The sequence below is a fragment of the Rahnella selenatireducens genome (genome assembly GCF_046449555.1).
GTDB classification, from domain to species: domain Bacteria; phylum Pseudomonadota; class Gammaproteobacteria; order Enterobacterales; family Enterobacteriaceae; genus Rahnella; species Rahnella selenatireducens.
Genome location: NZ_JBKEZJ010000007.1, coordinates 1 through 57333, shown reverse-complemented (window position 1 = coordinate 57333; position 57333 = coordinate 1). Strand labels below are relative to the sequence as shown.

The 57333-nt window shown below is 53.7% G+C and carries 54 protein-coding genes (1 of these 54 only partly in view); 22 read left to right on the top strand and 32 right to left on the bottom strand.

All coding sequences use genetic code 11. The features are described 5' to 3' along the window. Both ACLBVC_RS13240 and ACLBVC_RS13235 read right to left on the bottom strand, forming a co-directional pair. A protein-coding gene (locus ACLBVC_RS13240; protein WP_410149989.1) for an exoribonuclease II crosses the window boundary here: on the bottom strand, positions 1–639 show its start. The gene continues 1305 nt to the left of window position 1, outside the view; only the first 639 of its 1944 coding nucleotides appear in the window; its start codon is at positions 637–639; its stop codon lies beyond the left edge, outside the window. Between the two features lie 147 nt (positions 640–786). Then, positions 787–3093, bottom strand: coding sequence for an FdhF/YdeP family oxidoreductase (locus tag ACLBVC_RS13235; RefSeq protein ID WP_410149988.1), 2307 nt, complete (start codon positions 3091–3093; stop codon positions 787–789). A 459-nt stretch (positions 3094–3552) separates the two neighbouring features. Here ACLBVC_RS13235 and ACLBVC_RS13230 point away from each other — a divergent pair, with 459 nt between their 5' ends. Next, positions 3553–4722, top strand: coding sequence for a serine hydrolase (locus tag ACLBVC_RS13230; protein ID WP_410149987.1), 1170 nt, complete (start codon positions 3553–3555; stop codon positions 4720–4722). Between the two features lie 73 nt (positions 4723–4795). On the opposite strand, the gene ACLBVC_RS13225 is transcribed toward ACLBVC_RS13230, so the two are convergent. From ACLBVC_RS13225 to ACLBVC_RS13205, 5 genes are all read right to left on the bottom strand, one after another. Then, the gene (locus tag ACLBVC_RS13225; protein WP_410149986.1) at positions 4796–5650 is read right to left on the bottom strand and encodes a pirin family protein; all 855 of its coding nucleotides are present in this window, start codon (positions 5648–5650) and stop codon (positions 4796–4798) included. Between the two features lie 155 nt (positions 5651–5805). Then, entirely contained in the window at positions 5806–6033 is a 228-nt protein-coding gene (locus tag ACLBVC_RS13220; RefSeq protein WP_015697366.1) for a hypothetical protein, read from the bottom strand. 208 nt (positions 6034–6241) lie between these two features. Then, positions 6242–7147, bottom strand: a complete 906-nt coding sequence (locus ACLBVC_RS13215; RefSeq protein ID WP_410150165.1) for an ABC transporter substrate-binding protein — start codon at positions 7145–7147, stop codon at positions 6242–6244. Between the two features lie 60 nt (positions 7148–7207). Then, positions 7208–8305 carry an LLM class flavin-dependent oxidoreductase gene (locus ACLBVC_RS13210; protein WP_410149985.1) on the bottom strand — a complete coding sequence of 366 codons (1098 nt, stop codon included), beginning with the start codon at positions 8303–8305 and terminating at the stop codon, positions 7208–7210. Between the two features lie 231 nt (positions 8306–8536). Beyond that, complete coding sequence (locus tag ACLBVC_RS13205; RefSeq protein WP_410149984.1) at positions 8537–9445, bottom strand: LysR family transcriptional regulator; 909 nt, start codon at positions 9443–9445, stop codon at positions 8537–8539. 195 nt (positions 9446–9640) lie between these two features. Here ACLBVC_RS13205 and ACLBVC_RS13200 point away from each other — a divergent pair, with 195 nt between their 5' ends. Next, positions 9641–10246: a cysteine dioxygenase family protein gene (locus ACLBVC_RS13200; RefSeq protein ID WP_410149983.1), complete on the top strand. Its 606-nt coding sequence runs from the start codon at positions 9641–9643 to the stop codon at positions 10244–10246. Further along, complete coding sequence (locus ACLBVC_RS13195) at positions 10239–11855, top strand: rhodanese-like domain-containing protein (RefSeq protein WP_410149982.1); 1617 nt, start codon at positions 10239–10241, stop codon at positions 11853–11855. The genes ACLBVC_RS13200 and ACLBVC_RS13195 overlap by 8 nt, the downstream gene beginning before the upstream one ends. A gap of 62 nt (positions 11856–11917) precedes the next feature. On the opposite strand, the gene ACLBVC_RS13190 is transcribed toward ACLBVC_RS13195, so the two are convergent. After that, the gene (locus ACLBVC_RS13190; protein ID WP_104924725.1) at positions 11918–12184 is read right to left on the bottom strand and encodes a YjbD family protein; all 267 of its coding nucleotides are present in this window, start codon (positions 12182–12184) and stop codon (positions 11918–11920) included. A gap of 174 nt (positions 12185–12358) precedes the next feature. On the opposite strand from ACLBVC_RS13190, the gene ACLBVC_RS13185 reads away from it, so the two are divergent. After that, positions 12359–13477 carry an ABC transporter substrate-binding protein gene (locus ACLBVC_RS13185; RefSeq protein ID WP_410149981.1) on the top strand — a complete coding sequence of 373 codons (1119 nt, stop codon included), beginning with the start codon at positions 12359–12361 and terminating at the stop codon, positions 13475–13477. An 84-nt stretch (positions 13478–13561) separates the two neighbouring features. On the opposite strand, the gene ACLBVC_RS13180 is transcribed toward ACLBVC_RS13185, so the two are convergent. Together ACLBVC_RS13180 and ACLBVC_RS13175 are read right to left on the bottom strand one after the other, a co-directional pair. Further along, positions 13562–15691 carry a TonB-dependent siderophore receptor gene (locus ACLBVC_RS13180; protein ID WP_410149980.1) on the bottom strand — a complete coding sequence of 710 codons (2130 nt, stop codon included), beginning with the start codon at positions 15689–15691 and terminating at the stop codon, positions 13562–13564. Positions 15692–15888: 197 nt separating this feature from the next. Continuing rightward, positions 15889–16260: a protein YebF gene (locus tag ACLBVC_RS13175; protein WP_104922019.1), complete on the bottom strand. Its 372-nt coding sequence runs from the start codon at positions 16258–16260 to the stop codon at positions 15889–15891. A gap of 215 nt (positions 16261–16475) precedes the next feature. Between ACLBVC_RS13175 and ACLBVC_RS13170 the strand changes: the two genes are divergently transcribed. After that, positions 16476–17351 carry an NAD(P)-dependent oxidoreductase gene (locus ACLBVC_RS13170; RefSeq protein ID WP_410149979.1) on the top strand — a complete coding sequence of 292 codons (876 nt, stop codon included), beginning with the start codon at positions 16476–16478 and terminating at the stop codon, positions 17349–17351. Positions 17352–17509: 158 nt separating this feature from the next. Beyond that, positions 17510–18523, top strand: a complete 1014-nt coding sequence (locus ACLBVC_RS13165; RefSeq protein ID WP_410149978.1) for an isopenicillin N synthase family dioxygenase — start codon at positions 17510–17512, stop codon at positions 18521–18523. A gap of 1 nt (position 18524) precedes the next feature. Here the strand turns inward: ACLBVC_RS13165 and ACLBVC_RS13160 are convergent, their stop codons facing one another. The 3 genes from ACLBVC_RS13160 to ACLBVC_RS13150 all read right to left on the bottom strand — a co-directional run bounded on the left by ACLBVC_RS13160 (position 18525) and on the right by ACLBVC_RS13150 (position 22019). Further along, complete coding sequence (locus tag ACLBVC_RS13160; RefSeq protein ID WP_410149977.1) at positions 18525–19574, bottom strand: HlyD family secretion protein; 1050 nt, start codon at positions 19572–19574, stop codon at positions 18525–18527. Positions 19575–19622: 48 nt separating this feature from the next. After that, a complete protein-coding gene (locus ACLBVC_RS13155) occupies positions 19623–21371 on the bottom strand; it encodes an MFS transporter (RefSeq protein WP_410149976.1) in 1749 nt (582 codons plus the stop codon). Between the two features lie 189 nt (positions 21372–21560). Further along, a complete protein-coding gene (locus ACLBVC_RS13150; RefSeq protein ID WP_410149975.1) occupies positions 21561–22019 on the bottom strand; it encodes a MarR family winged helix-turn-helix transcriptional regulator in 459 nt (152 codons plus the stop codon). Between the two features lie 252 nt (positions 22020–22271). Between ACLBVC_RS13150 and ACLBVC_RS13145 the strand changes: the two genes are divergently transcribed. Continuing rightward, a complete protein-coding gene (locus tag ACLBVC_RS13145) occupies positions 22272–22682 on the top strand; it encodes a VOC family protein (protein WP_410149974.1) in 411 nt (136 codons plus the stop codon). A 135-nt stretch (positions 22683–22817) separates the two neighbouring features. Here the strand turns inward: ACLBVC_RS13145 and gap are convergent, their stop codons facing one another. Together gap and ACLBVC_RS13135 are read right to left on the bottom strand one after the other, a co-directional pair. Further along, complete coding sequence (gene gap / locus ACLBVC_RS13140; protein WP_410149973.1) at positions 22818–23828, bottom strand: type I glyceraldehyde-3-phosphate dehydrogenase; 1011 nt, start codon at positions 23826–23828, stop codon at positions 22818–22820. Positions 23829–23907: 79 nt separating this feature from the next. Continuing rightward, a complete protein-coding gene (locus ACLBVC_RS13135; protein ID WP_410149972.1) occupies positions 23908–24885 on the bottom strand; it encodes a GlxA family transcriptional regulator in 978 nt (325 codons plus the stop codon). A 199-nt stretch (positions 24886–25084) separates the two neighbouring features. Here ACLBVC_RS13135 and ACLBVC_RS13130 point away from each other — a divergent pair, with 199 nt between their 5' ends. Together ACLBVC_RS13130 and ACLBVC_RS13125 are read left to right on the top strand one after the other, a co-directional pair. After that, positions 25085–25690: a transglycosylase SLT domain-containing protein gene (locus ACLBVC_RS13130; RefSeq protein WP_410149971.1), complete on the top strand. Its 606-nt coding sequence runs from the start codon at positions 25085–25087 to the stop codon at positions 25688–25690. 127 nt (positions 25691–25817) lie between these two features. Continuing rightward, positions 25818–26180 carry a cupin domain-containing protein gene (locus tag ACLBVC_RS13125; protein ID WP_410149970.1) on the top strand — a complete coding sequence of 121 codons (363 nt, stop codon included), beginning with the start codon at positions 25818–25820 and terminating at the stop codon, positions 26178–26180. 400 nt (positions 26181–26580) lie between these two features. Here ACLBVC_RS13125 and ACLBVC_RS13120 read toward each other — a convergent pair whose 3' ends face one another. Continuing rightward, positions 26581–27201 carry a class I SAM-dependent DNA methyltransferase gene (locus ACLBVC_RS13120; protein WP_410149969.1) on the bottom strand — a complete coding sequence of 207 codons (621 nt, stop codon included), beginning with the start codon at positions 27199–27201 and terminating at the stop codon, positions 26581–26583. 203 nt (positions 27202–27404) lie between these two features. Here ACLBVC_RS13120 and yqfB point away from each other — a divergent pair, with 203 nt between their 5' ends. Continuing rightward, complete coding sequence (gene yqfB, locus ACLBVC_RS13115; protein WP_410150164.1) at positions 27405–27713, top strand: N(4)-acetylcytidine aminohydrolase; 309 nt, start codon at positions 27405–27407, stop codon at positions 27711–27713. Positions 27714–27920: 207 nt separating this feature from the next. Here yqfB and ACLBVC_RS13110 read toward each other — a convergent pair whose 3' ends face one another. Further along, positions 27921–28502 (bottom strand): DNA-3-methyladenine glycosylase I, encoded by a 582-nt coding sequence (locus ACLBVC_RS13110; protein WP_410149968.1) that lies wholly within the window; start codon positions 28500–28502, stop codon positions 27921–27923. A gap of 180 nt (positions 28503–28682) precedes the next feature. Between ACLBVC_RS13110 and tus the strand changes: the two genes are divergently transcribed. Further along, the gene (gene tus / locus ACLBVC_RS13105; RefSeq protein WP_410149967.1) at positions 28683–29618 is read left to right on the top strand and encodes a DNA replication terminus site-binding protein; all 936 of its coding nucleotides are present in this window, start codon (positions 28683–28685) and stop codon (positions 29616–29618) included. Between the two features lie 69 nt (positions 29619–29687). Here the strand turns inward: tus and fumC are convergent, their stop codons facing one another. Then, positions 29688–31085 carry a class II fumarate hydratase gene (gene fumC, locus ACLBVC_RS13100; RefSeq protein ID WP_410149966.1) on the bottom strand — a complete coding sequence of 466 codons (1398 nt, stop codon included), beginning with the start codon at positions 31083–31085 and terminating at the stop codon, positions 29688–29690. 260 nt (positions 31086–31345) lie between these two features. Between fumC and manA the strand changes: the two genes are divergently transcribed. From manA to fetB, 4 genes are all read left to right on the top strand, one after another. Continuing rightward, positions 31346–32527, top strand: a complete 1182-nt coding sequence (gene manA / locus ACLBVC_RS13095; RefSeq protein ID WP_410149965.1) for a mannose-6-phosphate isomerase — start codon at positions 31346–31348, stop codon at positions 32525–32527. A gap of 145 nt (positions 32528–32672) precedes the next feature. Beyond that, positions 32673–34208 carry a YdgA family protein gene (locus ACLBVC_RS13090; RefSeq protein WP_410149964.1) on the top strand — a complete coding sequence of 512 codons (1536 nt, stop codon included), beginning with the start codon at positions 32673–32675 and terminating at the stop codon, positions 34206–34208. A gap of 155 nt (positions 34209–34363) precedes the next feature. Further along, positions 34364–35035, top strand: a complete 672-nt coding sequence (gene fetA / locus ACLBVC_RS13085) for an iron efflux ABC transporter ATP-binding subunit FetA (RefSeq protein ID WP_410149963.1) — start codon at positions 34364–34366, stop codon at positions 35033–35035. Next, complete coding sequence (gene fetB, locus ACLBVC_RS13080; RefSeq protein WP_410149962.1) at positions 35022–35795, top strand: iron efflux ABC transporter permease subunit FetB; 774 nt, start codon at positions 35022–35024, stop codon at positions 35793–35795. Before fetA ends, fetB begins: the two co-directional genes overlap by 14 nt. Positions 35796–35864: 69 nt before the next feature. Here the strand turns inward: fetB and ACLBVC_RS13075 are convergent, their stop codons facing one another. The 5 genes from ACLBVC_RS13075 to ACLBVC_RS13055 form a co-directional block, all read right to left on the bottom strand. Then, positions 35865–36560, bottom strand: coding sequence for a GntR family transcriptional regulator (locus ACLBVC_RS13075; RefSeq protein WP_410149961.1), 696 nt, complete (start codon positions 36558–36560; stop codon positions 35865–35867). Between the two features lie 238 nt (positions 36561–36798). Further along, the gene (locus ACLBVC_RS13070) at positions 36799–37392 is read right to left on the bottom strand and encodes a dual specificity protein phosphatase family protein (protein ID WP_410149960.1); all 594 of its coding nucleotides are present in this window, start codon (positions 37390–37392) and stop codon (positions 36799–36801) included. Positions 37393–37485: 93 nt separating this feature from the next. Further along, a complete protein-coding gene (locus ACLBVC_RS13065) occupies positions 37486–39219 on the bottom strand; it encodes an ABC transporter permease (protein WP_410149959.1) in 1734 nt (577 codons plus the stop codon). A 19-nt stretch (positions 39220–39238) separates the two neighbouring features. Next, positions 39239–40240, bottom strand: coding sequence for an ABC transporter substrate-binding protein (locus tag ACLBVC_RS13060; RefSeq protein ID WP_410149958.1), 1002 nt, complete (start codon positions 40238–40240; stop codon positions 39239–39241). 51 nt (positions 40241–40291) lie between these two features. Continuing rightward, on the bottom strand, positions 40292–41353 hold the full coding sequence (locus ACLBVC_RS13055; RefSeq protein WP_410149957.1) for an ABC transporter ATP-binding protein: 1062 nt from the start codon (positions 41351–41353) through the stop codon (positions 40292–40294). 320 nt (positions 41354–41673) lie between these two features. On the opposite strand from ACLBVC_RS13055, the gene ACLBVC_RS13050 reads away from it, so the two are divergent. Together ACLBVC_RS13050 and ACLBVC_RS13045 are read left to right on the top strand one after the other, a co-directional pair. After that, complete coding sequence (locus tag ACLBVC_RS13050; RefSeq protein WP_410149956.1) at positions 41674–42012, top strand: type II toxin-antitoxin system RelE/ParE family toxin; 339 nt, start codon at positions 41674–41676, stop codon at positions 42010–42012. After that, positions 41996–42298: a helix-turn-helix domain-containing protein gene (locus ACLBVC_RS13045; RefSeq protein WP_152326227.1), complete on the top strand. Its 303-nt coding sequence runs from the start codon at positions 41996–41998 to the stop codon at positions 42296–42298. The genes ACLBVC_RS13050 and ACLBVC_RS13045 overlap by 17 nt, the downstream gene beginning before the upstream one ends. Before the next feature lie 27 nt (positions 42299–42325). On the opposite strand, the gene xdhC is transcribed toward ACLBVC_RS13045, so the two are convergent. The 6 genes from xdhC to ACLBVC_RS13015 all read right to left on the bottom strand — a co-directional run bounded on the left by xdhC (position 42326) and on the right by ACLBVC_RS13015 (position 50254). Beyond that, positions 42326–43114: a xanthine dehydrogenase accessory protein XdhC gene (gene xdhC / locus ACLBVC_RS13040; RefSeq protein ID WP_410149955.1), complete on the bottom strand. Its 789-nt coding sequence runs from the start codon at positions 43112–43114 to the stop codon at positions 42326–42328. Positions 43115–43125: 11 nt separating this feature from the next. After that, entirely contained in the window at positions 43126–45537 is a 2412-nt protein-coding gene (gene xdhB / locus ACLBVC_RS13035) for a xanthine dehydrogenase molybdopterin binding subunit (protein ID WP_410149954.1), read from the bottom strand. Continuing rightward, positions 45530–46933 carry a xanthine dehydrogenase small subunit gene (xdhA, locus tag ACLBVC_RS13030; protein WP_410149953.1) on the bottom strand — a complete coding sequence of 468 codons (1404 nt, stop codon included), beginning with the start codon at positions 46931–46933 and terminating at the stop codon, positions 45530–45532. The genes xdhB and xdhA overlap by 8 nt, the downstream gene beginning before the upstream one ends. 55 nt (positions 46934–46988) lie before the next feature. Then, positions 46989–47612, bottom strand: a complete 624-nt coding sequence (locus ACLBVC_RS13025; RefSeq protein WP_410149952.1) for a TetR family transcriptional regulator C-terminal domain-containing protein — start codon at positions 47610–47612, stop codon at positions 46989–46991. Beyond that, positions 47609–48961: a guanine deaminase gene (gene guaD, locus ACLBVC_RS13020; RefSeq protein ID WP_410149951.1), complete on the bottom strand. Its 1353-nt coding sequence runs from the start codon at positions 48959–48961 to the stop codon at positions 47609–47611. Before guaD ends, ACLBVC_RS13025 begins: the two co-directional genes overlap by 4 nt. A gap of 120 nt (positions 48962–49081) precedes the next feature. Then, positions 49082–50254: an ROK family transcriptional regulator gene (locus ACLBVC_RS13015; protein WP_410150163.1), complete on the bottom strand. Its 1173-nt coding sequence runs from the start codon at positions 50252–50254 to the stop codon at positions 49082–49084. A 317-nt stretch (positions 50255–50571) separates the two neighbouring features. On the opposite strand from ACLBVC_RS13015, the gene ACLBVC_RS13010 reads away from it, so the two are divergent. The 5 genes from ACLBVC_RS13010 to ACLBVC_RS12990 all read left to right on the top strand — a co-directional run bounded on the left by ACLBVC_RS13010 (position 50572) and on the right by ACLBVC_RS12990 (position 55702). Continuing rightward, a complete protein-coding gene (locus ACLBVC_RS13010; protein ID WP_410149950.1) occupies positions 50572–51822 on the top strand; it encodes an extracellular solute-binding protein in 1251 nt (416 codons plus the stop codon). Between the two features lie 67 nt (positions 51823–51889). Continuing rightward, on the top strand, positions 51890–52792 hold the full coding sequence (locus ACLBVC_RS13005; protein WP_410149949.1) for a carbohydrate ABC transporter permease: 903 nt from the start codon (positions 51890–51892) through the stop codon (positions 52790–52792). Then, positions 52789–53628: a carbohydrate ABC transporter permease gene (locus ACLBVC_RS13000; RefSeq protein WP_410149948.1), complete on the top strand. Its 840-nt coding sequence runs from the start codon at positions 52789–52791 to the stop codon at positions 53626–53628. Before ACLBVC_RS13005 ends, ACLBVC_RS13000 begins: the two co-directional genes overlap by 4 nt. Positions 53629–53653: 25 nt before the next feature. Further along, a complete protein-coding gene (locus tag ACLBVC_RS12995; RefSeq protein WP_410149947.1) occupies positions 53654–54607 on the top strand; it encodes a carbohydrate kinase family protein in 954 nt (317 codons plus the stop codon). After that, positions 54608–55702, top strand: coding sequence for an ABC transporter ATP-binding protein (locus ACLBVC_RS12990; protein ID WP_410149946.1), 1095 nt, complete (start codon positions 54608–54610; stop codon positions 55700–55702). 60 nt (positions 55703–55762) lie between these two features. On the opposite strand, the gene ACLBVC_RS12985 is transcribed toward ACLBVC_RS12990, so the two are convergent. The 3 genes from ACLBVC_RS12985 to ACLBVC_RS12975 all read right to left on the bottom strand — a co-directional run. After that, on the bottom strand, positions 55763–55990 hold the full coding sequence (locus ACLBVC_RS12985) for a hypothetical protein (protein WP_410149945.1): 228 nt from the start codon (positions 55988–55990) through the stop codon (positions 55763–55765). A gap of 108 nt (positions 55991–56098) precedes the next feature. Continuing rightward, positions 56099–56290 (bottom strand): NTF2 fold immunity protein, encoded by a 192-nt coding sequence (locus ACLBVC_RS12980; protein WP_410149944.1) that lies wholly within the window; start codon positions 56288–56290, stop codon positions 56099–56101. Between the two features lie 340 nt (positions 56291–56630). Continuing rightward, on the bottom strand, positions 56631–57333 hold a 703-nt coding region (locus tag ACLBVC_RS12975; RefSeq protein ID WP_410149943.1), incomplete at its 5' end, for an RHS repeat-associated core domain-containing protein.

The window sequence follows — 57333 nt, the reverse complement described above, 5'->3', positions numbered from 1 at the left end:
CAGCGCGTCATCCATATCCTGTGTGCTGCCGCTGTCGATGGTGACAAATGGCAGGGCGGTCAGGTCTTCGCGGGTCAGGCCTTCATCGCGCAGTTCAGCGATGTCAGATTTTGGCGCTTCACGTTCAAGATTATGACGGGCCAGCGTGACCCACCACGGCGCGAGATCGTCGGTGCCGGTGGTGATCCATTCGGTGATTTCAGCCTGGAAGCTGTGATCGCCTTCTTTCAGCGGGTGGCGGCGCATTTCGGCCACACACCAGTCACCGTCACTGACTTCGTGATTGATGTTGCGCGCAACACGACACTGGATCGCATCACGTAATAAAGGATGGTCGGGAATGATAGAAAGACGGTCGTCTTTTTTCGTCACGCGGCCTACAAAACGGCTGAGGAAAGGTTCAACCAGTGATTCCGGCTGGACGACTTCACGCTCTTTTTCGGTTTGCAGCGAGGCGATTACGCGGTCACCGTGCATGACTTTTTTCATGTACGGAGGCGGAATGAAATAGCTTTTTTGACCGTCTACTTCAAGAAAGCCAAAGCCTTTCTCAGTCCCTTTCACAATGCCTTCGACACGTGGAGTCTGAGAGTGAAGTTGCTGTTTTAGCTGCGCGAGCAGCGGGTTATCTTGAAACATATCGTCCAGAGAATTAGGGTTAATGTGGCTCGATTAGCGGCAGACAGTTTTACGCGATTCAGCCCCTGCGGGCAAGCGGCATCTGCCCCTTTTGCCTCATAACCCTGCAGCAAAAGGGGAGATTTACGGCGCGTCCCTCAGAACGGGTTAGGCGATGCGTTGCAGGTCGACTTTTTGCTCGCAGCGGCGGATGGTTACCGGAACCGCTTTGGAGGTTGGCGTGTGGGTCTGGTCACCAAAACTGGACATCGGTACCAGCGGGTTGGTTTCCGGGTAATAGGCGGCCAGATTTCCGCGCGGAATGTCGTAGCTGACCAGTTTAAACCCAGTCACCTTGCGCTCAATACCGTCGTTCCACAGGGTTTCGATTTCCACCAGTTCGCCGTCTTTCAGGCCCAAATCGGCCAGATCCTGCGGGTGAATGAACAGGACTTCGCGCTGTCCGTACACGCCGCGATAACGATCATCAAGGCCGTAAATCGTGGTGTTGTACTGGTCGTGAGAGCGCAAGGTTTGCAGCGTAAACGGTGCATTCTGGTCGCCCATCGGAATGAGTACATCCGGCAACGGCGCAGCGCTGAAATTAGCTTTGTTACTCAGGGTGTTGAAGCTCAGCTCGGCTGCTGCATTCCCCAGATAGAAACCGCCTTTGATATCACAGCGCGCGTTGAAATCCTTGAATCCTGGGATTGTCGCTTCGATATGGTCGCGGATCAGGTTGTAATCGTCGGCCAGCGCCATCCAGTCCATGTATTTGTCGCCCAGCACGGCGTTGGCGATACCGCAGACAATCGCGGTTTCTGAACGCTGTTCCTGAGACAACGGAATCCCCACGCCTTCGGACGCATGCACCATGCTGAAAGAATCTTCCACGGTGATGAACTGCGAACCGGTCGCCTGCATATCCAGTTCGGTACGCCCAAGCGTCGGCAGGATCAGCGCCTCAGCGCCTGGCGTCAGGTGCGTGCGGTTCAGCTTGGTGCTGATTTGCACGGACAAATCCAGATTGCTCAGCGCCTGTTCGGTGCGCGGCGTGTCCGGTGCCGCCGCGGCCAGATTGCCGCCGAGGCAAATCAACACTTTGGCTTCATGGCGCAGCATAGCTTCCAGCGCTTCAACGGTATTGTGGCCGGGAGCGCGTGGCGGAGTGAATTTGAAGTGGCTTTCCATCGCATCGAGCAGGGCTTTCGGCGCTTTTTCGTCGATACCCATTGTGCGGTTGCCCTGCACATTACTGTGACCACGCACAGGACACAAACCGGCGCCCGGTTTACCGAGCTGACCGAACAGCAGTTGTAGGTTGGTGATTTCACGCACGGTCGGCACGGAGTGTTTATGCTGCGTTATGCCCATCGCCCAGGTACAAATCACGCGTTCGGCATTCATATAAATCGCCGCGGCTTCGCGCAGGTCCTGCTCGCTCAGGCCGGACTGTTCAGTGATTTTGTCCCAGCTGGTGTCATCGACGATAGCCAGATACTCGTCCACACCGGCGCAGTTTGCCGCAATAAATTCTTCATCAAACAGGGAAGGCTGACCGGAAGCAATGCGCTCGCGGTGCGTCTGCAATAACGCTTTCACGATACCGCGCACGGCAGCCATGTCTCCGCCGAGATTTGGCTGGTAGTAAGCGGAACTGATGCGTCCGGCTTTTGGTGTGACCACTTCCAGCGGTTTTTGCGGGTCGGCAAAACGTTCCAGACCTCGTTCACGGAGGGTGTTAAAGCTGACGACTTTCGCGCCGCGGTCAGACGCATGGCGCAGGCTGTGCAGCATGCGCGGATGGTTGGTGCCGGGGTTCTGGCCGAAAACGAAAATCGCGTCCACTTTTTCGAAATCATCCAGACGGATGGTGCCTTTACCGACGCCGATACTTTGCTTGAGGCCCACGCCGCTGGCTTCGTGACACATATTCGAGCAGTCAGGGAAATTGTTGGTGCCGAACATCCGGCCAAAGACCTGATAAAGATAAGAGGCTTCGTTACTGGCGCGGCCGGAGGTGTAGAAATCTGCCTGATCCGGGCTTTCAAGGCCTTTGAGATGGCTGGCGATCAGCGAAAACGCGGCGTCCCAGCTGATCGGTTCGTAATGGTCGGTGGTGCGGTTATAACGCATCGGGTGGGTCAGGCGACCCTGATATTCAAGGAAGTAATCACTCTGAGCGCGCAGTTTGGTCACGCTGTGCTGGGCGAAGAATTCCGGCTCTACCGCTTTGCGGGTGGCTTCCCAGCTGACGGCTTTCGCGCCGTTTTCGCAGAAACTGAAGGTGCTGTGGTTATCATCGCCCCAGGCACAGCCCGGGCAGTCAAATCCGCGACCTTTGTTAACACGCATCAGGTTACGCAGATTGGAGAGGACTTTTTTACTGTCGAAGACGAAACGGGTGGTGGATTCCAGTGCACCCCAGCCGCCGGCCGCGCCGTGATAGGGTTTGATCTCAGTTTTAAATTTCATAGTTATGCTTCGCAGGTGGTTTTTGTCTGGTCTGTAAACAATCAGAACGGTGAATTGTTAATCCGATTGTTAATTTTATGTCACAAGTTTAGGAGGGAGATGCAGCGGCGTCTAATCGAATGCCATGATGGTGTGATTCGATCTGTCTATTGCCAAAAAATCTGCACGAATAACGGATTTTTACCGGCAGAATGCGACGCGTGTTGTAATTTTCAGACTGAGTTAAAACAGCGGGTTGCGATAAGAAAGGATGATGATGGCACCGTGTGAGGTTTTTGGTCAAATTAAGGTCAAGATGTAACAGAACCGTTTCACTATGAAATGGTTAGCAAAAGACTAAGGGTTTTTCTGAACGACGATTTAGGGCACCCTATGCGGCAAATAATATTCCGTATTTTTTTATCTGCTGGCAGGGTCGCATTTTGCACCTGACGGTAAGGCGCGTTTAAGGATGATTCAGTGAAACGTAGTGTAATTAGTGTCCTATCTTGTGTGTTGATGTTCTCCGCAGGCAGCGTTAAAGCTGTCGCTCCACTGGATTTTCCGGTAGTTCCGCCGAGCATTGATGCCGCGTCCTTCGTGCTGATGGATTACGCCAGCGGGGATGTCCTCGCCGCCGGTAACCCGGACGACCGCCGCAACCCGGCAAGCCTGACCAAACTGATGACCGGTTATGTTATCGACCGCGCGCTGGACCACAAAAAAATCACCATGGACGATGTGGTGACCGTTCCTCAGGAAGCCTGGGTGGCCGGTAACAAGAGCCTTGAGGGTTCTTCCCTGATGTTCCTCAAACCGGGCGACCGCGTTTCCGTGCGTGACCTTATCCGCGGCATCATCATTACTTCCGGCAACGACGCGTGCGTGGCGATGGCGGATTACGTGGCCGGAAGCCAGGATTCGTTCGTCGGCATGATGAACCAGTATGTGGTCAGCTTGGGCCTGACCAACACGCACTTCGAAACCGTACACGGTCTGGATGCGCCGGGGCAGTTCACCACCTCCTACGATCTGGCAAAACTTTCCCGCGCCATTATCGGCGGCGAGCCAGAGGAATATCGTATGTATGCTGAGAAATCGCTGACATACGACAACATCACTCAGCAGAACCGCAACGGCCTGTTATGGGATAAGAACCTGCAAGTCGATGGCCTGAAAACCGGTCACACCGAAAGCGCCGGTTTCAACATTATCGCATCCGCCACGCAGGGCGACCGTCGTCTGATTGCTGTCGTCATGGGCGGGAAAAGTGCAAAAGGGCGTGAAGAACAGGCTCGTAAATTGCTGACCTGGGGCTTCCGCGAATACACCAGCAAGCAGATTTTCAAAGCAGATCAGACCGTTTCCAACGAGCACGTCTGGTTTGGTGCGACTTCTCAGGTGAAAGTCGGTTCTCTGAGCGATGTGTTCATCAGCGTTCCGCAGTCTGACGCCGATAAACTGAAAGCGCAGTACGTGCTGACCAATCCGCAGATTGACGCGCCGCTGAAAAAAGGGCAGGAACTGGGCAGCATTAATATCGTGGATAACGGTAAAGTCATCAAAACCGTGCCGCTGGTGGCGCTGGAAGACGTGGCGCAGGGCGGGATCATCAGCCGTGCGATTGACTACGTGAAACTGAAAATCTAAGTTCTGCTCCTTCCCCTCTCACGAGGGGAAGGTTGGGATGGGGTATGGGTTTACCCCTTGCTAATAAAATTCCTCATAGTTTCACATCAAACTTTCCGGCCTGATAATCCAGAATGGCCTGATTAATTTCCTGCACCGTATTCATCACAAACGGGCCGTGAGAAACCACCGGTTCATTGATTTTGTCGGCGTGTCCGAACAGGAATGTGGCGTCGTCGGTTGCGGTAATCGTTACGCGGTCATCGCTGTTATCCAGCTCAATCAGATGCCAGGCCTGCGCCGAAATATCATCGATTTTCAGCCGTCCTTTTACCGTATACAAAAAGACCTGCCGCGCCGCAGGCGCATGTAAGGTCACCTCACTCCCCGCGCTCATCTGAACGGTCATCAGGGTGACATCGGTCAGTGATTTTACCGGGCCGGTCACCCCTGCCACGCTGCCGGAGATCAGGCTGATCGCGCCGTGTCCTTTGCTCAGCGGAATTTGCGGGATGTCTTGTGCCTGTAACCCAATATAGCTCGGGGCAGTCATTTTCAGCCGTGACGGCAAATTCACCCAAAGTTGCAGAATTTCCAGTTCACCGCCGTGGCGTTTGAACGCTTCCGGTGAAAGTTCAGAGTGAATCAGGCCCGAACCGGCCGTCATCCACTGCACGCCGCCGGTGCCGATAATACTTTCATGGCCACCGGTGTCGCTGTGCGCCAGCTCGCCGCGCAGGATCAACGTGACGGTTTCAAAGCCGCGGTGCGGGTGCGGGCCGAAGGGCAGACCGAGGTTATCCGGTGCATAAACCTGCGGGCCGTGATGATTGAGAAACAGGAAAGGATCAAGCTGTTCGAGTTCCGGCCCCGGAACCGGACGGCGGGTTTGCAGATCGCGGATATCATCACGATAGGCTTTATATTGCTTAACAATTTTTCGGGTCATGGCGAGGTTTCCGTTAAAACACTGGATAATAACGAAGACTAGCGGGTTCAGCGTAGGTTGTCACAGCTGATTGTTAACAAGGTGTAAAATGCGCTGAAACGGTAAACAAAACGCGGGCGGCTGGCTCACAACCGCCCGGAAACGCAGTCCTGATGTCAGAAAACTTTCGACGAGAAATCCGTTTTCACTTCGCTTTCGATGTAGGTGTTCAGTCCCCAACCGGCGCGGGCGAGTTCTTTCATTTTTTCGAGATGTTCCGGCCCCGGATGGCGGATATCGTAGAGATAAACGTGATTGTTTTTAAAGCGGACTTTGATCGAGTTGGCATCAATCTGGAAGCTGACAACCTGTGAATCACCACTTTTATTCGCGTAATTTTCCATGCTGCATCCTGTTAGCTGAGCCTGATGACGGGCGACGTCTTCTATTAACCACGTCTGAAATTTCCGTACAGGGCGGCAGTTCACAGTTTACGAAACGCAGGGAAAACACGGCTTATCAGTGTGTTATAGCGCACAAAGAGAGCAGGCAAAAACGCAAACACCGGCACTAAGCCGGTGTTTATGAAGGTGCGGCAGAAACGGCGTGACGCTATTTCAGCAGGAAAGAATGGTCAAAGGTGCCGGTGACATTCAGCGCGACCGGCAACAGGCCCTGCGCATGATAGAAATCGGCAGTCTGCTGTTGCTGCGTTTCCGTGGCGGCGTCGATGGGTTGCCAGTAGGATTTACGACGTTCAAACGACAGCCTTGCCGCGTCCAGCGGGAAGCCAATAATCTTCGCCAGCTTTTCGCTGTAGGCATCCAGATTTTTATACGCCCAGACCTGCGCGTCGCTCAGCCGTTGCAGGTAATCCGCAATCGCCTGACGTTTACCCTGATCTTTAAGCGCCGTGTCAGTCGCCGCGAGGAAACTGTTCCCCGACCACAAACCGCGCCCGTTCACCAGCACACGCAGATGATCCTGCGTTTCAGCAAACGCGGTGTAGGGTTCCCAGGTCGCCCACACATCCACGGAACCTTGCGTCAGCGCCAGCTTGGCATCGCTCGGTGGGAGAAAACGGAACGTGACATCTTTGGCGCTCAGCCCGGCCGAGGCCAGCGCTTTCAGCGCCACGAAATGCCCGATAGAACCGCGGTTGGTGGCGATGCTTTTGCCTTTCAAATCCGCCGCCGATTTAATCGGGCTGTCGGCTTTCACCAGCAACGCGGTGCCGTAAGCGTCAGATTTATCGACGGCGATGGCTTTCACCTGTGCGCCCGCCGCTTCGGCAAACAGCAGCGGCGCATCGCCAATAATGCCGACATCAACGGCCTGTGCGTTGAGAGCTTCCGCCAGCGGAGCGGCGGCGGGGAATTCTGACCATTCAATTTTGTAGGGCAGATTGTCCAGTTTATTCGCCGCTTCCAGCTGTGCCCGCATATTCCCTTTCTGATCGGCAACGCGCAGGGTGACCTGCCCGGCAAAGGCAGTCGACACGCCGCCAATCAAAGACATCACTAACAGCAGATTTTTTAGAGTATTTAATGTGTTTACAGAAACTCGCATCGGGATCCCTTAAACCAGCGTGGGCTGGGTGGTCGGACGGACAGCCTGACGTGCGGCGATTTTTGCACGGGTCAGGGGAATCAGGCTTTTGCCATACTCAACGGCGTCGTTAAGCGGGTCAAAGCCACGGATCAGGAAAGTGGTAATACCCAGATCGTAATATTTCAGCAGGGCGTCAGACACTTGTTCGGGCGTACCGACCAGCGCGGTCGAGTTTGACCCGCCGCCAATCAGCCCGGCGATACCGGTCCACAGGCAGGAATCCAGACGATCGCCCTGCGCCACGGCATTCATCAACCGCTGTGCACCGACGCTTTGCGGTTTCGCTGCCAGCGCCGTCCCTTTTTCCGCCTGCTGCGCGGTGGCTTTCGCCAGAATTTCATCCGCCTTTGCCCAGGCTTCTTCTTCGGTATCGCCCAAAATCGGACGGAACGAAATGCTGAAATCAATCTCCCGCTGATGTCTTGCCGCAGAGGCTTTCACCGCCTCGACGGTTTCTCTGGCGCTGTCCAGCGGTTCGCCCCACAGCGCAAAAACGTCGGCTTGTTTACCGGCTACGCGGATGGCGTCATCAGACGATCCGCCGAAGAAGACCGGCAAGCGTTTCTGGAAAGGTTTGATGGCAGAGAAGGCGTTTTCCGCCTGATAGAACTCGCCCTGATGGTCGTAGCCTTTTTCCGAATACCAGCTCTGTTTCAACACGTCGATGTATTCGTCAGTGCGGCGGTAGCGGGAGTCTTTCGGCTCGAAATCGCCGTCGCGTTTCTGTTCGGCGTCGCTGCCGCCGCTGATGATGTGTACCGCGAGACGGCCATCGAGCAGGTGATCGAGCGTCGCCAGTTTACGGGCAGCCAGCGTCGGTGCGACAAAACCGGGGCGATGCGCCAGCAGGAAATGAATACGGGAAGTGCTGGCACCGGCATGGGCGGTCACCAGAAATGCGTCCGGCTGGTCAGAGGCGTATGCCACCAGAATGCGGTCAAAACCGGCGTCTTCATGGGCACGGGCGAAATCCGCGATATATTGCTTATCAAAAATTGGACCGGTCGGCGGGATGATTTCAGATGCCAGACGATGGCCGATCATACCAATAAATTGCACGCTCACAGGCTGTCACTCCTCGGGTCAGAGGCCAGCGGAATTGTGGCTGCGCTGGCAGGAGTTATCACCTTAAACGGAATGCCATTATGTTAAAAATTAATTATATTGATAAGCTAATATAAAAAATGTGCATTGTATGGGGTGGGGCTTTAGCCGTTGGCTTGAGTCAAAACCTTGGGTGGCAACCCAAGGTTTTGATTTTAAAATTAAGGCCGGTTAGGGGGGCAACCCAAGGTTTCAGCCCGTTTGGGCGGTAACCCCAAGATCGAGCCCCTCGGCTACTGCCGCTGCAAAGGCATCAATCGCCGGAACCTGGCTGGCTGGGACATTCGGATACACCAGCCATAACTGGCTTCGCGGGGCGAAATCCTTCAGGGCATAAATCTCGAGTTCATCCCGCAGAGGATGGCGTTCCACCAAAGGTTTGGGCATCAGTCCCAGCCCGCGGCCTTCGGCGATCAGCGATAACTGGAGCGTGGTGCCAAAGGCTTCGAGATTGATGAGCAGCGGCAAACCCTGTTCGGTCAGGGCGCGTTGCAGGGCGGCGCGAAAACCGCAGCCTTCGGGATTGAGGATCCAGCCGCGCTGATAACAATCTTCCAGCCTTTGTGGCAGGGGGCCGGTGGCTTTCGGGCCGACAACCACCAGGTCAACCGCGCCGAGTGGCTGGTTTTCCACGCCCTCGGGGAATTGCTTGCTGGCCGGAAACAGTACCACCGCAGCCTCCAGTTCCTGACGCTGAATGCGTAACAACAACTCTTCACCCCAGCCGCTGGAGAGGCGCGGCTGAATCTCTGGGAACTGCGCGGAGAGACTCTTCAGCGCGGGAAGCAGGCTGCCTTCGCTCAGGCTCTGTGGCACTGCCAGACGTAACAGGCCGGAAGGCGGGCTGTCGGCGGCGACCAGATCACTGAGCGCATCCACTTCGCGCAGAATATGACGGCACTGCTGATAAACGCGGTTGCCCATCAGCGTCGGTTTCAGGGGTTTGGTCTGGCGGTTTAACAGCGGAATACCCAGCGACTCTTCGAAATTCTGCACCCGGCGGGTAATTGCCGGCTGCGTCAGCCCCAGCTCATCAGCCGCAAGTCGCGTTGACTGCAACCGGATAACCGCCACAAAAGCGGTCAAATCTTCAATTTTCATCGGGACCCAATATCGGAAAATAAGCGTTATGCGTCTCCACAGGATAAAACAATTCCACTGGTGACGCTGGATCCCACCGCACATTTTTATGTGTGAATTGCATATTAGCTTATCCATAAAATGAATTTTGCTTGAGTTTGACCGGTGCTAGCCTGAGAGAAATCAGGATCGCGTAGAGAAGAAAGAGGTGAAGGTATGGCGGCTTTACAGGTGGCATCGCTGCGGCAGTTTCTGGCGGATTTTACCCGGCTGGTGCAGGAGCCTCACGGGCAGACCGAATTACTGGCGCAGGGCAGTACGTTGCTGGAAAAACTCGTTAGCACGGATAACTGGCTGCCGGATGATACCGCGCAGCCGCACGCTGAGCATTATCAGCAATACCTGTTGTATACAGACCCGCTTTCACGTTTTTCCGTTGTCAGTTTTGTCTGGGGACCGGGGCAGAAAACGCCGGTACACGATCACCGCGTCTGGGGGCTGATTGGCATGCTGCGCGGCGGTGAAACCAGCCAGAATTATGTCCGCCACAGCGACGGCAGTTTGCATCCAGAAGGCGCGGGCGTGACGTTACAGCCAGGCGATGTGGAAAAAATCGCGCCGGATTTACTCGATATCCATCAGGTCAGCAACCTGTATGACGACCGGGTTTCAGTCAGCATTCACGTCTACGGCGGCAATATCGGCGCGGTGTCGCGGGCGGTTTATCTGCCGGACGGCACCGAAAAAACCTTCATCTCCGGTTATTCCAATTCACACATTCCCAATATCTGGGATCTGTCAAAAGAGAACACTCATGTCTGAATCTCATCCGTTACCTCTGCGTCATTTTTCACAACTGCATCAGGCCCTGCGCGACGGGCAGGAAGTGGCTCTGGTTGATCTGCGTGAAGAAGGGGCGTTTGCCACCGGACATCCTCTGTTTGCTGCCAATCTGGCGTTGTCTAAGCTGGAACTGGAAGTGCATGACCGCATTCCTAACCGGCAGACCGCCATCACGCTCTATGATAACGGTGAGTTTTATGACGAACGCCGTGGTGAACGCAAAACCACGCGCGCGGCGGCATTGCTGAAATCGCTGGGTTACAGGGATATCGCGCTGCTGGCGGGTGATCTGGCAGGCTGGAAAGAAGCGGGCGGTGAGATTTTTATTGATGTGAATGCGCCGAGTAAGGCGTTTGGCGAATGGATTGAGCATCATTATAAAACTCCATCGCTGACGGCCATTGAAGTGCAGGCGTTACAGGACAAGGGCGCGAACGTGGCGGTGCTGGACGTGCGCCGGTTCGATGAGTTTCAGACGATGAGTATTCCTGGCGGCGTGAGCGTGCCGGGCGGAGAACTGGCGCTGCGTTTACGCGACGTGGTGCCCGATAATAAAACGCAAATCATCGTCAACTGCGCCGGTCGTACCCGCAGCATTATCGGTACGCAATCGCTGATCAATGCCGGATTCACGCAGCCGGTTGCGGCGTTACGCAACGGCACCATCGGCTGGACGCTGGCGGGGCAAACGCTGGCGCATCAGGAACATGCCCATTATCCGGCGCTGAGCGAAGATTCCCGTCGCATTGCCCTGAAAGGCGCGCAGGCGCTGGCAATCCGTGCGGGCGTGCGTTCAGTGACATTGTCACAAATCCATGAGTGGCAACAGGATCCGCAACGAACATTGTATCTGTTTGATGTCCGCACGGCGGAAGAATACCGTGCCGGACATCTCACCGGTGCGCGGCATGCTCCCGGCGGCCAGCTGGTCCAGGAAACCGATCATTATGCGACGGTGCGCGGTGCGCGCGTCGTTCTGGCCGACAGTGATGGTGTGCGCGCCCGGATGGCAGCGTCATGGCTGGCGCAGATGAACTGGGAAGTGTACGTCGCACAGTTTAATGCAGAAGATTTTGCAGAACAGGGTGACTGGAAAGCTCAGGTCGCGCCTGCGCCTGCCGTTGAATCTGTCACGCCGGAACAGCTGCAACACTGGCTGGCAGAAGGCAGCACGGGCGTGATTGATCTCACCACCAGCGCGAACTTTCGCAATCGCCGTATTCCCGGCGCAGTCTGGACGACGCGCGGCAATATTCCGCAGGTCATTGCCGCACAGCCGGAGAAAACGCGCTGGGTTGTAACCTGCACCAGCGGTTTGCTGGCACGTTACGCTGTCACGGAAGTAGCGGCGCTGACCGGTAAAGAGACGTATTTGCTGGAAAAGGGAACGGTCGGGTGGATTAACGCCGGAGAATCACTGGAGCGCGGCGAGTCGGTATATCTGGAGAACGCGCAAGATCGTTATCAGCGTCCGTATGAAGGCACGTCGGTGAGCGCGCAGGCGATGCAGGATTATCTGGATTGGGAATACGGTCTGGTGGCGCAGCTGGAAAAAGATGGGAGTCACGGCTTCAGGTTATTGAAGTAAAAGCCTTTAACGAGATGTTTTGAGCTGACCCTCTGCGTAATGCACGAAGAGGGTCATTTTTCTTAACGGCGGCCGCGCGGATGGGTGCGGGCAGTCCAGTCATAAGTCGCTGACGTGCTTGGAACCGCTTTGTTGCGGCGTTTTTCAGCACGCGCTCGCGCGGCCACTTTTTCTTTCTCCGCCATCAGCGTGTCGATGTAATCATCTTTAATCCGGTTGTTTTCCGAATTGGTTAACTCACGGCCCTGAGCTTTGCGGGCTTTGTCGAGCAACGTTTTCAGCTCGCGTTGTTCGCTTTCCGTCATATCTTGTTGTGTCAGTCTTTTCATCATTACTGCGTCCTGTGAGGAAAGTGGCTACCAGTGTAGTCGAATTACGGGCAGGCGTCGCTGCAAACTGGCGAGTGCGCGTAAGCAAACCCTGTAGCAGTGGACAATCATCACATTGCAGCAATTAACGATAATCATTATCATCTCAACCTTTGTGATGGGTTTTGAGGTGTTATGCGTAAGTTCACTCAGTCTCTGCTGGTTTCCTGTCTGTTATTTTCCGGCCTGGCACAGGCCAGAACGGTGACCGATATTTCCAACCGTACGGTGACCGTGCCGGATAATCCGCAGCGTATTGTGGTGGGCGAAAGCCGCATGTTGTATACGCTGGCGCTGGTGCAGGACGGAAACCCCGCGCAGCATGTGATTGGCTGGCCAGGCGATATGGCGCAGCTTGATGCGCAGAGTTGGGCGATGTACGTGAAAGCGTTTCCGGAAATCGCCACTATTCCGCTGCTCGGGCAAAACAACTACACGCAGTTGAACGTGGAGAAGGTGATTGCGCTGAAGCCTGATCTGGTGATTTTGCCGGTGTATGCCAAGAAACAGACCGATCGCGACCAGATGGAAGTCACGCTGACCAATGCGGGGATCCCGGTGATCTACGTCGATCTCCGCGTAGATCAGTTGCATAACACGATCCCCAGCGTAAAGCTGCTGGGCGATGTACTGAACCATCCGCAGAAAGCGGCGCGCTTTATTGCTTTCTATCAGCAGCACATGAACCGCATTCGTGAACGTATCGCGGCATATCAGGGCAAACGACAGACGGTGATGCTGCAATTGCATTTGGGTCGCCGTGAAGGGTGCTGCACCACGGTTTCTCACGGAAATCTCGCCGATCTTCTGGCGTTTGCCGGCGGGGATAACATCGCCAAAGGCGCTTTTGGCAGCGTGTACGGAGATCTCAACGCAGAGAAAGTGATTATGGCCAATCCGGATGTGTATATCACCACGGGCATGGCGGGTCCGGAAGGGAAAAGGGTATCCAATCTGATGCTGGGGCCACAAGTCACGCAGCTGGAAGCGGAGCAAAGTTTCCGGCAGATTATGGATAAACAGCCGGTGCTTTCCACGCTGAAGGCTGTGCGCGAAGGGCGGGCGTACAGCGTCTGGCATAATTTCTATCTCAGCCCGTATCACATGGTCGATGTGGAAGTGTTCGCTAAAGCACTGTATCCGGAACTGTTTAAAGATGTTGATCCGCAGGAAACCATGAAAGAGCTGTACACGCAGTTCCTGCCTGTGCCGTTCAGCGGCACCTACTGGAGTCAGTTGCCACCGGCGAAATAATTCCGCCACGTCATCCTGAATAGCAGGCAATAACAAACCGGCACAATGGCGTGCCGGTTTGCTTGTATATCAGAACCTCTTCTATCAGAAATCTACCGCCGCAGAGAGCACCACATTGCGCGGCTCGCCTTCAATCACGCGCAGGTTTCCGGCGCTCGACGAGTAATACTCTTTGTCGAACAGGTTATTCATGTTCAGCTTAATCTGCGTATGCTTGCCCAGCAGCTGATTGTCCCAAGCCACAAAGGCGTCGGCCACGGTGTAATCCGGCATAGTGAAACTGTTTTCCGGATCACCGGCGCGGCTGCCAACATAACGCGCACCGCCGCCAATACGAATGTCCCCCGGCACCACCGACCAGCGCAGGGTATGGCTGAGATACAGGCTACCCATATGGGTCGGAGCATTCACCAGACGGTTACCGACGTTGGATGAGTTCACGTTATCTTCGGTGATTTCGGTTTTGTCATAGCTGTAGTTGGCGGTGACATTCCAGTCTTTGGCGATTTCACCGTTAAGCTCGACTTCTGCACCGGTTGACCGCGCTTTCGGGATATTGCGCGTCACACCGTTGATGTAGACCGACATATCTTCTTCATCAATACGGTACACCGCCAGCGTGGCATCCAGACGTGGCGAAATCTGCCATTTGGTACCGACTTCGTACGTGGTACCCAGCTCTGGTTTGGAGACATTGCCGTCATCGTCCGTATCCGTCGATGGCGTGAACGACTTGCTGTAGTTGGCATAGAAGGACAGATCGTCGGTCAGCTTATACACCACGCCAATCTGCGGCAGGAACTTGTTATCGGTATCGTCCAGACTTTGTGTCGGTGTCACGAAACCGGAGGTCTGCTTCTGGTTGTAATGCTGGTAACGGCCACCCACGACGCCAATCCATTTATCGGTCAGATGAATGCTGTCTTTGAGATAGATGGATTTGTTGTAGAGCGTATTGCGCAGATTACTGTTGCTGTCGGAATAGGTGCTGCTGTTGGTGGTGGGCTCCACGCCGTACACAGGATCGTACATGTTGAATGTGCTGAACGTTTTACCGCGATAAGAATACTGCTTATAGGTTTCGTTCTTCTCATAATCAACGCCAATCAGCAGATCATTCATCATGCCGAAGATCTTCTGATTGCCAATCCAGTCCCATGACGTGTAACTGGTCTGATGATTGAAGCCTCGGTTGGCATCTGCGCGGCGGGTGACAGCCCCGGTTTCCGTATTAACGGCGGTAGCACGCACTTCATTGCTGTCATAACGACGTTGCTGCCAGGCGTACGTCAGACGGGTTTTCCAGTCGTCGCTGACCTGATATTCCCAGGTGGTGTTCAGACGTTTGGTTTTACCCCAGGCGTGGTTTGCCAGTTCGTCCAGACGGCGGTTATACGGGATATCTACAGGTTTGCCGTTGATAAACGCAGTTCCACGGTCATAGGGAATATCGTATTTGTATTCCTGATAACTGATATTGAAACTGGCTTTCTCACCAAACCAGCTCAGGGAAGGTGCGAGCAGGGTATGTGAGTCGCTGCCGAAGTTACGCCAGTAATCTTCATACTGACGCTCGGCAATCATGCGGAATGCAAAACCGTTGCCCAGCGGGCCGGTGACGTCAATCGTCCCCGCACCGCCGCCGAAACCGCCGGTGCGGCCACTGACGCGGGTATTCCAGTCATATTGTGGCTTTTTGCTGATCATGTTGATCACGCCGCCGGGGTTTTGGATCCCGTACAGCAAAGACGCCGATCCTTTCAGCACTTCGATGCGATCGATAGTGGAATCAAAACCCAGCCCCTGATTACTGCGCACGCCGTCAATCAGAATGGAACCGTCGCTGTTAGCGCCAAATCCGCGTTTCACGAAACCGTCTTCCGTGCCGCCGAGCGTATTACCCTGCGTCACGCCGCTGACGAACTTCATTGCGTCATCGAGCGAGGTGACGTCGTAATCCTGAATCATCGACTGTGTGACGACGCTGACGGACTGCGGCGTTTCGCTGAGTGGCGCATCGCCTTTGCTGGCCGTCGAACTTTGCGATGCGCTGTAATCGGTGGTATCCAGCGCGTCAGCCTGCGCATTGACGGTGATGGAATCTTCAGACGTTTGTGTCGCAGCCAGAAGGGGGGAACAATTCAAAATAGCCAAAGCCAGCACGGATTTTTTGAATCCGTTGGCCGCCCTGCGTGGGGCTTTTATACCAGACATGTGAATATCCCTGAAAAGAATGACAAAAAGCATTAAATGCAAATGATAACGCTTTTCATTCTAATCAAGGCTTTTACAAAGAGAAACAAATTTAACAATTTCAATAGTTACAATTCCGGGGCGGAACAGGGGTGGCGTGGGGAAAAGGAAGGGGGGCTGACGATTTCCTCCCCGGTGAAGGGGAGGAAAAGCGGGAATTATTCGACGGTGGAATATTTCACGTAATGGTTTGAGCAGTTGAAGTGCGCTACATAACCCAGCGTGCCGTTCGGCCCTTTGGCGCTGAAAGGAATGTGGTAAGTGCCTTTGTCTTCTTTGACGTCATCGCTGATGAAATTCAACACCGGCACGGAGGTGCCCATATTATCTTTATCATTGCCCCAGTTGGGAATGCGGTTTTGCATGTAATCGCGGGTCACAGTGTCGATGGCGTTATCTTTGGTGATGGTGCTGCATGCGCCTTCAGTCGTGCGCTGCATCCACCACGGATACACATAGACCGAGCCCAGCATCAGCACCATCAGGGCGAAAATGACGGAAATGATTCCGATTAATACGACTTTACTCATAGTGCTTGCAGCTCCTGAAAATTCTCAGTCAAATCAGAGTTGTCGGGCATTATTGTTAAATCCCGGCACGAAAGCGCGTATGTTACGCCAGTTCGCCAACAGAGGTTAAGTATTATAAGCCCTTCTGTTGCATTCGGTTACAGAAGCCGGTTCCGCCGCAGGGTCTGCGATGATAGCCTTTTGAATACACTTAACGTTTGCACAAGGAGTAAGACATGAGTCAGCAACCTGTAGTCGCGGTGCTCGGTCTGGGGGCAATGGGACACGCATTTGCCACCAATCTGATTAAAAAAGGTTTCACCACCCGCGTGTGGAACCGGACAGCATCGCGTGGTGACGATCTGGTGAAGGCGGGCGCGCAACGCGGCCTGACACCGCGCGAAACCGCAGAAGGTGCCGATGTGGTGATAACGATGTTGTCGGACGGCAAAACGTCTCTGGAAGTTTATCAGGGCGATAACGGGCTTTTAGCAGGGCTGAAGCAGGGCGGAATTATCGCGCAAATGGGAACGCTGGGCGTCGATGCCACTGAATCGCTGATTGCGCTGATTAAAGAACAGCGCCCGGACGTGGTGTTCTTTGATGCGCCGGTTTCTGGCACCAAAGCGCCCGCTGAACAGGCGCAAATTGTGGTGCTGGCCAGCGGTGATCGCGAGGTGGGTGCGGCAGTTGAACTGGTTTTTGCCGCCATTTCGAAAGCCACTAAATGGCTGGGTGAAGCCGGTCGTGCGTCTAAAATGAAACTGGTGGTTAACGCGTGGCTGATTGCCATGATGGAAGGTATCGCCGAAAGTACCCAACTGGCCGAAGAACTGGGCTTTACGCCGGATGACCTGTGGGACGTGCTCGACGGCGGTCCGCTGGCGGCGCCCTACATCAAAGGTAAAATGGCGATGTTCAAAAGCGGCGATTACACCCCGCAGATGCAGCTGACCTGGGCGCTCAAAGATATCAATCTGGCGATTGATGCGGGCAGTAAGCTAGAGTTGCCTGTAATGAAACGCATCAGTGAAACCTGGCAGGCCGCCGTGGATGGCGGTTATGGCGATCAGGATCTGGCGGTGGTTTACCGCTATCTTGGTTCCCGCTGACCGTCGAGGCCCACGGACGGGCGTGTTATAACCGGTTAATATCCCGCGTAGTTTTTCATAACCCCGAAGCATAAACCAGATTATCTGGCTATTGGTCGGCCGCTCCGGCGCTGTGATAGCGTTGACGATTATCACCCATAATCACGGCGGAGTAAGCAATGAGCCAGACGTCAACAACTATCCCTTTGGTCGATTTCAGCCTGTTTTCCGGTACGCCAGAAGAGCGCGAAACATTTTTGTCGCAGTTGCGTTACGCCGCCCGCGAAATTGGTTTCTTCTATCTGAAAAACCACGGTGTGGATGCCACGTTGCTTCATGACGTCCAGCGCGTGGCGCGGGAGTTCTTTGCCTTGCCGGAAGAGGATAAGCTGGCCGTCGCCATGATCCATTCCCCGCATTTTCGCGGCTATAATCGCGCTGCGTCAGAGATTACCCGCGGTCAGCCGGACTGGCGCGAACAGTTTGATCTGGGTGCCGAACGGCCAAAATTACCGGTAAGCGGAGAAACGCCTGCGTGGGCGAGATTGCAGGGGCCCAATCAGTGGCCGGAAACATTGCCTGAGTTGCGCCCGCTGCTGCTGCGCTGGCAGAGAGAAATGACGGCGATGTCGCTGCGTTTATTGCGTGCTTTTGCGCTGGCGTTGAAACTGCCGGAAGACGCCTTTGATCCGCTTTACGGCGAAAAACCCAATGAACACATTAAGCTGATCCGCTATCCGGGGCGGGCGGCTGGCGCAGGAAATCAGGGCGTCGGCGCGCATAAAGATTCAGGTTTCCTGAGCTTTTTATTGCAGGATCAACAGCGTGGTTTGCAGGTTGAAGTTGAGGAAAATCAATGGGTCGATGCGCTGCCGGTGGCGGATACGCTGGTGGTGAATATCGGCGAACTGCTGGAGCTGGCCACCAACGGTTACTTGCGTGCGACGGTTCACCGCGTGGTGTCTCCGCCTGCTGAAGGCGAACGGCTTTCGCTGGCCTTTTTCCTCGGCGCGCAGCTGGATGCCGTTGTACCGCTATTTCCGCTGCCGCCTGAACTGGCTAAAGAAGCCCGTGGCGATGCCAGCGATCCGCTTAATCCGCTGTTCCGCGACGTAGGATTCAACTATCTGAAAGGGCGGCTGCGCTCTCATCCTGACGTTGCGCAGCGCTATTACGCCGATATTGTCGGCTGATTCAAATTTTGGGTGCCTTTGAGGTGTCAACGCTGACGACGGTGGACATTCCCGGTCGCAGCTGGTCGCTCTGCGCCTGATCCGGTTCCAGCTCGATGCGTACCGCAATACGCTGAGAAATCTTGGTGAAATTTCCGGTCGCATTATCGGCTTTCAGAACGCTAAATTCCGAACCGGCGGCCGGAGAAATCCGCACAACGTGGCCTTTAAACGGATGATCGTTCAGTGCATCCACCGTGAATGATGCGGGCGTCCCGACAGCCATTCCCGCCAGCTGGCGCTCTTTAAAATTCGCCGTCACCCAGACCTGTTTTGGCGTGACCGATGTCAGTTGCGTTCCGGCGCTGACGTATTGCCCGATACGGGCGCTGATTTCGCCTAGCTGCCCGTCGGACGGCGCGACAATTTGCGTGTGCTGTAAATTGATTTGTGCCACTTCAACTTTTGCCTGCGCGGCTTTTAATGCCGCAGCCAGCGACGCTTTATTGGCTTCCACCAGCGCGAGACTCTGGCGTGCAATATTCACGGATGCGCGCGCTTTTGCCACGTTGGCCTCCGCTGTCAGCAACGCCGCCTGAAGTTCATCTCCGGTGGTTTTTGACACCAATCCTTTTTGCAGCAATGGCCTGTTGCGATGGGTATCGAGTGACGCCTTGCTTTGTGTTGCCTGCGCGCTTTGCAATTCCGCTTCTTCAAGTTGCAGGCTGGCAGCACCGGACGCACGGTTCTGCTCGAAGTTTTGCAGCGTCACCTGCGCCTGCGCCGCCGCGGCTTCGGCCTGTAACAGCTCCTGCCGGTAAGTGCTGTCGTCAATCACAAACAGTACGTCGCCTTTTTTCACCGGCATAAAATCCTGCACTTTCACCCCGGTGATGTAACCCGAAACCTGCGGGCTGAGCAGGGTGACGTTCCCCCGGATATAGGCGTTATCGGTCGATTCCACCCTGGAGTTAAACGGAAACAGCTGCCAGCTGTACAACACAATCATCACGCCAATAATACCTAAGCAAAGCACTACAATAATGGATGGATAACGAAAGATATTTTTCATCACTTTGTCCGTATACCTCGTTTTAATTCGTCAACAGGATCTGTTTATTCAGGCAACCGCTTCGGAGGCTGCGCGTTTTTTTGTCTGGATCCTTCCGGCAATAATGTGTCCGCCGAGCACGGCGATACAGCCCAGCGACATATAAAAAACCACCCTAAAAACATCGTTGTAGGCCAGCAGTCCTGCCTGCTGGGTGATCTTAATGCTCAGTTGCGCCAGACCTTCGGCGCTCAGCTGTGTGCTATCCGCCAGAACCGGTTTCAGCAGGTGGCTGTATTGGGAAATTCGTTCGACCACCAGCGGATTCTGCAAGCTGATATGTTCAACCAGAACGGCGGAATGATACTTCTCACGCAATATCTGAATAGTGCCCAGAAAAGCGCCGCCGACTTGTGCGCCGACGTTCTGCGTCGACAGAAACACCAGCACGAAACTGATGATCTGGCTTTGCCCGAACTGCAACGCGCGGATAAAACCCAGCCATAAGGACGTCGGAAGAAAGATGGCACCGGCAAACGCAATCATGCCCTGTGTCAGGTAAAACTGTTCTGGCCGGGTGTCCGCAGTCGAACTGGCGTCCATCAGCGAAGCCACGGCAATCAGGGCAATGGAAAACAGATGGATATAAACGATGCGGTTCGCTTTATGAATAATGCTGACGACCACCAGCCCGGCAACAGTCGCGGCCAGAATCACGTAAAACAGCGTAACCAGTTGGTCATTCACCAGGCCGACCAGATTCAGAAAGCCAACCATGCCGGTGGTTTGTTCGGAAAGCAGCATACGGATAAACAGCATCGAGCCGGTGAACAGCAGCATTTCCGGCGTCATCAACCAGCGCAAATCGATAATCGGATTCTTACGCTTCAGCTCGACCATAAAAGACAGTGTCAGCGCAATAATCCCGACCACCAGCACTTCGCCGATCCAGTCTTTCTCCTGCCACCAGTAATAACGGCCCATCGTCAGCACCACGGACATACAGGCGACGGCGGTGGCGATCAGCGGATAGCTGATCCAGTCGATGCGTTCGAATACTTTTACGCGCGGCGGATGCGTCAGCGGCAGGATCCAGATAATTGCCAGACAAATCAGGGAAAGACCGGATTCCAGCATCGTCAGCTGATGCCAGTGGCCGAGATCGAGAAGATGGGGCGAGATAATGCGTGAAACCGGCAGGGCAATCTGGCTACCCGCCAGTCCGAAACACAGCCCGGCGGTGAGTTTTTTGGCCGGTGGGAAAATCTCGAACATATAAAACAACGCCAGCGGACCGAGAGAGGCCATCGCAAAACCCATCACGGCGCGCACGGCCAGCGCGGTCTGAAAATCATGGGTAAAGGTTTGTGCCAGAGACGCCACGGCAAAAAACAGCAGCCCGTATTCCCCGAAACGCCGGAAGCCAAACTGGGTACGGATTTTATAAAGCAGGATCGTGCCGGTGACGCTGGTCGCGGTATAGGCTGCCACCAGCCAGTAGCTTTCGACATTGGAAATACCCAGCGAGCCCTGAATACCCGTCAGATTCGAGCTGACCAGGTTAATCCCCAGCCCCTGCGTCAGGCCAATAATCAGCGAGGCCAGCGCATAAACTGCAATCCGGCCACGCGGATAGTGCCAGAGCCAGGTACTGACCCGGACGGCGAAAGGGTGATGCTGTGACGGAGGCACCGAGGCTGGCTGCGGTTTCGGTAATCCTTCAGGCGGTGGTGTGGAGAGTTCTTTTTCTGGTGATGCATCCCGTGTTGTTAATTCACCGGCGTCCTGCCGGACATCTGAATCAGAACGCGTCGTCATCGTTATGCCTTGTAAGTCGTTACCCAACTAGTTTGTAGCTTGCTACATAATGTAATAAGGCGTTTCAGATGTGTCTAGTCCAATTATTCATATTGGTGATATTTACAAACGCAAATAACGAATAACAAATCAGTAACGCAAGTGATTAATGCAGAGGAATGGGGGGCAAACGGGAAGGGGAAAACGCCACTAAAGCGCGGCGATATTGGCGGTGATGCTGGCGAGAACGTCGCGGGCGACATCAATATCTTTATCCGGAATGCCTTCCATTACGCGGATCAAAATGTCATCGGTCATGCTGCGAACCTGATTCGCCAGTTCAATTCCGGCATCTGTCAGCTTAATGTCTTTCGATCGACGGTCAGAATCTCCGGGGCAGCGTTCCAGCAAACCCAGCTCGGTAAGGCTGTCAAACAGGCGGATGGCGGTTGGGTGCTCGACTTCCAGCAGGGCGGTTAGCTCTCCCTGAGGCAGACGACCCTGAGCCGCCTCTAAGTGCAACAGCACCTGCCCGCGGGCGAGCGTCAGCCCAATGGTTTTGAAACGGGCATCACAGTAAGTGCGCAACTGACGGCCTATATGGATAGTTTCCGGGAGGAAACGGAGCCTGGGAATGGAGGCTTCCGGGCGGCGGCGTATAGTGGTCAAAGGTTCCTCACTGTCGGGCGTAAGCAGGTTTTCAGTGGCGTAAGATTAGCACGATCAGCAACATTTACCATTAATCACCCGGCTCCATTAACATTTTGAGACAACAGGAAAACATCGTGTATATTCCAAAATTCGTTCAGTGTGCTTACTCACAAGTCAAACCCGTGCTGTTTGATATTCAGGCAAGTACGCTGATAATTACGTACAGCCTGTATTTTTGTGATTTTTCAAATCAATAGCCTGGAGTCAGTTATGCAACCTGTCATCAATATGATTACGCTCGGTGTTAAGGATTTAGCCGCCGCAACGGAGTTTTACCAGAACGGTCTGGGGTTCCCCAAAGTGGTTATTGACTCTGACGGTGTAAGTTTCTTTGAGCTGGCAGGGGCGTGGCTGTCACTGTTTCCGTGGGAAGATCTGGCCAAAGATGCTGAAGTCAGCCCGCAAGGTCAGGGATTTCGCGGAATGGCACTGGCGCAGACTGTCGCCAGCGAAGCAAAAGTGGACGCCGTTTTAGAACAGGCAGTGAAGGCGGGCGGTACGCTGATCAAGCCGGGCCAGAAAGTTTTCTGGGGCGGATATTCGGGTTACTTCGCCGATCCTGACGGACATCTGTGGGAAATTGCCTATAATCCGTTTATGAAAATAGGCCCGCAGGAGTAATGCATTTCGTTCAAAAGGCAGATGCTTAGTTACAACATACAATATATTATTCAATACAGGGAGTTTATTGGGACAACTGTAAAAACACCGCCTTACGGCGGTGTGTCATTATACTGTCTGACAGGGAAGAAGGAGCTATAAACCTCTTTTTTCCATCAGCAGGGCCAGATCAACCAGACGGTTTGAGAAGCCCCATTCGTTATCGTACCAGGCCAGAATTTTCACCAGCTTGCCGCCAATAACCAGCGTGGAAAGCCCGTCAACAATCGAAGAACGCGGGTCGCCGCGGTAATCGCTGGAAACCAGCGGTTCTTCGCTGTAGCCCAGAATATCTTTCAGCGGGCCAGACTCCGAAGCTTTACGGAATGCTGCATTGATTTCTTCGACCGTGGCTTCGCGTTTCAGGTTGACGGTCAGGTCAACAATCGACACAACCGGAACCGGCACGCGCAGGGAATAACCGGTCATTTTGCCATCCAGTTCAGGAATGACCTTACCGATAGCTTTGGCTGCTCCACTGGAATACGGAACAATCGACACCGCCGCCGCACGCGCACCGCGTAAATCTTTCTCCGGCTGATCGTGCAACGCCTGACTGTTGGTATACGCATGCGTGGTGTTCATCAGGCCATGCTCAATCCCGAAGGTTGAATGCAGAACCTGCGCCGCCGGTGCCAGACCGTTGGTCGTGCAACTGCCGTTGCTGACCACTTTGTGTTTGGCCGGGTCATAGTCGCCATCATTGACACCCATCACGATAGTGATGTCGTCATTTTTAGCGGGTGCGGAAATAATGACGCGTTTCGCGCCGCCTTGGGTGATATGCAATTCGGCTTTGTCTTTTTCAGTGAAGAAGCCGGTCGCCTCGATAACGATATCCACGCCGACGCTGCTCCACGGAATCGCAGCCGGATCTCTTTCGGAGAACACGCGAATCGCTCTGCCATCGAGCAGCAGTTGCCCTTCGCCCACTTCAACTTTGGCATTTATCGTGCCGGAGAGTGAATCATATTTCAGAAGATGCGCGAGGGTTTTACTGTCGGTGAGATCGTTGATGGCGACAACCTGGAAGTCATCACGACCCAGTGCCGCGCGCAAAACATTTCGACCAATCCTGCCGAACCCGTTGATACCAACTTTGACCATGATGAAACTCCTTTATTATCAGACCTGCATGTAATGTAGATCGAAGGAGGTATGGCGTAAATGACAATAAAAGATCTATTTACGCCAACATGCGTGAGCAGAAGCGTTCCCGGTATTCCGTCGGAGTCAGTTGTAAATTCCTTTCAAAAACACGCCGCAAATTCAGACCACCGCCGAATCCGGTGGCCTGTGCGATTTGTTCGACGCCTTGTGTGGTTTGTTCAAGCCGCTGCCTGGCCGCATTAAGGCGGACTTCTTCAACATATTTGGCCGGCGTGATCCCGGTTTCGCGGGTGAAAACCCGGGTAAAATTACGCGGGCTCATGGCAGCACGTTCGGCGAGGGCTTCAACGGATAAATCGCCGGTAAGATTTTCCGGTAACCAGAGCTGAAGCTCACGAATAGGGCCTTCGCTGGCCTGATTCAAAAGGTAGCGGCTAAACTGTGCCTGTCCACCAGGCCTGCGCAGAAACATCACTAAATCCTGTGCTACGTCTCTGGCGAGATTAAAACCCTGATCGTCTTCCACCAGCGCGAGCGTGAGGTCAAAGCCGGAACTGACGCCGCCGGAAGTCCAGACCGGGCCATCCTGCACATAAATGGGGCCACGTTCGACGGTAATCTGCGGGAATTCAGCCTGCAACGTGTCCAGTAATCGCCAGTGCGTTGTGGCGTGACGCCCATCCAGCAAGCCGGTTTTCGCCAGTAACATGGCTCCGCCACAAATGGAGACAACACGCTTTGCATGGGGTGCCGCGCGTTTGACCCAGTCAACGACGTCCGAACCTTCTTCTTCGGTCAGCCCTTTGCCGGTGATCAGGATAGTGTCGCGGGGAAGTTCAGGGTCGAGTTCGCAAAGCCGGTGGTCCGCCAGCAAATTCAGGCCGGAAACGCCGTGAACCACGCGGTGAGGTTGCGTGGTGGCGACCGTGACCTGATAAAGCGAATTCGTCCCGTCAGCAGGCATCAGACGATTCGCCTGCATAAGGATGTCGGCGATACCGGCCGCTTCGAATAGCATGCCCCCGTCAGGGACGATAATCAGAAAAGTTTTCATGGCATTAAAAATACAATGCGTACTAAATAAGTCAACACGCTATTGAGGCAAGACCTGCGGAGGATAAAACGGCAGGGGGGTTGTATCACGCATTTTTGGCACACGTAAAATGCGAGAAAATGTAATTAAACCATGATACTCATTGCCGTAAAGGGTATCTTGTCAGCGTCTAAAATGACGCATTCAACCGTGAGATTTCATGAATTCATTACTCAAACAGCCGTCACGGATCAGCCTGTTAATCATGCTGATGATTCTGGCGGGTTGCTCTGGCAAAACGCATTATAAAAAATACGATACCCACGCTTATGACGATCAAATTGAAGATGCGGCGGATAATTACAAAGTCGACCGGAAACTGATTAAAGCAATCATTCAGGTTGAGTCCAGTTACAATCCGGACGCCGTCAGCCCGTCGAATGCGATTGGTCTGATGCAACTTAAAGCCTCGACCAGTGGCTGTGATGCTTACCGTTATAAAGGTAAACGCGGTTGTCCGAGCAACAGGCAATTGCATGACCCGGAAACCAACATTGATTTAGGCACGGCATATCTCAGCGGATTACAGCATCAGCAATTAAACTGGATTAACGATCCGCTGACACGTCGGTATGCTACAGAAGTCGCTTACGCCAACGGAGCAGGCGCTTTATTACGGACATTTTCCCCAAACCGCCAGACGGCAATTCAGATGATCAATCAGCTAACGCCGGAGGCGTTTAACTGGCATGTTCGTCAGTATCATCCGGCGCCGCAGGCACCGAGATATATGGCGAAGGTCGAGAAAGTTTATGCTGGGTTATAGCCGAAACCGGCAAAAATGAAGAGTGCGCTACGTGAATTCTGCAGCATTATGGTACTGCCAGAAATTCAGAATTCACGTAGCGTTGTCAGTTTTCAACGGCTGAAATCTGATGAAAAGGAGAGTCCGCATGCTGTCTAATTTATTCGCCGGTTTACCGGTTACTGCCAGTGCGCAGGAAAACGAAACCTTCGAAGCAGTATTAAACACGCCGGGCGTTCGTATCGAGAGAATTGTTTCGACCGGCCAGGCGAGTCCACCATATTTCTGGTATTGCCAGGAACAAAGCGAGTGGGTCACAGTTCTGCAAGGTTCAGCCGCGTTGCGATTTGAAAACGAAACGCAGGCGCGGGTAATGCACGCCGGTGATTACATCAATATTCCTGCGTTATGCAAACACCGTGTGGAATGGACAGCTGCCAATGAAATCACTATCTGGCTGGCCGTGCATTATGGAGAAATTGAAGAGAAAGTTGGTGGCGGAGAGTTATGAAAAAGAAAAGGGATTTGTGCCTGAGTTAGTTAGGAATATATTTAACGAAACTTGTAATGCTATTTGCTCTGGTTCTGCCACATTAGCAGGGATTGTTGACGTGGTTGTTTTCAGAGACGAAATCTACATCGACATGACATTCGACACGTCTTCAGGCACCCAGAACCGGTTTAGTGATTTTGATATCTGACGAGAGAAAAGTGCCCGAAGGGAACTTAACGCAGGATGGGGGGATGGAGGAGAGACGGCGGGTGCGCCACGGGACTCCTCATTTAACATAATATACATTATGCGCACTTTTGTTATCTAAGAAACCCAGGACATCCGGCCTTAGTCCGTCATGTCATTCCGTGAAATCTGCCAGTTCTGCATCCTTTCATTCCGGCAGTTTTTAACCACTTCACTGACTATCACAGCCTTTAAACTGTGCCAGCCAGATGGTATGTCCTGCACATGTCGGGTCTTCGGCAACCATTTTCACTTCCCTGAAACCATGAGCATCAAATAGCGCGCGGTATTCATCCGGAGCCAGACTTGCATGATACAGATCTTCTCCTTCGAATTTGCCAATTGCTTCACCATTGCCCGGACCGCTGGTAAACATCAACGCTGCACCAGGCTTTGCGTGTTCCTTAAAGATGGCAAACATCGCCCGCTGGTCATCACGCGTCAGATGAAAAAAACTGTCCCAGGCAATCAGACCGTCGAACTTTACGTTCAGTGATAACAAACGCATGTCAGCAACCTGCCAGCATTGTTCCGGGAAACGTTCACGACAAATTGAAATCATCGGTTCTGAAGCATCGACGCCGGTCACAGAGAAATGACGTTCTATAAAATATTCTGCGATGGGTTTTCCTGCTCCACAGCCGATGTCCAGAATGTGGCCCTCTGACGGGATCAGAGCCAGAAAACAGTCCAGCCACGCCTTTTCATATCCCTGATCTTTACGCAATTTATCCCAGATATCAGCATGCCGCTGATACAGTGAAATAATGTTTTTCGCCGAAATATCGTCCATTTGCACTCCGTTCTGACCCTCATTTGATCGCGCTACGTGAATTCTGAGTGTCTCACGCGACCTCAGCGCCTGTCAGTGAAAGATTTTAATTTGTTCATACTTCATCACTTTTTTATCATATTTATCAATGTGTTTGTTGATTTTATCAGCATGCTTCGTATGATGTGCGGACAGGTCTTTAATGTAGCGCTGAGGGATAACATCTGATGAAAGACATCACTTTTTACGGTCGTTTCGAGGCCGATATTATGGCCGGGCGCAAAACGATCACGCTCCGTGAAGCGAGTGATGCTGATTTTGTGGCGGGCGATCGTGTTCGCGTAAGTCGTTATGAAGACAACATTTTCTTCTGCAATATCGAGGTTATCGACGTTATACCAGTACAGTTTGACGAGCTGAATGACGCCCATGCCGTGCAGGAAAATATGACATTACCTGAGCTGAAACAGGTGATCAGCGAGATTTACCCAGGTCTGAAATCACTGTTTATGATCGAGTTTCGGCTGGTCTGACAGTTTTGTACAACAGGAAAATGCACCGGCATTTTCACCGGTGCGCCCTTTTCTTTTTACCCCTGCCAGCGTGATCTGCGTATCACCTAGCAGAAACAATTGCGTGATATCCTGCGGCGGGCGTTTGTCAGATAACTTTCTGTGACACCGTCACAATATCAAAAGCATCATAGCTCCCGACATTTAGTGGCTATAATTCAGTAAGTTTCAGGCATCTTTCGCAACCTGAGCGCGACGAAAACAGTCGGGATGATGCGTATTGATCAGGCCCGTCGCTTCCATCCAGGCATAAACAATCGTCGGGCCGACGAAGGTAAATCCCCTTTTCTTCAGGTCCTTCGAAATCCGTTCTGACAGCGTATCTTTCGTGGGTACAGGGCCAGTGTGCTGAATGGCTTTTCCACCAATTTGCGCCCAAATCCACTCACCAAATTCTTCGCCTGACGCCTGCATGGCCAGGTACGCACGGGCGTTTTTAATCACTGCGGTGATCTTGCTGCGCGAACGAATAATGGCGGCGTCATTCACTAACCTTTCGATATCTTCTTCAGTAAATTCAGCCACTTTTTGCGGGTCAAAATGGTAAAATGCCTGCCGTAAAGCATCGCGTTTTTTCAGTACGATCCGCCATGACAAACCCGCCTGGAAACCATCCAGCATCAGCTTTTCCCATAAGGCACGGCTGTCGCGAACAGGTTTTCCCCATTCGCGATCGTGGTAATCGCGCATCATCGGGTCATTATCACCCCACGGGCATCGCTGTAAATCATCAGGAAATTCAGAGTTCATGGCAGCCCTTCTGGCGATGTGATGAACAAGCTTACGATAAAGCCGCGCAGGTTTAAACCGCCGCCTTTTTTCCCTAATTAACAGCATTAAAATTCCGGTATTGATAAAAAAACCGCAGGTCAGGTGTGCATGGTTTTGGATTATGTCATAGACTGTATGTTGTAACTAACTGGAGGGTTTATGGCAGATTATGATTTAATTGCCCGGATGAACGGTTGTTTTAACGAACTGGAACTGGCTTTGCACGATCTCGGGAATTTCCTGAATCAGCTGGAGTTATTGCAGGCAAGAGTGTTTGTCTTGCCGGAGATTGCCAAGGGCGAAGAACATAATCCCGCGGATAAAATTCAGGTCACCCCTTTTACCGGTGTAGCCGCGCAGCAGCTGGCGTTACAGCATTTTCAGCGTCTGTTTATCCATCATAATAATGAGAATGTGAGCAGTAAATCCGCCGTTCGTCTGCCCGGCGTGTTGTGTTATGCGGTCGACGAAGCTGAGCATCAGTCCGCCCTGCTGCTGATAGAAGAAGTGAATAAATTAAAAGCCGAGCTGGAGAATATTGTCACCGTTGAATCTGGTCTCGCCCGCGAACAGCGCTTTGAATTTGTTCATACTCACCTGCGCGGGCTGATTACGCTGAACGCTTACCGCTCGGTCAATTTTCTGAATGATCCGGATTCCGTGCGGTTTGGCTGGGCTAACAAACACATCATCAAAAACGTCACGCGCGATGAAGTCCTTGCTCAGCTGGAAAAGAGCCTGAATGCAGGTCGCGCTGTTTCGCCGTACACTCGCGAACAGTGGATGGAAAATATAAACCGCGAGATGAACGACGTTAAGCGCCTGCCTGAGCATGCGGCGCTGAAATTTAAACGTCCGGTGAAAGTCCAACCAATTGCTCGCGTGTGGTACCGAAACAGCCAGAAGCAGGTACAACATCCCTGCCCGCTGCCGCTGATTGCACTGTGTCTGCGCACGCCGGTAATGCAGGTACCAAAACTCGGCGAATTGCAGGATTACGATGCGGCGTCGGTGAAACACAAATATAAGCCGAAATCACAACCACTCAGCCTGCTGATCAAACGTCTTCATCTATATACCGACTATCCGTTATAAAGCGCGGCATATAAAAAAGGTCCGGAAATCCGGACCTCATTTTGCGTTCTCACATTTAACCGGAAACGATCAGCGCTTCATGCTGCCAACCATGTCTTCCGGACGCACCCACTCATCAAACTGTGCTTCCGTCAGATAACCGAGTTTCAGGGCTGAGCCTTTCAGCGTCAGGCCTTCGTGATGCGCTTTTTTGGCAATTTCTGCCGCTTTGTCGTAACCGATATGCGTATTCAGCGCGGTCACCAGCATCAGCGATTCGTTCAGCAACTGCGAAATACGGTCACGGTTAGGTTCGATGCCCACTGCGCAATGCTCGTTAAAGCCGCGCAGCCCGTCAGCCAGCAGACGAACGGATTGCAGGAAATTGTGGATCACCAGCGGACGGAACACGTTCAGTTCGAAGTTACCGGAAGCGCCGCCGATATTCACTGCCACATCATTACCCAGCACTTGCGCGCACAGCATGGTCATTGCTTCGCACTGCGTCGGGTTCACTTTACCCGGCATGATGGAGCTGCCCGGTTCGTTTTCCGGAATGGAAATCTCGCCGATGCCGCAACGCGGACCGGATGACAACCAGCGCACATCATTGGCAATTTTCATCAGCGACGCGGCCAGGCCTTTCAGGGCGCCATGCCCGTGAACCAGCGCATCGCAGGTGGCCAGCGCCTCAAATTTATTCGGTGACGTTACAAACGGTTGACCGGTCAGTTCGGCCAGCGCTTTCGCCACGCGCACGGCATATTCCGGATGCGTATTCAGGCCGGTACCGACCGCGGTGCCGCCCAGCGCCAGTTCGGCGATATGCGGAATGCTGTTTTCAATATGCTTCAGGTTATGCTCCAGCATCGCCACCCAGCCGGAAATCTCCTGACCCAGCGTGAGCGGCGTGGCATCCTGGAGATGTGTACGGCCAATTTTGACGATATCGCGAAACGCTTCGGCCTTAGCCTGAAGGGTGTTGTGCAACACGTTCAGTTCAGGGATCAGCTTTTCGCGCAGTTCAGTCACCGCCGCCACGTGCATGGCAGTCGGGAAGACATCGTTCGAGCTTTGGCTTTTATTCACGTCATCGTTCGGATGAACTTTGCGCCCTTCGCCGCGCTCACCGCCGAGGATTTCACTTGCCCGGTTGGCCAGCACTTCGTTCATGTTCATGTTGGTCTGGGTGCCCGAGCCGGTCTGCCAGATTGAAAGTGGGAATTCTGTGGTGTGTTTGTCGGCCAGCACTTCATCTGCCGCCGTAATGATGGCATTACCGCGTTCGGCGGGTAATAAACCCAGATCGATATTCACACTGGCCGCTGCACGTTTTGTTTGTGCCAGCGCATGGATCAGAGCCACCGGCATTTTTTCCGAGGAAATACGAAAGTGTTCAAGCGAACGTTGTGTCTGTGCGCCCCAAAGCTTATCTGCCGGAACTTCGATAGGCCCCATTGAGTCTTTTTCAATGCGAGTCGCTGCCATTACAGTCTCCTTAGCTTGGTTTTTCGAATCATAAGTTCGAATGATAATTATGGTTTTTTGCAGGTTTTTAAGTGCCGGATGCGGTCCCACGCATTCACTGACGATGCATCGATTATAGTGTCATATAAGGCAGACGTATAATTCGAATCGATCCCGATTCTGAGTTTTCGCCCTAACCGCACTTTTTGGGGCATCTTAGTTGTAAAGCCCGCTTTGTCATTGTTTACTATGCCCAGAACTTTTCTATTCAGGATGAAGCAATGCAAAAGATGCATAACGGTGTACAAAATTACGCCTGGGGCAGTAAAGACGCGCTGACTAAACTCTATGGGATCACCGACCCGCAAGGCCGTCCGATGGCTGAACTGTGGATGGGTGCTCACCCGAAAAGCAGTTCTCAGGTTGATAATGCCGAAGGCCAGACCCTTTCCCTGCGTGATCAAATCAGCGCTGACCTTGATGGCCAGTTGGGTAAAAAAGTCGCCAAACGTTTCGGCGAATTGCCTTTCCTGTTTAAAGTCCTGTGTGCCGACCAGCCGCTTTCGATTCAGGTTCACCCGAGCAAAGGTGCTGCCGAAATTGGTTTTGCGAAAGAAAATGCAGCGGGCATTCCACTGGACGCCGCAGAGCGTAACTATAAAGATCCGAACCATAAACCTGAGCTGGTTTACGCCCTGACGCCTTTCCAGGCCATGAACGGTTTCCGTGAACTGCGTGATATCGTTTCCCTGCTGCAACCCGTTGCCGGTGCGCATCAGCTGATTGCCAGCTTCCTGAATTATCCTGACGTCGATCATCTGCGCGCCCTTTTCGCCGGCCTGCTGAGTCTGGAAGGTGAAGATAAATCCCGTGCGCTGGACGTGCTGAAATCCGTGCTCCGTGAACAACACGGCGAGCCGTGGGATACCGTGCGCAATATTTCTGAATTCTATCCGGACGATTCCGGCCTCTTCTCTCCGCTGTTGCTCAACGTGATCACCCTGCAACCGGGTGAAGGCATGTTTCTGTACGCCGAAACGCCGCACGCTTACCTGAAAGGCGTGTCGCTTGAAGTGATGGCGAACTCAGACAACGTGCTGCGCGCCGGTCTGACCCCGAAATACATCGATATCCCAGAGCTGCTGGCAAACCTGAAATTCAACGCCAAACCTGCCGGTGAACTGCTGACCACGCCGGTGCAAAAAGGCGCGGAACTCAACTTCCCTATTCCTGTCGAAGATTTTGCCTTCTCAATTCATGAGATTGCCGCTGAACCGCAAACGCTGGAACAGGACAGTGCCGCGATCGTCTTCTGTATTGAAGGCCAGAGTGTGCTGACGAAACAAGATGAAACGCTGACGCTGCTGCCGGGTGAGTCCTGTTACCTGGCCGCCAGCGAATCGCCGGTGACCGTGAGCGGTAATGGTCGCATTGCGCGGGTCTTCAATACCCTGAGTAAATAAGGTGAGATGAAACGAAGATGAAACAAATTGGGGCTATGTGGCCCCAATTTGATGATTTTTCTGTTGATTCAGCTACACTCAAGAGACTATTAACGCCGTGAGGCGTTTTTTATTTTCGGGATATTTCATAAGGATAAACAGAGATATGAAGAAGTCGATAGTCGCTGTGAGCGTCATTGTAGTCCTTGGCGCGGCCTGGACAGGCGTCTCGTGGTATACGGGTAAACTTATCGAACAACATCTGGATGAGCAGGTTGCGGCGGCGAACAGCCAGTTGCAAAGTGCTTATCCAAAAGCAGGTCTGAAAGTCAACTATCAGGATTATCATCGCGGGCTGTTCAGCAGTAATTTGCGCCTTGTCCTGCAACCTGATGTTGCTGCCGCGGCGGCCGGAACCAGTGTGCTGAAAACCGGTGATGAAATTGCCTTTATCGAAACCATCGATCACGGCCCGTTCCCTGCCGCTCAGCTGAAGAAATTCAATCTGATCCCAAGCATGGCTTCCGTGCATTCTGAACTGCAAAACACCCCGACGCTGAAAGGCCTGTTTGACGTCACCAAGGGTAAATCGCTGATCACCGCGGACACGCGTCTGTCTTACAGCGGCGCCAGCGCTTCGACGATTGATATCATTCCGGTGACATACCAGAAAGACGAAAGTCAGCTGCAATTCTCCGGCGGTACAATCAATGTTGATGTTGATAAAGACATGACTGCGATGAAACTGAAAGCCAGCACCGACAGCGTGGCGCTTACCTCTAAAAACCAGTGGGGCCAGCTTGAGAAAGTGACGCTGGCCGGTTTCAGCATGGACAGCGATACGCAGCAAGGGAAATTCCAGGTTGGCGTGGGCGATCAAAATCTGATCGTGAAACAGATTCTGGTCAACATTGACGGCAAAGACGCCGGTTCACTGGACAATTTCAAGCTGGTGAGCAAGTTCTCTGAAAGCGGCAATAACATCAACGGTCAGCAGGATTACACCATTGATGCGCTGAAAATTCAGGGCGCGGATTTCGGTTCAGCCAAACTGACGCTGAAACTGGATAAACTGGACGGCGCGGCACTGAAAGAGTTTGCCGACAAATACAATAATCAATCCCGTGAACTGCTGATGCGTCAGAGTGAACTGGATCCGGCGGTTTATCAGCAACAGGCTGCCGATTTACTTCTGGCCGGTCTCCCGACGCTGCTCAAAGGCAACCCGAGCATCAGCATTGCGCCGCTGAGCTGGAAAAACAGCAAAGGCGAAAGCACCTTCAACCTGCAACTGGATTTGAAAGATCCAGCCGCAGCGCCAGCACAGACGCAAGATCAGATGTTGTCTCAGCTGGTGAATAAGGTCGATGCCACACTGAACATTCCACTGCCGATGGCGACTCAGGTCACCACGCAGGTTGCGCAACTCGAAGGCTACAGCGCCGATGACGCCGCGAAACTGGCTCAGCAGCAGGTTCAGGGTCTGGCCGCGATGGGTCAGATGTTCAAACTGACTACCGTGAAAGATGACACCATCACCAGCAGCTTCCATTACGCGGACAATCAGGTTGACCTGAATGGCCAGAAAATGACGTTGCAGGAATTCGCCGGTCTGTTCGGTATTCTGGGCGGGCCAGCAGCGCCAGCACCAACACCTGAACAGGAAGCACCTGCTGCTCCTGCATCCGTTCCGGCTCAGTAATATTCTTTTCTCCTCCCCCTGCGAAGGGGGAGGTTGGGAGGGGGGTTTACACACGACACCTTCTGGCCTGAGTTAACCCACACCCCATCCCAACCTTCCCCCCGTGAGAGGGGAAGGAGTAAGACCCCCCTACCGTTACCAAAGGATCTTCTGACGTGTCTGACCCCGCTGACCTCCTCCGGCTGAACGATGTTTCGTTCACCCTCAATAATATTCCGCTCCTTGAGCCCGTTTCATTAACCCTGAACCCCGGTGAATTTACCCTGCTGACCGGTCCTTCCGGCAGCGGAAAAAGCACGTTGCTGAAAATCATCGCGTCACTGCAAAACCCGACCGGCGGGAAACTGTATTTTAAAGGCGAAGACATCAGCCGGATCAGACCCGAAACCTATCGCCAGCGAGTTTCCTACTGTTTCCAGACGCCATCGCTATTTGGCGAAACGGTCTATGACAACCTCGCGCTGCCTTATCAGATCCGCAATAAAAAAGTCGATGAAACACAGCTGCGTGACTGGCTGACCAAAGTGAATCTGGCTGAAGGGATGCTGACGAAAAGCATTCAGGAGTTGTCCGGAGGTGAAAAACAGCGCGTCGCCCTGCTCCGTAATTTGCAGTTTATGCCTGATGTACTGCTGCTCGATGAAATCACCAGTGCGCTGGACGAGGAAAATAAGATCAATATCAATGACATTATTGCCAGCCTGGTTGCCGAAAAACAGCTGGCCGTGTTGTGGGTCAGCCATGACCTCAATGAAATCCGTCACGCCAAAAACGTCATTACCCTGACCCGCCACACGCAAGGAAGTCCGGCTCATGAATCAGCATAATATTACCGATCAGTCACTGGCTCTGGCGTTGATTCTGGTGGTCGTCGCCCTGCTGGTCAGCAAGAAAGAAAAACTCGGGCTGGAAAAAGACATCATCTGGAGCGTCGCACGCGCCATCGTCCAGTTAGTCATTGTCGGCTATGTCCTGAAATATATTTTTGATATCAATAACAGCCTCTTAACCGTGCTCATGGTGCTGTTTATCTGCGTCAATGCAGCGTTGAATGCGAAGAAACGTAGCAAGAATATCGATAACGGTTTTGTCATTTCGTTTGTCGCCATTACGGTCGGCACAGCGCTGACGTTAACGATTCTGATCCTCAGCGGATCGATTGAATTCCTGCCAATGCAGGTGATCCCTATTTCAGGGATGATTGCGGGGAATGCAATGGTGGCTGTCGGTTTGTGCTACAGCAACCTGAATCAGCGCTTTATTGACAATCAGCAGAAAATCCTCGAAATGCTGAGCCTGGGCGCGCCGACTAAGATTGCCTCGGGGAAGATTATTCGTGACAGCATTCGTGCGGCGATGATCCCGACTATCGATGCGGCGAAAACAGTGGGGATCGTAAGTTTACCGGGCATGATGTCCGGCCTGATTTTTGCGGGAATCGATCCGGTAAAAGCGATTAAATATCAGATTATGGTGACGTTTATGCTGCTGGCTACCGCCAGTTTATCGACGATTATTGCCGGTTATCTGGCGTACCAACGTTTCTACAATGACCGCGCACAGTTGCGGTCACTGAAATCTTCGTAGCCTTCACAGCGCCCTGCCAGCGGATACGCGGCGGGCGCATTTTTCTTCCGGCTTGTAAGATTTAAGCATTTATAAATCTGAAAGCACCTGACGCAGATTGATTTCTCCTGCTGCTTCATCACCCAGATCCAGAACCCTTTCAAGTTCGTTCAGATGTTCCTGCATCAGTTGCACAGCCAGCGCATTATCGCCACTTTCCAGCGCATCAATAATCGCCTGATGTTCATCACACTGACAGGAAGAGACGTCAGCGCGCTGATACAGCGCCACAATCAGCGAGCTACGCACCATCAGATTCGACAAAATGTCGCTCAGCACGCTGTTGCCCGAAATTTCTCCTAGGATCAGGTGAAACTCGCTCAGCTCCCGCACAATCACACGGCGGTCTTCAGATTTGGCGGCTTCACGCTCACCGTTCAGATGCGTATGGATTCGCTGACGATGCTGACGAATGCACTCCGGGCAAATTCCTTCCACTATCGCGCGTTCAATGGCGCGACGGGCAATGAAAACTTCACGGGCTTCTTTTGCCGTGGGCTGCGACACCATCGCCCCACGGTTAGGTTCGATAGTGACAATGCGTTGCATAGACAGACGCTGTAACGCAACCTGAACGTGGTTACGGTTGGCACTGAGTGCCTCAACCAGTTGCGACTCGACCAGGCGGGTGCCAGGGCGCAGGCGCTGCTGAGCGATAGCCTTCGATAGAACGTCGACAATGCGCTGAACTTCCAGCTGCTTGGCGGTTGTAATTGGATTACTCATGGAATGCTAGATGGCCTCTTTATGGCATTTTTTCGTGCAAATTATCACCAGCCGTCAACTCCCGTCATTAGTAAATGAAGTCCAGTGATGATTCGTGCACAAGCCCGCAACAAAACGGCACGTATTATTCATCATAATTCTCATTCCCGCACGCATTCCCTAAATTCTTACATTTCTCATTCGCATCAGGGCGATTCGGCGAGACGTTCCGGAAACATTCCAATCAGGTGCAACAATTTTATTGCGCGATGCGACCGAACACATTTTTGAGCGGCAACTCGGCGATCTGATCAATCAGCGTCAGCAAAGGCTCGCACGGATACCCATCATCCAACCCGCGCAGTGTGCGTAAAAAAGTCAGCGCGGCTTCAGGTTTTGGGAATTTTTCCTGCTGGGTGAAATACAGATACAGCGCCAGCACCGCCACCGAACGGCTGCGCCCGCCACGACAATGAATCAGCACATTGGCCGCACGGTGCGGCGGATAACTGCGTTTCCCAGGGCTGGCCTGCCCGAGTAAACCGTCCAGCGCCAGCACACCGGCCAGGAGATGATTCATCGTATTGCCCGCCCCGTCGATCAGCCCAATCTGAGTTCGCCGCAGCCAGGTGCCATCGGGCAGCGCCAGATCACCGAGCTGGAGATTAACCGCCATATTCAACGCTGAGGTAATATTGTGCTGGTGTAACAGATAAGCATCCTGCGCTGCCGGGCCATTGCCGAGGTATAACCAGCGGTGGCTTTGTCCGGCAACCGGGACGAGTTTGATGAGTAACGGTCTGCTGTCTTCTTCTTGTTCAGCTTGTTTACGCGTTTGTAGGGAATCAGTCATTATCATCTTCCTGATATCAGTGAGTTCCGAAACGGTAACACATTCAAAAGCCGCAAACCTTTGCCTGATTAGCACTTTCCCGCCTTCGCTAATTCATACCCTCCACGGCAGCACCCCTTCCGGTAATCTTCGTGCAAACAGCGACGCCAGTAACATCAGGATCAGCACCACACCAATCATCAGACAACCCACCGCCGCCGCGAGCGTAGAAGAACCGCCCTCGTCGAGGAACACAATCATCGGACCAAGCGTTTGAGTGCCGGACGTCACCAGCAGAATCGACACCTGAATTTCATTAAGCGCCGTCAGGAACACCAGAATCGTCCCCGCCATTGCCGAAGGTGCCGCCAGCGGCATCAGGATATCGCGCATACGCCGCAGGAAACCGGCTCCAAAAATTTGTGCAGCCTCGTCCAGAGAACGTTCTATCTGCGCAAACCCTGCCATCGTCGGTCGCAGAACCAGCGCCATAAAGTTGGAAAGATAGGCCGCAAGAATAATCCACACCGTGCCATACAGACTGACGTGGATCAGCGGCAGCGGTTTAAGGAAAAACAGAATGGCCGCAATACCCGTAACAATCCCCGGTAATGCGTAAGCCAGCTCCGTGGATAACTGCAACACACGCACCAGCCGCGTGCGCTGCCAGCTGAGAAAATAAGCCAGAAACAGCGAGGCGACAGTCAGGATCACCGCCGTAAGCAGCGTCAGCCCCAGACTGGTGAAAAAGGCCTGGCGGATGGCCGGATACCCGAACAGCGCATTGGCATAATTACTCAGCGTCAGGCTGCTGAACGTCAGCGCCTGGCCGAATCCCTGCGTCAGTGATGTTGTCAGCAGCGCGGAAAGCGGCAGCAACAGGGTCAGGATCATCCAGAGCCAGACGGTGATTTCTACCGGCAAACGCCAGCGTCCGAGCGGCTGATGCAAAGACCGTGGCGTGCCGGTCACGCGCACATCCTGACGCCCGCCCAGCCACCGGCTGAGCATTAGACCCGCCAGCGTAATCGCGGCAATCAGCAAAGACAGCACCGCCATGTCCGCCAGCGCCGACGCGCCAGCGGTATTGAGCTGCTGGTAAACCAGCGTGATCAGCGTAGGCACACGCCCTGGAATGCCCAGCATCGCCTGAATACCGAAATTCCCCGCCGCCGTCACAAACGACAGCGCCGCGCCGGCAAAAATCGCCGGACGCACCAGCGGCAAAATTACCGTAAACAGAACCCGCCACGGCTGTGCTCCGCCTGCCCGCGCCGCTTCAACCAGATCGGCGGGCAAACGGCGCAGCCCCGCGCGCACCATCAGAAACACCAGAGGCGCATTGTGCAAACCCAGCAAAATAATGATGCCGCTCATCGAATATAACGGCGATGGCGAACCCGGCGGCAGGCTCATACCGAAGCACTGCAGGACCGGGCTGGACGGCGAAAGCGCCTGAACCCACGCCAGCGCCGTCACCTGCGGAGGGATCATCAGCGGCAGGATGAACGTGAAAACCCATGACTGCTTGCCGCGTAAATTGGTTAACGCGATAAGCAGCGCCGCCACAGTGCCAAGCAGCATCGCCAGCAACGTGGAGATAACGGCAATCGACAGCGTATTCAGCGTGGCAGTCAGCACCCGTCGCGTGCCCAGCAGATGGCTGAACCGCGAGAGATCTGGGATCCCCTGCGGTGCCACTGCCGCCCACACCAGCCGCGCCAGAGGTGCAACCGACAAAATGCCTATCAGCAACGTCAGCCCCCAGAGAACCGCCTTCTCGCTGCCCGGCCAGTAACGCCTGCGCGCAGCCACCGTGCGGCGCTGAATTTCACTCATCACGCTCATTTGCCTTTCCCTTCAGCCATCAGCCGCCGAAGATTTCTGTGAATTTCGCACGTACCTGCTTATCGTCAGCCACCGCTTTGTCAGAATCGAGTGTCAGCAGTTTGATGGAATCCACCGGCGCAAACCCTTCCGGTGCCGGAACACGGGCATCAATCGGACGGTTCCCCTGTTTTGCCACCAGTTGCTGCCCCTGCGGCGAGAGCATGAAATTCACAAACGCTTTGGCTGCCGGCACGTTGTGCGCCCCGGCGAGAATGGCTACCGGCTCTGTCACAAACGACGCACCTTCTTTCGGATACACCAGATCAATCGGGGAGCCTTGCTTCTTTGCACGGATGATATCGGCATCCGTAATCACACCATATTTTGCCATGCCGCTGGCAACGGCTTTCAGCGCCGGGCCATTTCCGCCTTCCGGCGTAATGCCGTTTGCCGCCAGTTTCTGATAAAACGCCCAGCCAATATCCGGCGTGTTAATCGCCGTATGCAGGTGATAAAGCGCCGCCCCGGAATACAACGGGCTTGGCACCGCCACCTGGCCTTTATTCTGTGCGTCGGTCAGTGCCATCCAGCTGTCGACCGGTTTGGCATTTTTCGTGTTGTACGCAATGACCGTGGCGATGATTTTTGTGCCGAACCAGGTTTTATCTTTATCGTAGAAATCCGGGCTGATATTGCTGACCGGGGCATCAGGATACGCCATCAGCTTGCCGTCTTTTTTCAGCGCACCCAGATTGATGGAATCTGCCACCAACAGCACATCGGCTTTCACATCTCCTGCCATCATTTCCGTCTGCAACACATTCATCAGCTGCGTGGTGCCGTTACGCGTCCATTCCACCTGAACGTCTGGATATGCCGCTTTAAAGGCATCGACTGTCTGTTGTGCGATTTCCGGTGCCTGAGAGGTATAAATCACCAGTTTGCCCGACGCCGTTTCTGCCGCATTGGCAGAAGTGAACAGCACGGTAGCCAGTGACAGCGTGCAAAAACTCAATCTGATGGTATTAGAAATGTGCATAGCCCTGTCCTTTTGAGAATCACTAGTTTTAATGAGTGCGTTGAGAAGAGATCATTGAGGAAGTACCCAGCCGTCTGCGATGATAAAAGTGACATTGTCACCCGGCTGAATCTCTTTTTTAGAATGAATGGACAATCTGAGTTCCGGCGCGGCGTGCGGCGTGATGTCTGTCTGGCAGTATCCGCCGCGATAAATCTGTCGGGAAACCCGTGCCGGAATCCCCGTTTCGTCCGGCTCGGCAAAACGTAAATCCGCCGCGTGAACACACGCCTGCGCCTTTGGCACTGAAAGCTGTGAAACCGCCGTACGCAACCTGACATGGATGCCGAAAATCGCTACCCGCGCATGGCCGTTACCGTCCGGCCGGACATCCGTCACCGGAATGACGCGCCCGTCATCGATAAACGTGGCGACCATTTCATTGGCCGGTTCCCGGTACAGAATCTGTGGCGTGGCAAACTGCATCACACGCCCTTCGTTCATCACCACCACGCGATCCGCCAGCGACATCGCCTCCTGCTGGTCATGAGTGATATACAACAGCGTCGCGCCGGTGTGCTGATGAAAGCGGCTGAACTCTTCTTCCATCGCCGCCCGCAGGTGTACATCCAGGTTTGCCAGCGGTTCATCGAGCAGCACTACGCCCGGGCGTGTGACCAGACAACGCGCCAGCGCAACCCGCTGTCGCTGACCACCTGATAAATCCGATGGCCGCCGTGTCGCATATTCGCGTAACCCGACCAGCGCCAGCGCCTCTTGTGTGCGGACGCGCCGTTCATTGCGGTCCATTCCCACGACTTTCAGGCTGTACGCCACGTTCTCTTCTACCGACATATGCGGCCACAACGCGTAATTCTGAAACACAATCCCCAGCTCACGTCTCTCCGGCTGCACATGCACATCAGGCGATGAAAACAGACGATCGCCTACGGTGATCGTGCCGCTGTTGACCGGCTCAAACCCGGCCACGGTCCGCAGGAGCGTCGTTTTTCCGCAACCTGACGGGCCCAGCACGGCCACAAACTCCCCCGGCCGGATATGCAGGGAGACATCGTTAAGCACCGGTTGTGTGGCGAAGGATTTGCTTAGGTGGGAAATCTGGATGGCAGACATGCGTCGGTGTTTTCCTCAAAGCGGCGATGACCTGTTCAATGAGAAAACAAATTACTGCGATTTTGTGACTGTTTTATGACCGGGTTGAGAAGGTTTGGTTTGTCTTATGTTTCAGTTGTTTATTTTTTGCGAGGCATCGCGGAGGAAAAGATCGTCCTTCTGAATTCCCTGCAAATACCCGACAGGATGCGCGGGTGTGATGGCACAACACATCGGGCGCGGGAAAAAATGTGAACCCCGTTTCCGTTAAAAAATAATCATAAATGATTACTTCCACTTTGCACAAAACGTAATCATACTCCACCGCAAGGAACGCCATTGTGTACGACGTGACGGTATTACCCGCTGCCATGAAGGAGCTTCGCAAATTGCCTCCCACGCTGAGTGCCAGCATTGCTGATGCTTTGAAGGAGCTGGAGATCTACGGTGCCGCGTTACAGGATCCGCAGGTCCGGTATCTCGGAAATGGAATACGGGAAGTCCGGGTAACCAGTCTGGAGGGTCTGGGCAGAGCGTTTTATTTTTTTATGCAGGGTCGACGCATTTATGTCGTGCATATTCTGCATAAGAAAACGGCTAAAACGCCGCATCAGGATTTAGAACTGGCATTACAACGTATGAAAAATATCAAAAAGGATGAATATGAAAGATTACGATGAAAACAAACTCATTCCCCTCAGCGCAGTTATGGAGGAGATGATGCAGGATCCTGAATTCGCCGCAGCGTATGAGGCAATTCAGGTGCACAAAAAAATGGTCGCCGAACTCAAGGCAGCAAGGCTGGCGGAATCCCTGACGCAGGAGGATATCGCGCGGCGCACCGGCATGAAAAAACAAAATATCAGCCGGTTTGAAAACGGTGCCGCATCCCCGACGCTTAATACCGTCAGCCGTTACGCGGTCGCACTTGGCGGCACTTTTGAATTCAAAAAACTGCACGGCTAGCCTTTAGCGGGTCCGGGCCTAAGTCTGTCAGTTAACCACCGGATTTTGCGCCCCGTACGCCGCGATAAATTCCCCCGCTATCGCCACTGCGATTTCAGCGGGGAGTTTACCTCGCACATCCGGCAGACCAACAGGGCAACGCATTCTCATCAGTTGCTCGCCAGAAATCCCCTTGCCGGATAAACGATAATCAAAACGTTTGCGCTTCGTCTCAGAACCAATCAGCCCGAAGTAGAGGAAATCACCGCGTTTCAGAATCTTTTCGCTGAGGGCAAAATCCAGCTGATGATCGTGGGTCAAAACCATGAAATAACTTCCCGCGGGCATTTGCGCCACGGTGCCTTCCGGCTCGTCATCCACCACGCAGGTAATCTGCGGGTCAACGTGAACAGGAAATTCACTGGCGCGCGCATCCACCCAGGTTATGCGGCATGGCAATGTACTGAGTATGTTCACCAGCGCGCGGCCGACGTGTCCGGCGCCATACACCACCACATGCGGCTGAGGTTGCCCGAGGGGTTCCAGCAGAACGGACGCCATGCCGCCGCAGCATTGACCGAGCCGTGCGCCTAAGGAGAAACGCTCTAACCGGCTGGTTTTCGCGCCTTGGTGCAGCATTTCGCGGGCAATGCCGGTGACCTGAAACTCCAGATTTCCGCCGCCAAGGGTATAAAACTGGTCACCGGCGGTGATCAGCATTTTACTGCCCGCATCACGCGGCGTTGAACCTTGCTGCTCCACCAGCGTCGCCACCACGCAAGGCTCGCCGCGCTGCCGGAGTTCATGTAAACGGGTTACCCAGTCATCGGTACGCATAGAAACCTCCGTTAACCGTTCGCTTTTTCGGTTTTTTCGCTGGTGATTTCGGCCATATTTGTGACAATGTCACCGAAAAAACGCAGCTGGTTAATCCCGTTCAGTACCCTTTCCGGCGTGGCCGGTGCATCGATATGCGGATGAACGCGGTAATCCGCGAGGCTGGAAACCGCGTCTTTAATCGCGCACCAGACAGATATTCCGTGCATAAACGGTGGTTCACCCACGGCTTTGGAATGGAAAACCGTGTCTTCCGGGTTCTTTCGGTTTTCGACCAGATGAACGCGCAAATCCTGCGGGATATCACCAATTGCCGGGATTTTGTACGCCGCCGGGCCACTGGTCATCAGCCGCCCTTTGTCGTTCCACACCAGTTCTTCGGTCGTCAGCCATCCCATGCCCTGAACAAATCCGCCTTCCACCTGGCCGATGTCTATCGCCGGATTTAGCGAATCGCCGACGTCATGCAGAATATCGGCGCGCAGCAGTTTGTATTCGCCGGTCAGCGTATCAACCAGCACCTCGGCGCAGGCCGCACCATACGAGAAATAATAGAAAGGATGCCCGGCAGCCTTGCTGCGGTCGTAGAAAATCTTCGGCGTTTTGTAATAGCCGGTGCTGGAAAGTGGCACCTGATTGAGCCAGCACTGGGTGGCGACCTGCTCAAAACTGAAATACTGATTTTTGACCCGCACCTGACCGTTGCTGAACTCTACGTCACATTCTGCCGCGTCGTGAACGCGCATCAGCATTTCCACCATGCGCGCTTTAATGATTTCGGCCGCATTCTGCGCCGCTTTGCCGTTAAGATCCGCGCCGGAAGAAGCCGCCGTCGGCGAGGTATTGGGCACTTTTCCGGTGTCCGTGGCCGTAATCTGAATGCGACTGATATCCACCTGAAAAACTTCGGCAACCACCTGCGCCACTTTGGTATTGAGCCCCTGTCCCATTTCCGTCCCGCCGTGGTTGAGCTGAATGCTGCCGTCGGTGTAAATCAGCACCAGAGCCCCCGCCTGATTGAGAAAACTGGCGGTAAAGGAGATGCCGAATTTCACCGGCGTCAGCGCCAGTCCCTTTTTAATATACGGATTGTTTAGATTAAATTGAGTGACAGCGTCACGTCTTGCAGCATATTCCGCGCTTTCTTCCAGCTGGCGGGTCATCTCCTCAAGCAGATTCTGGCCGACCGGCTGGTGATAATGCGTGATGTTGCGGCTTTCCTGGCCGTAGTAATTATTTTTACGCACGGTCAGCGGATCAATTCCCAGTTCGCGGGCGATGTGATCGACAATATGCTCGATGGCCAGAATTCCCTGTGGCCCGCCAAAACCGCGGTAAGCAGTATTCGACGCCATATTGGTTTTACAGCGGTAACCGGTAATTAAGGCGTCGCCAAGGTAATAGGCGTTATCGGAATGGAACATTGCCCGGTCAACAATGGAACCGGAGAGATCCAACGAATACCCGCAGTTGGCCGCCAGCTTCAGATCGATACCGTGAATGATGCCGTCATCCGTAAACCCGACGTCGTAGCTGACGTGAAACGGATGTCGTTTGCCGGTGATCAGCATGTCGTCCTGCCGCGCCAGACGCATTTTCGCAGGGCGTCCGGTGAGATGTGCCGCCAGCGCGGCCAGACAGGCCGTGCCTGCCGCCTGCGTTTCTTTGCCACCAAAACCGCCGCCCATGCGACGCATATCGACCACCACTTTGTGCATCGGCAAATCCAGCACCGAGGCCACCAGTTTCTGGACTTCAGTCGGATGCTGCGTCGAGCTGTAAACCAGCATCGCGCCGTCTTCGCCCGGCATCACCGACGCAATCTGCGTTTCCAGATAAAAATGCTCCTGCCCGCCAATCTCCAGCTCGCCCTGCAAGCGGTGAGGCGCACAGGCCAGCGCCATTCCGGCATCGCCGCGTTTATGCTGATGTGGTTCTTCCACGTAATGCTCAAGTGCCAGCGCCTGTTTGATGGTCAGCACGGCGTCGCGGGGCTGATAATCCACTTTCGCCAGCGCAACGGCGGCGCGGGCGGCTTCCGGAGAAGTCGCAGCGACCACCAGCACAATCTGCCCAACGTATTCCACTACGCCCTGCGCCATCAGCGGATCGCCGTGGGTCAGCGGCGCGATATCAGGATTACCCGGCACATCTTCTGCCGTCATCACCCGCACCACGCCCGGCACGTTGTAACAAAGTCCGGTATCGATATGCAGAATGTCGGCGTGCGCGTGCGGGCTGAGCAGCGGCACCAGATGCAGCTGGCGGGGAAACTCCAGCCGGTCATCGGTGTACACCGCTTCTCCGCTGACGTGTTTATCCGCACTTTCGTGTTTCTGGCTTTTGCCCACGCCGCTTTGTAGTCCGGCGCGGAACAACTGTTCCCTCTCATGCCGGGAAAGTGACGGTTTGGATTCAGACATAATGAGTTACCCGCATCAGCGTTTCAGGAGAAGTCAGTTCGATATGGCAGCGGCGCAAAAGGTTTTTGGCGACCTGCATGCGGTATTCGCGGCTGGCGCGGAAATCAGTGATCGGCGTGAAATCCCTCTCCAGCGCCTGACATGCGCGCTCAATAGTGGCAGTTTGCCACGGTTGCCCGAGCAGTTGCGCTTCACAATGGGTAGCGCGTTTCGCCACTTCCGCCATGCCGCCGAACGCGATGCGTGCATGCACCACCACGCCGTCGCGGACTTCAATCTGCAACGCAGCACACACCGCTGAAATGTCGTCCTCCAGCCGTTTCGACACTTTATAAACCCGCAGCTGCCGCGTCTCCGATGACACGCGCGGAATGCGGATCTGCTCGATAAATTCACCCGGCTGCAAGGCCGTTTTGCGATAGCCAAGGAAAAATTCGTCCAGCGGTAATTCGCGTTTTGCCATGCCGCAGCGCAACAGCAATGACGCGCCCAGCGCCAGCAGAACCGGGCCGCCGTCGCCAATCGGTGAGCCGTTGGCGATATTGCCGCCAAATGTGCCCTGATTACGGATTTGCTGCGAAGCAAAACGCTCAAGCAGCTCACCAAATGCCGGAAATTCACGGTGCAGAACCGGCATACAGGCGCTCAGCGTCGCCGCCGCGCCAATATGAATGACCTGACCAGCCAGCGTAATATCTTTCAGTTCCGCCACATGGCTGAGCGAAATCAGTTTCGGGATATGCTGGTAACGTTGCGTGACCTCCAGCGCCAGATCGGTGCCACCTGCCACCAGACGGGAATCCGGCGCCGCCAGATACCGTTGCGCCAGTTGCTCAATCGTGACCGGCTGTTCCGTCGCGGACATCGCCCGCAGTTTTTCGAGCGAATGCAGAGTATTGGCGTCAAACTGATCGGCCAGCGGAGCTTCGCATACCGCCTGCGCCGCCGCCATGATCGGCCGGTAGCCGGTGCAGCGGCAGAGATTGCCGGAAAACGCCTGTTGAATCTGATCACGTTCGAACGTCAGTTTTTGCTTTTCCAGCGCAAACAGCGACATCACAAAACCTGGCGTGCAGAATCCGCATTGCGAGGCGTGGTTATCCACCATGGCCTGCTGCACGTGGTGCAGCTTGCCCTGATGTTTCAAATCTTCAATGGTAATCAGCTGTTTGCCGTGGATCGCAGGCATAAACGTCAGGCAGGCGTTGACGGTGGTGTATTTCAGCCCGACGCCCTCTTTTTCGGCCAGCACGACGGTACAGGCGCCGCAATCACCGGAGGCGCAGCCTTCTTTGGTACCGCAACGCCCGGCATCACGGCGCAGATACTGGAGAACCGTGGTATCGTCCGGCAGATTTTCCGTCTGGATCCTGCCGTTCATCAGAAACTGGATCATATTTATATCCTTTAAGAATCACCGGCTTGTTCCCTACCCTGCGAAGGGGGAGGAGCTATTTACACCCGTTCAAAATCAGCGTGGTGACTTCGTCGATAATGTGTTCCCGCGCGACGTCATCGCCGTCAAAATTGCCATACATGTGTTTCACCTGCACGGCGAAATCGGCGTAATACTGCGTCACCGCCCAGATATGCATGATGAACAGACGTGCATCCAGCGGGCGGATTTTTTCCTCAACAATCCACTGATGGATCAGGTTTTCTTTTCCAACGATATTCTGTGTCGCCTGCGGCCAGTACTTCTGCAAATAATGGCCGCCGCTCAGCACTTCGCTGGTGAAAATACGCGACAGTTCCGGCTGGTCGAACGAAAAACTCAGCTTGCTGCGGATGTAGCGGCTCAGCACGGCTTGCGGTTCACTGAGCGTCGGGTCGAACTGAATAATGTCGCCCCAGACTTTCAGCACTTTCTGCAAGAGCTCCTCGTAGAGCTCTTCTTTTCCGGCAATGTAATAATGCAGTTGGGCTTTTTTGATGCCCGCACGCTGTGCAATCGCCTGTGTAGTTGCGCCCTGAAAGCCTTTTTCGCTGAACTCCGCAATCGCTGCCGCATGGATATTTTCCAGCGTGCGCTCGCGGGCTACGCGGACTTTACTGCCGGTATCGCTGTTCATCATGCGCAAAAATCTCCTGACATTTGGTCACGTGCATAGGCCAGTTCGCCGTCGATGTACGTGCAATACACGTTACGGTCGTCACCCAGGGTCATCAGTACAAACAGTTTCTCCGCCAGCGTTTTGCTGTTGGTCGCACGCAGTTTTTGCAGTGCGCTGACGCCCGGCTCGAGCACCACGAAATCTGCTTCTTTTCCGGCGTCAAAATTGCCGATTTTGTCATCAAGATGCAGTGCCCGTGCGCCGCCCAACGTGGCGTGATAGAAGGCTTCGAAAGCCGATAACCGGTAACGTTGCAGCTGGCCGACTTTGTAAGCTTCGAGCAACGTTTGCAGCATGTTGAACGTGGTGCCTGCGCCAACGTCGGTGCCCATTCCTACGCGGATCTGCTTCTGCCAGGTTTTTTGCAGGTTGAACAAACCGCTGCCGAGAAACAGGTTGGACGTCGGGCAAAACGCAATTGTCGAATCCGTTTCGCTCAGACACTCCCATTCGCTGTCATCAAGATGCAGGCAATGCGCGAAAACGCAGCGCTCGCCGGTCAGACCATGCTGATGATAAACGTCGAGATAATGCTGATGTTCCGGGTGCATTTCTTTTACCCAGGAGAGTTCCGCCACGTTTTCGCTGAGATGGGTGTGCATATACACGTCCGGGAATTGCTGCTTCAGCAGGCGAACTTTTTGCAGCAGTTCGGGTGAGGACGTCGGCGCAAAACGCGGCGTCAGTGCGTAGCTCAGGCGCTGACGGTTATGCCAGCGCGCAATAAGGGCGCGCGTATCGGCTTCACTTTGTTCCGGGGTTTCCAGCAGTGCGTCGGGAGCGTTTTTGTCCATCATCACTTTGCCAGCCACCAGCCGCATGTTGATGTCAGACGCCTCTTTAAACAGCGCATCGACCGACTGCGGATGCACAGTGCCAAACACCAGCGCCGTGGTGGTGCCGTTGAGCAAAAGCTGGTTGATGAAGAATTTCGACATGCGCTTAGCGTAATCCGCACAGTGATATTGCTGTTCCGTCGGGAAGGTGTAGCGCGTCAGCCATTCGAGCAGTTGCTCGCCGTACGCGCCGATCATTTCGGTTTGCGGGTAGTGAATATGGGTATCGACAAAACCGGGAACGATCAGTTTGTCGCGGTAATCATCAATTTCCAGCCCGGCGGTTTTTCGCACGCCAGCGAGCTTTGCTTCACCCTCCAGCCATTCCCCGAGCCAGACAATATGCCCTCCGCTCAGCAGCATCAGGCCGTCTTCGATATAACGCACGCTGGCTTCAAGTTCTTCCGGCCCGGTGACCGGCTGGCGGATATCAAAGAAGTTTCCGCGTACCGCGCGGGTGATAACCTGACTCATGGCATAGTCCTTCTGTGCAACATTCTTATTGATGATTAATAACAGAACGTTTGCAAAGCTTATGCCAAACCTGACCAACCGGTCAGACCGTCTGGTTCTTTTTTCGCGCGCCAGCCAGAACTACTTCAGCAACACCTCATATTGCGGATTGAATTCATCAAAGATCGGCAACGCCGCCGCGCCCAGAGCCGGGGTATCGCTGCCGGACATCCCGATGCGGATCCGCGCACTTTGCGCATACCGGCTGCGCACCGAACTGTAGAGCGGCGTCAGGCGTCTGATCAGCTTCTCCACCAGCGGTTTCGGCATCGTGCCCCCAATAATTACGCTCTGCGCATCAAACACACATTCCATAATATTGATGGCCTGAAGCGCCGGTTCGACCGCGGTATCCAGCCATTTATCGAACAACACCTCATCGACGTTCAGCAAATCTTCCGGCATGGCGGCCGTCGGATCCAGCCCGCAGGCTTCGTATGCGGCCTGCAAAGAAACGTAGCGTTCGAGGCAACCTTTGTTGCCGCAGTAACATTCGCGGCCACCCGGTTGCACCACAATGTGGCCGACCTCGCCCGCATTATGTGCATGACCGGTGTAAATCCGCCCGTCGGTGAAGATGCCCGCACCGAGGCCGGTGCCGATATAGAGATATACAAACGAGGAAAGTTGCTTGGCAATTCCGTGAAAACGCTCGCCGATGGCCGCCACCGTCGCATCGTTTTCAAGCGTAACCGGCCAGCCGCTAGACGCACTTAACCGCGCTTCAATATCCACATTATCCCAGCCGTGCAGCGTGGTCGGCCCCTGCGAAGAAATACCCTCGACGCCAAATGGCCCCGGCATCACCACACCGACGCCGAGCATTTTGCGCCAGTCGATTTTCACCTGTTGGCGCATTTCTTGCAGTATCTGATCAATCATGGCCAGCGTGGGCTCAGGCTGAGGTTTCTGTATGTGGATCTGGTGGCGAAAACGCACCGACCCCGTGAGATCTACCAGCACAATCAGCAGCGACTGATGATCAAGATGGATGCCGATGGAATAGGCGCTGTCAGGATTGAGTGTCAGTGGCGTTGCCGGTTGACCACGTCCACCCGCACGACGCGGCAGATGGGAAGAGAGTATGCCCGCCTGCTCGAGTTCGGTCGCAATATTGGAAACCGTCTGCGGCGTGAGCGACGTCAGCCGGGCAATTTCCGCGCGGGTCAGCTCACCGTTGAGGCGAATGGCTTCGATGACGACCCGGCGATTGTGCGCGCGGGCATGTTCAAGATTGGTACCAGAAGTTGTTATCACGGCCTTGTACCCAAAGGGGAAACCTGTGGGCAGTATGCGGAGAGTGATTACAGCAATCAAATTGATTTTATAAATATCAGAATATGAATATGACGATGCCATCACAGCTTTAAATGTTATTGGTATGTTAATAATAATCGTCAGTCACTATTCAGTTTGCGCCGTTTATAGAATTCGTTTTAAGCCTCAGGTAGCAAGTATCAATCCGGCAGGGACGCAGGGGTTGCCGCCATCAACGGCCATCCCAATTTTTTTAGCCGATTAAAGCAATCAAATTGATTTAATAAACTTAACCCCTGTTTCGGAGAATGACGATGAGCCTACGACTTACCCCTGCGGCCACTCTGTGCGCCCTCTCTGCCCTCACCCTGGGATATTCCGCCAGCGCGCTGGCAGAAACCACGCTCAGTGCCCTGTTTATGACTCAGGCGGCGTACAGCGAAGCCGATATCCGCGCCATGACAGCGGACTTCACCAAACAACATCCTGATATCAAAGTGAATCTGGAATTTGTCCCGTACGAAGCGCTGCACGACAAAATCGTTGCCGCCCGCGGTGCCGGTGATAAAGGTTATGACGTGGTGCTGTTCGATGCGATCTGGCCAGCCGAATTCAACAAATACGGCCTTTTGCAGGATGTCACGGCGCGTATTCCCGCAGACGAAAGCAGCAAGATTTTCAACGGCGCGATTTCTACCGTGACCTACAAAGACAAACGCTGGGGCATGCCGTGGATCCTCGACACCAAATATCTGTATTACAACAAAGCCATGCTGGCAAAAGCCGGGATCACCACCCCGCCTGCGACCTGGGCTGACGTGGAGAAACAGTCTGAGATCCTGAAAGAAAAAGGCATCGTGAAGTTCCCGCTGGTCTGGAGCTGGTCACAATCCGAAGCCTTGCTGTGCGACTACACCACACTGGTTTCGGCGTTCAAAGGCGATTTCTACAAAGACGGGAAGCTGAACTTCACCAATACCGGCGCAATGAAAGCCATCAACTACATGAAAGAGACGCTGGATAAAGGGCTGACCAACCCGAACTCCCGCGAATACCTGGAAGAGGACGTGCGTAAGTCCTTCTCCAACGGTGACGCGGCCTTCGCGCTGAACTGGACTTATATGTACAACATGGCCAACGACCCGAAACAGAGCAAAGTCGCGGGAGACGTCGGTGTGATCCCGGCACCGGGCGAAACCGCAGGTGAGGCCTCAGGCGTGAACGGTTCGATGGGTCTGGGCATCGCCAAAGCCAGTGCGCATCCGGATCAGGCGTGGGATTACATCAGCTATATGACCTCCCAGAAGGTACAGAACAAATACGCCAAACTGAGCCTGCCAATCTGGAAATCTTCATATGACGACCCGGCGGTGCAGAAAGATCAGGAAGCCCTGATTGCGGCGGCAAAAGTCTCACTGAACGTGATGCTCTCGCGCCCGGTAACGGCGGATTACTCCCGCTTGTCGAACATTTTGCAGCAAAACATTCAGGCGGTATTGCAGGGTAAAACCCCGGCGAAAGACGGTATGGAAGCCGCGACCACAGCCGCTGACCGTTTACGTTAAGTTTTTTAATCCAACGCAACGCCCCGGATACTGCGGTATGCGGGGCAAACCAACACCACGGAAAACTATGCTGACTTTACCGCAACGAGAACGTCGACAAGCCTGGTTGCTCCTTGCGCCCATGTTGTTAATGATGTTTCTGCTGACCGCCTGGCCGCTGGCCCGCACGCTGTGGCTCAGCTTCACCGACGCTGGCCTGATAGGCGACGGTGAAGCGCCCAACTGGGTCGGCAGCGACAATTTTATTTATGCTCTGACCGATCCGGATTTTCGCGCCGCGCTGTGGCGGACACTGTATTTCACCGTAGTTTCGGTGATTTTCGAAGGCTTCATCGGCGTGCTGGTGGCGCTGCTGCTAAACCAGAAATTTTGGGGGCGCAGCGCGTTACGCGTACTGGTGATCTTGCCCTGGGCGCTGCCAACGATTGTTAACGCCACAATGTGGCGGCTGAACTTCAATCCGGACTACGGCAGCATCAACGCCCTGCTTTCCCAGCTTGGCCTTATCGACACCTACCACAGCTGGCTCGGCGACCCGTCGTCGGCCATTAACGCCGTGATGTTTGCCGATATCTGGAAAAACTATCCGCTGATCACCTTGCTGGTGCTGGCGGCGTTGCAAACCATTCCTGAGGATTTGTTTGAAGCGGCGCGGCTCGACGGCGCGTCGGCGTTTCTGCGCTTTCGTAAAATCACCTTACCGGCGATTGCGGCTCCGCTGGCAGCGGCGCTGATTTTGCGCACCATCGACGCGTTTAAAGTCTTCGACATTATTTACGTGATGACCCGCGGCGGACCGCTCGACAGCACCAAAACCGTCAGCTTCTTCGTTTATCAGGAATCCTTCAGCTATCTGCGGGCGGGCAGCGGTGCCGCTTACGCCATCCTCATGACGCTGATTTGCGCCCTGTTAATTCTGGTTTATATGGTCATGCTGCTGCGCCAGCGCCGTTCGGGGAACGCAGAATGAAACAGAAAATCCGACTCGTTTTACGTTATCTCGCCGCGCTGATTCTTGCCATCTCCATTCTCGCGCCGCTGTTGTGGATGTTCCTGATGAGCGTCAGTTCGGCGGAAGATCTGACCCGTATTCCGCTGGAATGGGTGCCGCGCCACTGGGATTTCAGCCGTTACGCCAGCCTGCTGACGCTTCAGACCGGGCAACCGGGCGCGCTGTTCCTGCATGCGCTCGGCAACAGTTTGCTGGTAGCCTGCGGAGCGACGATTATTTCCCTGCTGCTGGCGATCCCGGCGGCGTACAGCTTTTCACGCTATCCGGGCCGCGACGGCTGGCTGTTTGGCAGTCTGGCTATTTACATGGTGCCGCCGGTGGCGTTCGTCCTGCCGCTGTATTTCATCCTGGAAAAACTGACCCTGCTCAACACCCATCTCGGGCTGATTCTGGTGTATTGCTCGATGATTTTACCGTTCCTGACCTGGATGCTGAAAAACCAGTTCGATTCCTTACCGGTGGATATCGAGCAGGCGTCGCGCCTTGACGGATTGCGTTACTGGCAGGTGTTATTGCGCATCACCCTGCCGCTGGCGAAACCGGCACTCGGCGCTTCTGCGATGTTCGGCTGGCTGCTGGCCTGGGATGAATTTTTCTACGCCCTGCTGTTTACCAACAATATCAATGCCCAGACGTTACCGGTGACGATTGCCGGATTCACCGCCGGGCGCGCCACCGATGACGGGCTGATTGCCGCCGTCGGCATTCTTGCGGCCATTCCGCCGCTCTTTATTGCGCTTTGGCTGCAAAAAACGCTGGTCAGCGGGTTAACCGCCGGCGGCAGTAAGGGCTGATTATGAACATCAGGGAATCTCATCAATGATTACAAGACCTGACACCCGCGCCACGTTGTATGTCGTGGGCAACATTAACGTAGATTTGATCATGAGCACGCTCCACGCGTGGCCGAAAAAAGGCACAGAAGCGATGCTCGAAAGCAGCTCTCTGCGCCCCGGCGGTTCTGCCGGAAACTGCGCGCTGGCGCTGTCGGCGCTGAACGTCCCGCATCGGCTGGTAGCCAATCAGGGCAACGACCAGTTCACCGGCTGGCTGGCGAGTTTGTTCCCGGAAAGTGCGCCGCACTGGCCGACGTGCGACTGCGAGACGTCGCTGACATTTGGCGTCACCCATCCCGACCACGAACGGACGTTTTTCAGCAATCAGGGGCATATCGTCCGCCTTTCCATGCAGGACGTTCTGGGGCAGTTACCTGAAAATGCACACCCAGGCGACTGGGTTTTGCTGTGCGGCACCTGGTTGTGTACGGCGCTGTATGCAGATTATCCGCAGTTGCTTTCCGCACTCAGAACCCGCGGTTATCGCGTCGCCATCGACAGCGGCTGGCCGCCGGAAGACTGGAGCGACACGTTGCGCACCCAGGCTGCGCAATGGCTGCCGTCCTGCGATGCGCTGCTGCTCAATGAAATCGAAACGCTCGGGCTGGCCGATGCTCAGACGCTGGACGCCGCCGCGCAAAAACTGCTGGCGCAGATGGCTGACAATGCTTTTTGCGTTACGAAGTGTGGCCCTGACGGCGCGCGTCTGTGGAGCGCGGATCAGGCGTTGCATCAGCACGCCGGGCCGGTTGAGGTAGTCGATACTATCGGCGCCGGAGACAGTTTTAATGCCGGATTTTTATCCGCGTTGATTTATGGCCTGCCGCCTGCCACGGCGTTGCAATGGGGTGTCCGCGTCGCAGGTTGTGCGATCAGCAGTTCCCCGCGCCGTTATCCTGACTGGCAATCGCTTTTTGGCCTTGTGGAGGAACTCTGAATGGCTCTGGTAGAACTGGTAAAAGTCGCCAAAAATTATGGCAAAGTACAGGTGCTCAAACCGCTGGATCTGACCATTCCCGATGGCAGTTTTACCGTGCTGGTCGGGCCGTCCGGCTGCGGAAAATCCACCCTGTTGCGCCTGCTGGCCGGGCTGGAATCCTTATCCGACGGGGACATACTGCTTGATAAACAGCAAATCAATAATTTTGACCCGGCGGATCGTGATATCGCCATGGTTTTCCAGAGTTACGCGCTGTATCCGCACCTGACCGTTGCCGAGAACATGGCGTTCCACATGCAGGTGAAAAAGGTGCCGAAAGCCGAACAGCAGGCCAAGGTACAACAGGCCGCAAAAGTGCTGGGCATTGATCATCTGCTCAAGCGCCTGCCGAAAGATTTGTCCGGCGGCCAGCGCCAGCGCGTCGCGATGGGCCGAGCACTGGTGAGAAATCCGAAAGTTTTCCTGTTTGATGAACCGCTGTCTAACCTTGACGCGCAACTGCGCATGGAGCTGCGGGCGGAGATCAAATCCCTGCACCAGCAGTTCCGCACTACCACGGTTTACGTCACGCACGATCAGATTGAAGCCATGACGCTGGCCGACAACATTGTGGTGATGAAAGACGGTTTTATTGTTCAGCAAGGCGATCCGCTGTCGATTTACGACAAACCAGTGAATACCTTCGTGGCGCGCTTTATCGGTTCACCGCCGATGAATTTACTCAGCGGCGTGTTCCAGAGCATCGACGGCAAACCGGGCGTGACTTGCAATCAGCTGTGGTTTGCTCTGCCGGAAAAATGGGCGTTACAGGCGCGGCATTCGGAAGGTGAACCGGTCACGCTCGGCCTGCGCCCGCATGATCTCAGGCCGGTTAAGCACAGCGCGCAACCTGCTGCCACGTTGCGACTGCTGGAAGTCACCGGCGAAAGCAGCCTGCTGCACATCGACTGGAGCGGCTTCCCGCTGCACGTCCAGTTCGCCGGCCGCGCCCGCGTCAGCACCGAACAACCCCTATACCTCGAAGCTAACAGCGACGCCGTTCATCTGTTCGATGCGCAGACCGGGGAACGGCTGGTCGAGGGGGAAAGATGAGTTAGTCTCCCCGGTATTTGCCGGGGAGACTAACGTTTTAATATAAAATAATTCCGTTGATCAATTCGGAAACTTGCGTTTGTCGATAAAAGCTGTAGCGTGACCCGCTGTGTTTACGACACTATTTGAATCTATGAAGTAAACTTTTTTATCAATTACAACGAGAGCTCTTGTTTTCTTATCATTAGATTTAATATTCTGCTCATCATTGATGTCTAATAAACCTTTCAATGTTTGCACATTTTTTCGAGGTATATTCCTGGATCCATGAATAACAGTTTCCTCCAATATCGACTCCTTAGTGACGGGATTGTAAGTTTGCGTATCAAATGAGCCAGAGCTGCCATAGGGGTTTCCATTGAAGAGGTAATAATTAGCTTAACTATTTTTTTCATGTTAACATGACCTTGTACAATTTCCGCCAACCGCGTCGGGCTGCTTACCTTTGATAAACCATTCACTATTTTTATCAACAACCTTGTAAGGTTTTTGTTTCTCAGCGATCTCTTCTCCATACACATTTTTAATGTAGATATATGAAATATCCTTCGCCATATCCAGACTATCGTCTAATACACCTACAAACACACGCCCTCCATAGGCATTATTTTTAGCTAAAGCTAAATATATACGCGGAAAAATAATCCACGGTGACTATTTTTTCATATACCATTCAAAGTCAACCCTGATAGGAATCTATTGCTTACATTTAATATCACATAAATCACAAGCATTAAAAATATTAACGAAACTCTTAACAATCTGGATTTATTTTGTTTTAAAATAAAAAATCCAATTATAGAAAGTGCCGAGCTAAATATTGATATACAATATGAAACATCATATTCATTACTATTCACCAATGTTATATTGCTGACTAAAAAAGAAACAACAGAAGCAATAACAATGAAGGAAAAGACAAGTATGTTCATCTTGAGGTTCTACTTTTACTGGTTGTACTACTCCCTCGACTTGATGAACCAGAAAATCCAATTGTATTTTTTATATTAGGCCTCTGGGGTATGTTTTTTGCTTCTATTCCTGGCGCTCTCCTGAATTCCCTCTGGCTCCAACTTCTGCAAATATCATCATAACCATAGATGCTGTCTTTTGACTTGCCTACTTTATCATCCATTTCTTTTTTGAAATCCTCGTCTTGCTCTTTGGTTGTATTCTTATAAAAATCAATAGGACCACCATGCTCAATATCCTTATAGACATTTCCATAGGGGAAATCATCCAACCCATAGCTATATGAATCATATTCTGCGTTAGGGTCTCCGATATTTACACTTTGGTGAAGCTCTGGTTCGCGAGGTGAAGCACCCTCCACCCATATATCTAAACCAATAGGATCGACTAATATATTTGGCTTGCCGTAAACATACCCATATAAATTCCACCCCCCTCTCAGCCCAATCGGGTCCTGCGTAATATAGCGCCCCTGCATCGGGTCATAATAACGGTGGCGGTTGTAATGTAGCCCCGATTCTTCGTCATATTGCTGGCCCTGCATTCTTATGGGCTGCCGCAGTTTGTACGGGTTGAAAATATCTGTCGCATTGCCCCAGACGTCTAAAATCGCGTCCCATTCCACCTTGCCGGTTTTGTTATTAATCAGCGCAACCGGC

What these genes read in the sequence shown, in the direction of transcription:
- ACLBVC_RS13235 (WP_410149988.1), bottom strand. Translation starts at nt 3,093, where the DNA reads ATGAAATTTAAAACTGAGATCAAACCCTATCACGGCGCGGCCGGCGGC.
- ACLBVC_RS13225 (WP_410149986.1), bottom strand. Translation starts at nt 5,650, where the DNA reads ATGACCCGAAAAATTGTTAAGCAATATAAAGCCTATCGTGATGATATC.
- ACLBVC_RS13220 (WP_015697366.1), bottom strand. Translation starts at nt 6,033, where the DNA reads ATGGAAAATTACGCGAATAAAAGTGGTGATTCACAGGTTGTCAGCTTC.
- ACLBVC_RS13215 (WP_410150165.1), bottom strand. Translation starts at nt 7,147, where the DNA reads ATGTCTTTGATTGGCGGCGTGTCGACTGCCTTTGCCGGGCAGGTCACC.
- ACLBVC_RS13205 (WP_410149984.1), bottom strand. Translation starts at nt 9,445, where the DNA reads ATGAAAATTGAAGATTTGACCGCTTTTGTGGCGGTTATCCGGTTGCAG.
- ACLBVC_RS13200 (WP_410149983.1), top strand. Translation starts at nt 9,641, where the DNA reads ATGGCGGCTTTACAGGTGGCATCGCTGCGGCAGTTTCTGGCGGATTTT.
- ACLBVC_RS13195 (WP_410149982.1), top strand. Translation starts at nt 10,239, where the DNA reads ATGTCTGAATCTCATCCGTTACCTCTGCGTCATTTTTCACAACTGCAT.
- ACLBVC_RS13190 (WP_104924725.1), bottom strand. Translation starts at nt 12,184, where the DNA reads ATGAAAAGACTGACACAACAAGATATGACGGAAAGCGAACAACGCGAG.
- ACLBVC_RS13185 (WP_410149981.1), top strand. Translation starts at nt 12,359, where the DNA reads ATGCGTAAGTTCACTCAGTCTCTGCTGGTTTCCTGTCTGTTATTTTCC.
- ACLBVC_RS13180 (WP_410149980.1), bottom strand. Translation starts at nt 15,691, where the DNA reads ATGTCTGGTATAAAAGCCCCACGCAGGGCGGCCAACGGATTCAAAAAA.
- ACLBVC_RS13175 (WP_104922019.1), bottom strand. Translation starts at nt 16,260, where the DNA reads ATGAGTAAAGTCGTATTAATCGGAATCATTTCCGTCATTTTCGCCCTG.
- ACLBVC_RS13170 (WP_410149979.1), top strand. Translation starts at nt 16,476, where the DNA reads ATGAGTCAGCAACCTGTAGTCGCGGTGCTCGGTCTGGGGGCAATGGGA.
- ACLBVC_RS13165 (WP_410149978.1), top strand. Translation starts at nt 17,510, where the DNA reads ATGAGCCAGACGTCAACAACTATCCCTTTGGTCGATTTCAGCCTGTTT.
- ACLBVC_RS13160 (WP_410149977.1), bottom strand. Translation starts at nt 19,574, where the DNA reads ATGAAAAATATCTTTCGTTATCCATCCATTATTGTAGTGCTTTGCTTA.
- ACLBVC_RS13155 (WP_410149976.1), bottom strand. Translation starts at nt 21,371, where the DNA reads ATGACGACGCGTTCTGATTCAGATGTCCGGCAGGACGCCGGTGAATTA.
- ACLBVC_RS13145 (WP_410149974.1), top strand. Translation starts at nt 22,272, where the DNA reads ATGCAACCTGTCATCAATATGATTACGCTCGGTGTTAAGGATTTAGCC.
- gap (WP_410149973.1), bottom strand. Translation starts at nt 23,828, where the DNA reads ATGGTCAAAGTTGGTATCAACGGGTTCGGCAGGATTGGTCGAAATGTT.
- ACLBVC_RS13135 (WP_410149972.1), bottom strand. Translation starts at nt 24,885, where the DNA reads ATGAAAACTTTTCTGATTATCGTCCCTGACGGGGGCATGCTATTCGAA.
- ACLBVC_RS13130 (WP_410149971.1), top strand. Translation starts at nt 25,085, where the DNA reads ATGAATTCATTACTCAAACAGCCGTCACGGATCAGCCTGTTAATCATG.
- ACLBVC_RS13125 (WP_410149970.1), top strand. Translation starts at nt 25,818, where the DNA reads ATGCTGTCTAATTTATTCGCCGGTTTACCGGTTACTGCCAGTGCGCAG.
- ACLBVC_RS13120 (WP_410149969.1), bottom strand. Translation starts at nt 27,201, where the DNA reads ATGGACGATATTTCGGCGAAAAACATTATTTCACTGTATCAGCGGCAT.
- ACLBVC_RS13110 (WP_410149968.1), bottom strand. Translation starts at nt 28,502, where the DNA reads ATGAACTCTGAATTTCCTGATGATTTACAGCGATGCCCGTGGGGTGAT.
- tus (WP_410149967.1), top strand. Translation starts at nt 28,683, where the DNA reads ATGGCAGATTATGATTTAATTGCCCGGATGAACGGTTGTTTTAACGAA.
- fumC (WP_410149966.1), bottom strand. Translation starts at nt 31,085, where the DNA reads ATGGCAGCGACTCGCATTGAAAAAGACTCAATGGGGCCTATCGAAGTT.
- manA (WP_410149965.1), top strand. Translation starts at nt 31,346, where the DNA reads ATGCAAAAGATGCATAACGGTGTACAAAATTACGCCTGGGGCAGTAAA.
- ACLBVC_RS13090 (WP_410149964.1), top strand. Translation starts at nt 32,673, where the DNA reads ATGAAGAAGTCGATAGTCGCTGTGAGCGTCATTGTAGTCCTTGGCGCG.
- fetB (WP_410149962.1), top strand. Translation starts at nt 35,022, where the DNA reads ATGAATCAGCATAATATTACCGATCAGTCACTGGCTCTGGCGTTGATT.
- ACLBVC_RS13075 (WP_410149961.1), bottom strand. Translation starts at nt 36,560, where the DNA reads ATGAGTAATCCAATTACAACCGCCAAGCAGCTGGAAGTTCAGCGCATT.
- ACLBVC_RS13070 (WP_410149960.1), bottom strand. Translation starts at nt 37,392, where the DNA reads ATGACTGATTCCCTACAAACGCGTAAACAAGCTGAACAAGAAGAAGAC.
- ACLBVC_RS13065 (WP_410149959.1), bottom strand. Translation starts at nt 39,219, where the DNA reads ATGAGCGTGATGAGTGAAATTCAGCGCCGCACGGTGGCTGCGCGCAGG.
- ACLBVC_RS13060 (WP_410149958.1), bottom strand. Translation starts at nt 40,240, where the DNA reads ATGCACATTTCTAATACCATCAGATTGAGTTTTTGCACGCTGTCACTG.
- ACLBVC_RS13055 (WP_410149957.1), bottom strand. Translation starts at nt 41,353, where the DNA reads ATGTCTGCCATCCAGATTTCCCACCTAAGCAAATCCTTCGCCACACAA.
- ACLBVC_RS13045 (WP_152326227.1), top strand. Translation starts at nt 41,996, where the DNA reads ATGAAAGATTACGATGAAAACAAACTCATTCCCCTCAGCGCAGTTATG.
- xdhC (WP_410149955.1), bottom strand. Translation starts at nt 43,114, where the DNA reads ATGCGTACCGATGACTGGGTAACCCGTTTACATGAACTCCGGCAGCGC.
- xdhB (WP_410149954.1), bottom strand. Translation starts at nt 45,537, where the DNA reads ATGTCTGAATCCAAACCGTCACTTTCCCGGCATGAGAGGGAACAGTTG.
- xdhA (WP_410149953.1), bottom strand. Translation starts at nt 46,933, where the DNA reads ATGATCCAGTTTCTGATGAACGGCAGGATCCAGACGGAAAATCTGCCG.
- ACLBVC_RS13025 (WP_410149952.1), bottom strand. Translation starts at nt 47,612, where the DNA reads ATGATGAACAGCGATACCGGCAGTAAAGTCCGCGTAGCCCGCGAGCGC.
- guaD (WP_410149951.1), bottom strand. Translation starts at nt 48,961, where the DNA reads ATGAGTCAGGTTATCACCCGCGCGGTACGCGGAAACTTCTTTGATATC.
- ACLBVC_RS13010 (WP_410149950.1), top strand. Translation starts at nt 50,572, where the DNA reads ATGAGCCTACGACTTACCCCTGCGGCCACTCTGTGCGCCCTCTCTGCC.
- ACLBVC_RS13005 (WP_410149949.1), top strand. Translation starts at nt 51,890, where the DNA reads ATGCTGACTTTACCGCAACGAGAACGTCGACAAGCCTGGTTGCTCCTT.
- ACLBVC_RS13000 (WP_410149948.1), top strand. Translation starts at nt 52,789, where the DNA reads ATGAAACAGAAAATCCGACTCGTTTTACGTTATCTCGCCGCGCTGATT.
- ACLBVC_RS12995 (WP_410149947.1), top strand. Translation starts at nt 53,654, where the DNA reads ATGATTACAAGACCTGACACCCGCGCCACGTTGTATGTCGTGGGCAAC.
- ACLBVC_RS12990 (WP_410149946.1), top strand. Translation starts at nt 54,608, where the DNA reads ATGGCTCTGGTAGAACTGGTAAAAGTCGCCAAAAATTATGGCAAAGTA.